The 57344-nt window shown below is 62.0% G+C and carries 50 protein-coding genes (1 of these 50 running past the window's edge); 25 read left to right on the forward strand and 25 right to left on the reverse strand.

The annotated features are described in order from the left end of the window. Nucleotides 1-42 precede the first annotated feature (42 nt). The 3 genes from ACROHD_RS11140 to ACROHD_RS11150 form a co-directional block, all read right to left on the reverse strand. Nucleotides 43-1164 (reverse strand): hypothetical protein, encoded by a 1122-nt coding sequence (locus tag ACROHD_RS11140; RefSeq protein ID WP_432677881.1) that lies wholly within the window; start codon nt 1162-1164, stop codon nt 43-45. A 246-nt stretch (nt 1165-1410) separates the two neighbouring features. Continuing rightward, nucleotides 1411-2343, reverse strand: coding sequence for an L-lactate dehydrogenase (locus tag ACROHD_RS11145; RefSeq protein ID WP_432677882.1), 933 nt, complete (start codon nt 2341-2343; stop codon nt 1411-1413). Beyond that, nucleotides 2340-2720, reverse strand: coding sequence for a winged helix-turn-helix transcriptional regulator (locus ACROHD_RS11150; protein WP_432677883.1), 381 nt, complete (start codon nt 2718-2720; stop codon nt 2340-2342). The genes ACROHD_RS11145 and ACROHD_RS11150 overlap by 4 nt, the downstream gene beginning before the upstream one ends. 99 nt (nt 2721-2819) lie before the next feature. Between ACROHD_RS11150 and ACROHD_RS11155 the strand changes: the two genes are divergently transcribed. Continuing rightward, entirely contained in the window at nt 2820-3710 is an 891-nt protein-coding gene (locus tag ACROHD_RS11155; RefSeq protein ID WP_432677885.1) for a DMT family transporter, read from the forward strand. Nucleotides 3711-3712: 2 nt separating this feature from the next. Here ACROHD_RS11155 and argE read toward each other — a convergent pair whose 3' ends face one another. Together argE and ACROHD_RS11165 are read right to left on the reverse strand one after the other, a co-directional pair. Further along, nucleotides 3713-4870, reverse strand: coding sequence for an acetylornithine deacetylase (argE, locus tag ACROHD_RS11160; RefSeq protein ID WP_432677886.1), 1158 nt, complete (start codon nt 4868-4870; stop codon nt 3713-3715). After that, complete coding sequence (locus ACROHD_RS11165) at nt 4867-6051, reverse strand: M24 family metallopeptidase (protein WP_432677888.1); 1185 nt, start codon at nt 6049-6051, stop codon at nt 4867-4869. Before ACROHD_RS11165 ends, argE begins: the two co-directional genes overlap by 4 nt. Before the next feature lie 129 nt (nt 6052-6180). Here ACROHD_RS11165 and ACROHD_RS11170 point away from each other — a divergent pair, with 129 nt between their 5' ends. Together ACROHD_RS11170 and ACROHD_RS11175 are read left to right on the forward strand one after the other, a co-directional pair. Further along, nucleotides 6181-6771 carry an rRNA large subunit pseudouridine synthase E gene (locus ACROHD_RS11170; RefSeq protein WP_432677889.1) on the forward strand — a complete coding sequence of 197 codons (591 nt, stop codon included), beginning with the start codon at nt 6181-6183 and terminating at the stop codon, nt 6769-6771. Nucleotides 6772-6782: 11 nt separating this feature from the next. Next, a complete protein-coding gene (locus ACROHD_RS11175) occupies nt 6783-7178 on the forward strand; it encodes a YbaN family protein (RefSeq protein ID WP_432677891.1) in 396 nt (131 codons plus the stop codon). A gap of 190 nt (nt 7179-7368) precedes the next feature. Here the strand turns inward: ACROHD_RS11175 and glpK are convergent, their stop codons facing one another. Both glpK and glpD read right to left on the reverse strand, forming a co-directional pair. Continuing rightward, nucleotides 7369-8856, reverse strand: a complete 1488-nt coding sequence (glpK, locus tag ACROHD_RS11180) for a glycerol kinase GlpK (protein ID WP_432677892.1) — start codon at nt 8854-8856, stop codon at nt 7369-7371. A 157-nt stretch (nt 8857-9013) separates the two neighbouring features. Beyond that, nucleotides 9014-10585 carry a glycerol-3-phosphate dehydrogenase gene (glpD, locus tag ACROHD_RS11185; protein WP_432677894.1) on the reverse strand — a complete coding sequence of 524 codons (1572 nt, stop codon included), beginning with the start codon at nt 10583-10585 and terminating at the stop codon, nt 9014-9016. Between the two features lie 127 nt (nt 10586-10712). Here glpD and ACROHD_RS11190 point away from each other — a divergent pair, with 127 nt between their 5' ends. Further along, nucleotides 10713-11483 (forward strand): DeoR/GlpR family DNA-binding transcription regulator, encoded by a 771-nt coding sequence (locus ACROHD_RS11190; RefSeq protein WP_432677896.1) that lies wholly within the window; start codon nt 10713-10715, stop codon nt 11481-11483. On the opposite strand, the gene ACROHD_RS11195 is transcribed toward ACROHD_RS11190, so the two are convergent. Continuing rightward, nucleotides 11458-12135: an arylesterase gene (locus ACROHD_RS11195; protein ID WP_432677897.1), complete on the reverse strand. Its 678-nt coding sequence runs from the start codon at nt 12133-12135 to the stop codon at nt 11458-11460. The two genes, ACROHD_RS11190 and ACROHD_RS11195, sit on opposite strands and share 26 nt — an antisense overlap. On the opposite strand from ACROHD_RS11195, the gene ACROHD_RS11200 reads away from it, so the two are divergent. The 14 genes from ACROHD_RS11200 to ACROHD_RS11265 all read left to right on the forward strand — a co-directional run bounded on the left by ACROHD_RS11200 (nt 12134) and on the right by ACROHD_RS11265 (nt 29032). Further along, on the forward strand, nt 12134-12805 hold the full coding sequence (locus tag ACROHD_RS11200; RefSeq protein ID WP_432677899.1) for an ABC transporter ATP-binding protein: 672 nt from the start codon (nt 12134-12136) through the stop codon (nt 12803-12805). The two genes, ACROHD_RS11195 and ACROHD_RS11200, sit on opposite strands and share 2 nt — an antisense overlap. Further along, nucleotides 12802-13158, forward strand: a complete 357-nt coding sequence (locus ACROHD_RS11205) for a hypothetical protein (protein WP_432677901.1) — start codon at nt 12802-12804, stop codon at nt 13156-13158. Before ACROHD_RS11200 ends, ACROHD_RS11205 begins: the two co-directional genes overlap by 4 nt. Beyond that, nucleotides 13155-15674 carry an ABC transporter permease gene (locus tag ACROHD_RS11210; protein WP_432677902.1) on the forward strand — a complete coding sequence of 840 codons (2520 nt, stop codon included), beginning with the start codon at nt 13155-13157 and terminating at the stop codon, nt 15672-15674. Before ACROHD_RS11205 ends, ACROHD_RS11210 begins: the two co-directional genes overlap by 4 nt. A gap of 71 nt (nt 15675-15745) precedes the next feature. Continuing rightward, complete coding sequence (locus tag ACROHD_RS11215) at nt 15746-16543, forward strand: metallophosphoesterase (RefSeq protein WP_432677904.1); 798 nt, start codon at nt 15746-15748, stop codon at nt 16541-16543. 105 nt (nt 16544-16648) lie between these two features. Then, nucleotides 16649-17395 carry an Ldh family oxidoreductase gene (locus ACROHD_RS11220; protein ID WP_432677906.1) on the forward strand — a complete coding sequence of 249 codons (747 nt, stop codon included), beginning with the start codon at nt 16649-16651 and terminating at the stop codon, nt 17393-17395. Nucleotides 17396-17431: 36 nt separating this feature from the next. Next, nucleotides 17432-18400 (forward strand): LysR family transcriptional regulator, encoded by a 969-nt coding sequence (locus tag ACROHD_RS11225; RefSeq protein ID WP_432677907.1) that lies wholly within the window; start codon nt 17432-17434, stop codon nt 18398-18400. A gap of 563 nt (nt 18401-18963) precedes the next feature. Further along, nucleotides 18964-20889, forward strand: a complete 1926-nt coding sequence (acs, locus tag ACROHD_RS11230) for an acetate--CoA ligase (RefSeq protein ID WP_432677962.1) — start codon at nt 18964-18966, stop codon at nt 20887-20889. Nucleotides 20890-20898: 9 nt separating this feature from the next. After that, nucleotides 20899-21585, forward strand: coding sequence for an adenylate kinase (locus ACROHD_RS11235; RefSeq protein ID WP_432677909.1), 687 nt, complete (start codon nt 20899-20901; stop codon nt 21583-21585). Nucleotides 21586-21687: 102 nt separating this feature from the next. Continuing rightward, nucleotides 21688-21948, forward strand: coding sequence for a DUF4212 domain-containing protein (locus ACROHD_RS11240; protein ID WP_071689077.1), 261 nt, complete (start codon nt 21688-21690; stop codon nt 21946-21948). 14 nt (nt 21949-21962) lie between these two features. Further along, nucleotides 21963-23747, forward strand: coding sequence for a sodium:solute symporter family protein (locus tag ACROHD_RS11245; RefSeq protein WP_432677911.1), 1785 nt, complete (start codon nt 21963-21965; stop codon nt 23745-23747). 105 nt (nt 23748-23852) lie between these two features. Beyond that, on the forward strand, nt 23853-25667 hold the full coding sequence (locus ACROHD_RS11250; RefSeq protein ID WP_432677913.1) for a DUF294 nucleotidyltransferase-like domain-containing protein: 1815 nt from the start codon (nt 23853-23855) through the stop codon (nt 25665-25667). Between the two features lie 16 nt (nt 25668-25683). Next, nucleotides 25684-26214, forward strand: coding sequence for a hypothetical protein (locus ACROHD_RS11255; protein ID WP_432677914.1), 531 nt, complete (start codon nt 25684-25686; stop codon nt 26212-26214). 77 nt (nt 26215-26291) lie between these two features. Next, nucleotides 26292-28295 carry a 3'-5' exonuclease gene (locus ACROHD_RS11260; protein ID WP_432677916.1) on the forward strand — a complete coding sequence of 668 codons (2004 nt, stop codon included), beginning with the start codon at nt 26292-26294 and terminating at the stop codon, nt 28293-28295. A 47-nt stretch (nt 28296-28342) separates the two neighbouring features. Further along, nucleotides 28343-29032: a GntR family transcriptional regulator gene (locus ACROHD_RS11265; RefSeq protein ID WP_432677917.1), complete on the forward strand. Its 690-nt coding sequence runs from the start codon at nt 28343-28345 to the stop codon at nt 29030-29032. 282 nt (nt 29033-29314) lie between these two features. On the opposite strand, the gene ACROHD_RS11270 is transcribed toward ACROHD_RS11265, so the two are convergent. From ACROHD_RS11270 to ACROHD_RS11285, 4 genes are all read right to left on the reverse strand, one after another. Next, on the reverse strand, nt 29315-30763 hold the full coding sequence (locus tag ACROHD_RS11270; protein WP_432677918.1) for an NAD-dependent succinate-semialdehyde dehydrogenase: 1449 nt from the start codon (nt 30761-30763) through the stop codon (nt 29315-29317). A gap of 12 nt (nt 30764-30775) precedes the next feature. Then, entirely contained in the window at nt 30776-31762 is a 987-nt protein-coding gene (locus tag ACROHD_RS11275) for a type I glyceraldehyde-3-phosphate dehydrogenase (RefSeq protein ID WP_432677919.1), read from the reverse strand. A gap of 99 nt (nt 31763-31861) precedes the next feature. Beyond that, on the reverse strand, nt 31862-32758 hold the full coding sequence (locus tag ACROHD_RS11280) for a 2-dehydro-3-deoxygalactonokinase (protein ID WP_432677920.1): 897 nt from the start codon (nt 32756-32758) through the stop codon (nt 31862-31864). A 215-nt stretch (nt 32759-32973) separates the two neighbouring features. Next, nucleotides 32974-33924 (reverse strand): GlxA family transcriptional regulator, encoded by a 951-nt coding sequence (locus ACROHD_RS11285; RefSeq protein ID WP_432677921.1) that lies wholly within the window; start codon nt 33922-33924, stop codon nt 32974-32976. A gap of 111 nt (nt 33925-34035) precedes the next feature. On the opposite strand from ACROHD_RS11285, the gene ACROHD_RS11290 reads away from it, so the two are divergent. The 4 genes from ACROHD_RS11290 to ACROHD_RS11305 are packed head-to-tail and all read left to right on the forward strand — an operon-like array spanning nt 34036 to nt 38499. Continuing rightward, nucleotides 34036-34746, forward strand: a complete 711-nt coding sequence (locus tag ACROHD_RS11290) for a GntR family transcriptional regulator (RefSeq protein ID WP_432677922.1) — start codon at nt 34036-34038, stop codon at nt 34744-34746. 10 nt (nt 34747-34756) lie between these two features. Beyond that, nucleotides 34757-35674, forward strand: a complete 918-nt coding sequence (locus ACROHD_RS11295; RefSeq protein ID WP_432677923.1) for a dihydrodipicolinate synthase family protein — start codon at nt 34757-34759, stop codon at nt 35672-35674. Between the two features lie 3 nt (nt 35675-35677). After that, complete coding sequence (locus tag ACROHD_RS11300) at nt 35678-37174, forward strand: aldehyde dehydrogenase (protein ID WP_432677924.1); 1497 nt, start codon at nt 35678-35680, stop codon at nt 37172-37174. After that, the gene (locus tag ACROHD_RS11305; RefSeq protein ID WP_432677926.1) at nt 37171-38499 is read left to right on the forward strand and encodes an NAD(P)/FAD-dependent oxidoreductase; all 1329 of its coding nucleotides are present in this window, start codon (nt 37171-37173) and stop codon (nt 38497-38499) included. The genes ACROHD_RS11300 and ACROHD_RS11305 overlap by 4 nt, the downstream gene beginning before the upstream one ends. Nucleotides 38500-38508: 9 nt before the next feature. On the opposite strand, the gene ACROHD_RS11310 is transcribed toward ACROHD_RS11305, so the two are convergent. Then, nucleotides 38509-39111 (reverse strand): TetR/AcrR family transcriptional regulator, encoded by a 603-nt coding sequence (locus ACROHD_RS11310; protein ID WP_432677927.1) that lies wholly within the window; start codon nt 39109-39111, stop codon nt 38509-38511. Nucleotides 39112-39254: 143 nt separating this feature from the next. Here ACROHD_RS11310 and ACROHD_RS11315 point away from each other — a divergent pair, with 143 nt between their 5' ends. Continuing rightward, the gene (locus tag ACROHD_RS11315) at nt 39255-39668 is read left to right on the forward strand and encodes a cupin domain-containing protein (RefSeq protein WP_432677928.1); all 414 of its coding nucleotides are present in this window, start codon (nt 39255-39257) and stop codon (nt 39666-39668) included. 30 nt (nt 39669-39698) lie between these two features. On the opposite strand, the gene ACROHD_RS11320 is transcribed toward ACROHD_RS11315, so the two are convergent. From ACROHD_RS11320 to xylF, 6 genes are all read right to left on the reverse strand, one after another. Further along, entirely contained in the window at nt 39699-40574 is an 876-nt protein-coding gene (locus ACROHD_RS11320; RefSeq protein WP_432677929.1) for a DMT family transporter, read from the reverse strand. A 40-nt stretch (nt 40575-40614) separates the two neighbouring features. Further along, on the reverse strand, nt 40615-42645 hold the full coding sequence (locus ACROHD_RS11325; RefSeq protein ID WP_432677930.1) for an oxidoreductase: 2031 nt from the start codon (nt 42643-42645) through the stop codon (nt 40615-40617). A 4-nt stretch (nt 42646-42649) separates the two neighbouring features. Next, nucleotides 42650-44206 (reverse strand): trimethylamine methyltransferase family protein, encoded by a 1557-nt coding sequence (locus ACROHD_RS11330; protein WP_432677931.1) that lies wholly within the window; start codon nt 44204-44206, stop codon nt 42650-42652. A gap of 161 nt (nt 44207-44367) precedes the next feature. Next, complete coding sequence (locus ACROHD_RS11335; protein ID WP_432677932.1) at nt 44368-45120, reverse strand: ATP-binding cassette domain-containing protein; 753 nt, start codon at nt 45118-45120, stop codon at nt 44368-44370. A 1-nt stretch (nt 45121) separates the two neighbouring features. Next, complete coding sequence (locus ACROHD_RS11340) at nt 45122-46417, reverse strand: sugar ABC transporter permease (RefSeq protein ID WP_432677934.1); 1296 nt, start codon at nt 46415-46417, stop codon at nt 45122-45124. A gap of 91 nt (nt 46418-46508) precedes the next feature. Continuing rightward, on the reverse strand, nt 46509-47537 hold the full coding sequence (xylF, locus tag ACROHD_RS11345; protein ID WP_432677935.1) for a D-xylose ABC transporter substrate-binding protein: 1029 nt from the start codon (nt 47535-47537) through the stop codon (nt 46509-46511). A gap of 190 nt (nt 47538-47727) precedes the next feature. Between xylF and ACROHD_RS11350 the strand changes: the two genes are divergently transcribed. Together ACROHD_RS11350 and ACROHD_RS11355 are read left to right on the forward strand one after the other, a co-directional pair. Continuing rightward, on the forward strand, nt 47728-48945 hold the full coding sequence (locus tag ACROHD_RS11350; RefSeq protein ID WP_432677937.1) for an ROK family transcriptional regulator: 1218 nt from the start codon (nt 47728-47730) through the stop codon (nt 48943-48945). Continuing rightward, entirely contained in the window at nt 48935-50449 is a 1515-nt protein-coding gene (locus ACROHD_RS11355) for a CRTAC1 family protein (RefSeq protein ID WP_432677963.1), read from the forward strand. Before ACROHD_RS11350 ends, ACROHD_RS11355 begins: the two co-directional genes overlap by 11 nt. A 66-nt stretch (nt 50450-50515) precedes the next feature. Here the strand turns inward: ACROHD_RS11355 and ACROHD_RS11360 are convergent, their stop codons facing one another. The 6 genes from ACROHD_RS11360 to ACROHD_RS11385 form a co-directional block, all read right to left on the reverse strand. Continuing rightward, nucleotides 50516-51808, reverse strand: coding sequence for a cytochrome-c peroxidase (locus ACROHD_RS11360; protein WP_432677938.1), 1293 nt, complete (start codon nt 51806-51808; stop codon nt 50516-50518). Continuing rightward, nucleotides 51805-52791 carry an aldose epimerase family protein gene (locus ACROHD_RS11365; RefSeq protein WP_432677939.1) on the reverse strand — a complete coding sequence of 329 codons (987 nt, stop codon included), beginning with the start codon at nt 52789-52791 and terminating at the stop codon, nt 51805-51807. Before ACROHD_RS11365 ends, ACROHD_RS11360 begins: the two co-directional genes overlap by 4 nt. Before the next feature lie 7 nt (nt 52792-52798). Then, nucleotides 52799-54112 carry a xylose isomerase gene (xylA, locus tag ACROHD_RS11370; protein WP_432677940.1) on the reverse strand — a complete coding sequence of 438 codons (1314 nt, stop codon included), beginning with the start codon at nt 54110-54112 and terminating at the stop codon, nt 52799-52801. Then, nucleotides 54109-55560, reverse strand: coding sequence for a xylulokinase (gene xylB / locus ACROHD_RS11375; RefSeq protein ID WP_432677941.1), 1452 nt, complete (start codon nt 55558-55560; stop codon nt 54109-54111). Before xylB ends, xylA begins: the two co-directional genes overlap by 4 nt. Nucleotides 55561-55777: 217 nt before the next feature. Then, complete coding sequence (locus ACROHD_RS11380; protein ID WP_432677942.1) at nt 55778-57178, reverse strand: TRAP transporter large permease; 1401 nt, start codon at nt 57176-57178, stop codon at nt 55778-55780. 11 nt (nt 57179-57189) lie between these two features. Then, a protein-coding gene (locus tag ACROHD_RS11385; protein WP_432677943.1) for a TRAP transporter small permease subunit crosses the window boundary here: on the reverse strand, nt 57190-57344 show its final stretch. Its footprint extends 481 nt past the window's final position; 155 of the gene's 636 nt are visible here — the last part of the coding sequence; its start codon lies beyond the right edge, outside the window; its stop codon occupies nt 57190-57192.

The raw sequence follows: 57344 nt of genomic DNA on the forward strand, positions 1-57344 counted from the left end.
ATATTGGCTGCGATGAACCAGAAAACCTCCGTTACGAAAACCTCAAATCTGTCCCATAGGCGCTGACGTCAGACAGCTGACGGATGGGTTTCCTGCGTTGTGCTTCACGGACGGTTCAAAGTAGTTCGTTCCGTCAAATACCCCGCCTTCCTGAACAAAATTCCAATTGTGATTCAGATATTTCTGTCCAATCACAACCCAGAAGGACACACCGGGCCAACTCTCGGTTAGATCATCCAGCATTGCCTGTGCCGGCAGATGAAAGGGGTTCCGTCCTGGATTCGGATCGGCATCATCGATGTCCACTTCATTGGTATCCGACGGGGAATTCAGCAGCTTGATTTCACCGGTGAGTTTTTTGGCAATGCGGTCTTTGATGTTCTTGTCTTCTTCATCTGCAAGCCGCTTCGCAAAATGCGCGCAACTCGCGATGATATCTTTACAGCCTTTGCCGAACAGGAACTGCACATCCTCGGGAGAGTGCAGCTCTTTCCCACCCTTTGCGTGCTGCAGCGCCGAGGACAACGAATAAGCCATTGGCGCAAACAGCGCGATGTCGAGATAGGTGCGAATCCTCTCGCTGATCACCGAAGCTGATCCATATTCAGCGTCGTACTTACTCGCCAGAGGATTGCTGTCCGATTTGTTCGTCTTGAATGCGTCGGCGATTTTTGTGAAGGAGTCGTTGGTGAAACCCGGATTGTATGGCGGATCGGTAAGATCATCGTTCTGATGATCCTTTTGATATAGAAGGACTTCGCGCTTCAGGCCGGCCATCCTTTCGACGGAATTGTAGATTTCTTCATCAACCTTGTCTTCTATCATCTCTTTCTGGAGATCATCCAGACGCTTGTCCATGTCCTGCCACATGCCGGTGACCTTGTCGTCGAGCTCTTGCAGGGCATTGAGGATCTGCGCGCTCGGATCTTCCGCGCCACCTGTGAACATCGTCGCCACCTCCAGCCCTGCCCCGGCCATCATGAAGCCTGTTGACAGTTTGTCGAACCCTTCCAGGGTGGCGGCGACCGACTGAAGCTTCGACAATTCCTTGCCCTCTTCGCTCAGCTTGCGCGCCGCCTCTGAATACTCGTGAATGAAATCTGCGGCTTCCTTGGCTTTTTCGGCCCCAAGTTTCGCTTTCTCAATCGTTTCTGTGCCCGACATTGTTAGTTCCCCTTCCCATAGAATGGTTGGCCTCTTGGGAAGCCGGCCCAAGAAGAAGCAGTTTGAAACGCAGTGAACACCCGCAGAAGTGATCTATGGCAGGGGACCAATCCAGCTTGCGCAAGGGACAGCACAAGAACTGAACCTAGGGTGACGTTGACGGTAACTTCGACACCTGTCATCTTTAAGCTGTGCAATTTCCCCGCCAGTCGGCTTGTTCAACGTGATGAAAGCGACCCGAGGACGCTAGATTTCCAATGGCAACAGCCGCTCTTGCAGAATCTCTGCCGACCGGCGCAGGGCGCTTTCCTCGCCCTCGCTGAGCTCTGGCCAGAGCGTCGCAGTCACGCCCTCGCGCCCCACCGTGCGAGGCAGCGACAGGGCCACGTCCGGCACACCCAAAACATCCGGTTCGACCACCGAAACGGACAGCACCGCCTGTTCGTCGCCCGCAATCGCCGCCACGATGCGGGCCAGCCCGCCGCCGATGCCGTACCACGTCGCGCCCTTGCCTTCGATGATCGTGTAGGCCGCACCGCGCACGCCCGCGTCGATCCTTTGGCGAACATCTTCGGTCAGTGGGGCAGAAACCTGCGCGGCGAAGCTTTCCAGCGCCACCGATCCGGCCCGCGCGCTGGACCAGGCCAGCACTTCGGAATCGCCGTGCTCCCCCAGCACATAGCCATGAACGGAGCCCGGAGATATCCCGAGGTGCCGACCAACCAGCCAGCGGAACCGGGCGGTATCGAGGATCGTGCCAGACCCGATCACCCGCCCCGGCGGCAGGCCCGACAGTCGCGTGGTGATCTGTGTCATCAGGTCGACGGGGTTCGAGGCCACCAGCAGGATCGCACCGGGGCAGACCGCCATAACCTGCCCCACCACCTGCCGGAACACCCCGGCATTCCGTTCCAGCAGCGCCAGCCGCGTTTCGCCCGGTTTCTGCGATACACCGCAAGACAAGATCACCACCCCCGCCCCATCCAGATCGGCATAGTCACCGGCCCGCACGATCGCAGGCGACGCGAAGGGGATGGCGTGCGCGATATCCTCGGCCTCCGCGTGGGCGCGGGCGTGGTTCACATCGACCAGAACGATTTCCGACGCTTCGCCACGCATGATCAGCGCAAAGGCCGCGGCAGACCCGACCATGCCTGCACCGATGATGCCTACTTTCATGGTGTTTCTCCCTGCCCGCTTGTTCTTGGTTGGCCAGCGTCCTGTTCCGCCATGCGCGCGGCCCATGTCTCTGACCAGCCCCCAAGCGGATGCAGCAGCCCGAACAGTTCCTGCCCCGCATCGCTCAGCCGATAGCCGCGCTCGGCCCGTTCCACCAGGTCGCTGGCCGTCAGCTCCTTCAGCCGCCGGTTCAGCACTGTGGGCGACACCCCTTCGCAGGCGGCCTGCAATTCGCGAAAGGTCATCGCCCCGCGCGACAACTGCCAGAGCGCCCCAAGCGCCCATGTGCGGCCAAGCAGGTCAAACAGCGCCATGATCGGCTTGCCGGATTTGGATCCGCGAACCGGCTGTCCGGGGCGGGGATGGGTCGAGGCCATGGGCGCTCCACTTGCTATTCTTTCCGTATCACATTGACGCTACCGATTGGGTAGCGCATGGATGCTATCCATAGTGTAGCATTCACTGAAAGATTCGCCATGATCCTTTTTCCCGCCCTCGCGGCCCTTATCGCATCGCTCGGATGGGCCACCGGCGCCGTTCTGGCTCAGCCCCCCGCACGGGCGCTTGGCACGTTCGAGTTCACTCGGATTCAACTGCTCGCCTGTTCCGCCATCGTCGCGGCGGGCTGTACGGGGCTTGGCCTGTGGGGCAGCGTCGCGTGGGGCCACTGGCCCGCCTTCGCGGCCAGCATCGTCATTGGCATCCTTCTGGGCAATCTCGCCATGATCGAATGCCTGCGGCTTGGCGGCCCGCGCCGGATGGAGCTGCTGTTGTCGCTCAAAGCCCCGGTCGTAGGACTCTTGGCTTTTGCCTGGCTGGGAGAGGTGCCAAACACCCCCGATCTGATCGGAGCGGCGCTTGCCCTGTGCGGAGTCGCCCTGGCAATCCTTTACGGATCGAACGCGCGCTCGGCCAGTGATCAGACACATGGACGGATGGCAATGATTGTCCTTCTCGGGCTGCTGGCGACAGGGTTTCAGGGGGTCGGGTTTCTGATCGTCAAACCGGCCATGCTGGACGGCACCCCGCCGCTGGCAATCACCGCGATCCGGCTGCTTGGAGCGGCCTTTCTGATCTCCCTTGTGGCTCTTTGGCCCTCACCGGCCTTTCGCAGCCACCGGCCTTTGACCCCCACCCTGTTGGCGCGAACGGTCCTGCCCGGTTTTATCGGCTACGTGGTCTCCTCCTCCTTATTGCTCTACGCCATGTCCGTGATGGACGCGGGCATTGCCTCCGTCCTCGGGTCGCTATCCCCGGTGCTGGTGCTGCCGATCATCTGGATCAAGGAAGGCGTCGCGCCCCGATCGCCCGCGCTGTTGGGGGCGGGGCTGGCCGTAGCCGGTAGCGCCATGATTGTGCTGATCTGAGCCTAACCCAGTTTCCGGCTGAGCCGGTCGAGCATACCAAGGCATTCCTGCATCTGCGAAACCTCGATGAATTCATCGGGCTTATGCGCCTGTTCAATGGACCCCGGACCGCAGACAACGACTGACATGCCCAGGTCCTGAAACAGCCCCGCTTCGGTCCCGAAGGGCACCACCCCCGCGCCATTGGCGCCGGTCAGTTCCATGACAATATCGCGCGCCTCGTTTTCGGTGGCAGGCTCCAGCCCATCCACCTCTCCAATCACCTCGGTGGTAATCCCCGCCTCAGGGTGCACGGCACGCATGGCGGGCAGCAGGATATCCTCGCAGAAGTGCTTGAGGTCTTCCTTCACGAAATCGCCGTCCGATTTCTGCACGGGCCGCATTTCCCAATCGACCCGCGAGCGGCCCGGAATGACATTATGGGCCACGCCCCCCACAAGCGCGCCGGTGTTGATCGTGGTCCACGGCGGCTCGAACCGGCTACCTTCAGGGGCGCGGGCCTTGAGCTGTTCCTTCAGGTCGAGCAGGCGAGAGACATAACGCACCGCATATTCCACCGCGTTGACCCCGTGATCGGGGGAAGACCCATGCCCCTCCAGCCCGGTGAAATGGGTGGAGTATTCGAAACAGCCCTTATGCCCTTCGATGATCCGCATCGAGGTTGGTTCGCCCACGATGGCGATACTGGGCAGGTTCTCGCGCCCCTCCAGCAGCTTGACCAGGGCCTGCGCCCCAAGGCAGCCGGTTTCCTCTTCATGGGTGAAGGCGAAATAGACCGGCCGCCGCGTGGCGCGTTCGGCCCAGACCGGAGCCATGGCCACCGCCGCCGCGATGAACCCCTTCATGTCGCAGGTGCCGCGCCCGTAAAGCCTGCCCTCCGCCTCATGCAGATCGAACGGGTCGGTGGCCCACGCCTGATCCGCCACCGGCACCACGTCGCTGTGGCCCGATAGCAAAATGCCCCCCGGCACATCCGGCCCGATCCGCGCCCAGAGATTGGCCTTGCGTCCGCTCTCGTCGGCGATGATCTCCACCTTTGCCCCGGCCTGCGCCAGCCGGTCGGCGAGAAGCGTGATCATATCAACATTGCTGTCAGTCGAAACGGTGGGAAACCCCACCAGTTCGGCCAGCAACTGGGTCGTCTCGGGCAGGCCGGTCATGGTTTTACGAAGAGCTTGCGCTCCACGTTGCAGAAGGTCTCTGCCGGGCCACTATCCGTGATCAGGATGGTTTCTGTGGTCTCCAACCCCCAACTGTCCATCCACAGCGCCGGCATGAAATGGAAGGTCATGCCCGGTTGCAGCACGGTTTCATCCTCGCCGCGGATCGACGCCGTGCGCTCGCCCCAGTCGGGCGGGTAGCTCAGGCCGATCGGGTAGCCCATGCGGCCCTTGCGCTCGATCCCGTGCTTGGCCAGCACCTCCATGAAGGCGTTGAAGATATCGCGGGTCTGGTTGCCTGCGCGGGCGGCGTTCAGCCCTGCCTCGATCCCTTCCATCTGCGCGGCTTCGGCCCGGCGCATATCGTCCGACGGCGTGCCAAGGAACACGGTACGACAGAGCGGCGCATGGTAGCGACGGTAGCAGCCCGACAGCTCAAAGAACGTAGCCTCGCCTTCGCGCATCTCGTCCCCGTTCCACGTCAGGTGCGCGGCGGTGGCATCGAGCCCCGAGGGCGTCAGCGGCACGATGGCCGGGTAGTCACCCCAGATGTCATCCACCCCGGTGATGCCTGCGTGGAAGATGTCGGCCACCAGATCGTTCTTTCGCACCCCAGGTGCTGCGCGCTCCAACGCGACCCCAACCACCTTCTCAGAAATCTTCGCAGCCTTACGGATAAAGCCGATCTCCTCCTGCGATTTCACCAGCCGCTGCCAGTTCACCAGCGCGGTGGCATCGACCAGCGTCGCATTTGGCAATTCCTCCATCAGAACCGTATGCGCCTTGGCGGAGTAGTAGTAGTTCTCCATCTCCACCCCGATCCGGGCCCCCGCAAGTCCCAACCGAGTGAAATGCTCTGCCAGATCCTGCATCGGGTGATAAACAGTCGACTGGATGTAATGGTCGGAATAGCCATGGATGTTTTCCGCCGCCATCCAGCAGGTCCTCTGCCCGCCAAGCGCATCCATGGACCGGCCCCACCATTCGGGCTCTCCCTCCATCCGCAGGATTACACCCTGATGAACATAGAAGGACCAGCCATCATAGCCCGTCAGCCAGGCCTGGTTCGACGGATCGGTGACGAAAATCGCATCAAGCCCCGCCTCGGCCATCGCGGCCCGTGTCTTGGCGATCCGCCGGTCATATTCCGCCTGGCTGAACGGTGCACATCCCGCTGGCATATCGTCTCTCCCTGTCTGGCTGTCCTGATCACGCTAGGCGATCCGCCATTTACCGCAAGAGCTTTTCCGACATGGAGCTTGCCGAACACGCCAAGATCGGTCAGGACCGGGGCAAGCAAGGGCGAGCTGATGACAAAACTGATCCTGTTCAACAAACCCTATGACGTGCTGTCGCAATTCACCGACAAAGGCACCGAAGGCAGCGCTCGCCGCACCCTGTCGGAATTCATCGACGTTCCGGGGGTTTACGCTGCCGGGCGGCTGGACCGCGACAGCGAGGGGCTGATGGTTCTAACAGATGACGGCAGGCTGCAAGCCCGCATCACCAGTCCTCGCACCCAGACCCCCAAGACCTATTGGGCACAGGTTGAAGGCGCGCCCTCGGAGGAACAACTGGAGGCGCTGCGCAAAGGCGTTTCCCTGAAAGACGGCCCCACGCGCCCCGCGAAAGTGCATCTCATCGAAGAACCCCCCGGTCTCTGGCCGCGCACCCCACCCGTGCGCTACCGCAAGTCGGTGCCGGACGCGTGGCTGGAACTGACCATCACCGAAGGCCGCAACCGCCAGGTCCGCCGCATGACCGCCGCCGTGGGCCTGCCCACCCTGCGCCTGATCCGAACCCGCGTCGGCAAGTGGAGCCTCGACGGCCTCGCCCCCGGCGACTGGCGCGACGCCTCGGCAGAGCTCTCCGCCCCTTCCCCCCGCCGCAAACCGCGCTAAACCCAAAGGGCATGAGCCTGATGCCGGACCCCGCCAACCGCCCCCGCCTACGCCACCTGCCGTGGCTTGCTCTCGGCTGGAGCGCCGTCGCACTTGGCTTCGCGGGGGTCGTGCTGCCGATCCTGCCGACCACCCCGTTCCTGATCCTCGCCGCTTTCGCTTTCTCCAAAAGCTCCCCTCGCCTGCGTCAATGGCTGGTCGATCACCAGATATTCGGCGGCCCAATCCGCGATTGGGAAGAAAACGGCGCCATCCGCCCGCGCTACAAGGTCATGGCCTGCACCGCGATGGCGCTCGTTCTGCTGGTCAGCGTTCTGTCGAGCTTCAGTGGTACGGTCATCCTAATCCAGTTGATCGCCATGGGCAGCGCCGCTGCTTTCATCCTGTCCCGCCCGAACGGTGATTGAGCGGCCCCAAAGCCCCCCGGATTACACCGTCAAAACTCCCTCTGCCGGGTACCTTGAGTCCTCTCAACCCATGCAACATCTGATGCGGCGGGCCAGACCCGGCCAACTCCCATGGCAACGCGGCCCGAGGAGGGCCCCGAAGGGGCTTGACGAGGGCCGCTCTCCGGTCGACGCCGAAGGCGGCGATCCATTATCGGCTCAGCACACGTGCCACCGCATCTTTCCAACCGGCATAGCGGGCTTCACGAGTTTCTCCGTCCATCAAGGGAACAAACTCCCGCTCCAGCGCCCATGTGGCGGAAAAGCCTTCACGATCGGGGTAAACCCCAGCCTTCATCCCTGCTAGCCACGCCGCTCCAAGCGCTGTTGTCTCCAGCACCTTCGGTCGGTGCACCGGCGCGCCGAGGATGTCCGACAGGAACTGCATGGTCCAGTCCGAAGCGCTCATCCCGCCATCGACGCGCAGGATGCTGTCTCCGCCCGCGCCTTGCCAGTCGGCGCGCATCGCTTCCCACAGGTCACGGGTCTGGTAGCCTACACTTTCCAGCGCTGCGCGGGCGAACTCTGCGGGGCCGCTGTTGCGTGTCAGTCCGAAGATTGCGCCTCTGCATTCCGCATCCCAATAGGGCGCGCCCAGGCCCGTGAAGGCAGGCACAAGGTAAAGCTGCTGCGCGGGATCCGCCGCTTCTGCCATGCCTTGCGTCTCGGGGGCGGAGTCAATGATCTTCAAACCATCCCGCAGCCATTGCACCACTGCGCCAGCGATAAAGATGGATCCTTCCAGCGCATAGGTGGGTTTGCCGTCAAACTGATACGCGATCGTTCCCAGCATCCGGTTTTGCGACCGAACAAGCGTGTCACCGGTATTGAGCAATGCGAAACAGCCAGTGCCATAGGTCGATTTCAGCATCCCCGGTGCGAAACAGGCCTGGCCGATCGTCGCCGCCTGCTGGTCGCCTGCAACACCCAAAATGGGAAGCGAGGTTCCCAAAAGTCCCGGCTCGGTTTGGCCAAACTCAGCCGCGCAATCCTTCACTTCGGGAAGCAGGCTCATTGGGATATTCATGAGCCCGCAAATCTCTTCGTCCCAGGCCCCGTCACGGATATTATAGAGTAGTGTCCGCGCCGCGTTGGTGGCATCCGTCACATGGGACACGCCGCCGGTCAGGCGCCAGATCAGGAAGGTATCGACGGTGCCGAAGGCCAGTTCGCCCCGATCTGCCCGCTCCCGCGCGCCATCCACATTGTCCAGGAGCCATGCCAGCTTGGTGCCCGAAAAATAGGGGTCGAGCAGCAGGCCAGTCTTTTCCTGCACTATCTCCTCGTGCCCCGCCTCCCTTAGGGCTGCGCAGCGATCCGCCGTGCGCCGATCCTGCCATACGATGGCGTTGTGCAAGGGCTCGCCGGTTTTGCGATCCCACAGCAGCGTTGTTTCCCGCTGATTGGTAATACCAATCGCCGCAATGCCAGAGGCCGACAGCCCCGCCTTATCCAAGGCCGAGCGACAGGTATCGACGACCGTGGTCCAGATATCCTCGGGATCATGCTCCACCCATCCCGATGCCGGGTAGTGCTGCGTGAATTCCTGTTGCGCAACCGCTGTGATGTTCATCTTGCCATCGAAAACGATGGCGCGGCTTGACGTGGTGCCCTGGTCGATGGCCAGAATGTGGGTCATCGGTTCCTCCCTCTTTCTTGCAATCCTAGCGGGTGCGCATTGCCCCGCAAACCATTCACGTGCTCAAGATCCAATTTCGCCGCGCTTTGCGCGCTGTTCCGCCGTGGCTCTGCCCCCGGACCCTCAAGGCAACTCCTCCAGGCTCAAAGACATTCGGTCACTCAGAAACCGCAGGGCTGGCAACGCGGCCTGACATGAACCGGTCGATGGCGGCGATCTGGTCTTCGGTTAGCCGCAGGCCAAGCCGGGTGCGGCGCCAGACGACATCTTCTGCCTGCCGGGCATATTCGCGCGTCATGAGCCAGCGAAGCTCTGCCTCGGTTAGGGTTGCGCCAAAGTCGTGGCCAAGCTCAGCAGCTGTGGTCGCATCCCCGAGAATGTCGCGCGCCTCGGTGCCATAGTGACGAACCAGGCGCTTGGCCCAGGCCGGGGTCAGGAAAGGATAGTCGGCCAGCAGCCCATTAATCAGGGACTGCACGGCGGATACCGGAAAATCCCCGCCCGGCATGGGCACACCCGCCGTCCAATCGCCTTTTGACAGGGGCAGATGCTGGCCGATCTTTTCCAGCGCGCTTTCGGCAAGCTTCCGATATGTGGTGATCTTGCCCCCGAATACATTCAGCACTGGCGGTCCGTTCGCATCGACCTTCAGCACGTAATCCCGCGTGGCTGATTGAGCTGCGCTGGCCCCGTCGTCATAGAGCGGACGGACCCCGGAATAGGTCCAGACAACATCCTCGCGCGTGAGCGGCTGCTTGAAGTAGTTCGATGCGAAAGCGCAAAGATAATCCTGCTCTTCACCAGTGCAGACCGGTGCGACGGAGGGGTCCGTGTGGTCCAGGTCCGTGGTGCCGATCAGGGTGAAATCCTCTTCATAGGGAATGGCGAAGATGATCCGCCCGTCTTCGCCCTGAAAGAAGTAGCACTTGTCGTGATCATACAGCTTTCGCGTCACGATATGGCTGCCACGCACCAGCCTTACATTTTCACGCGAGTTCACGCGGATCTTTGTCTGGATCACGTCGCCCACCCAGGGGCCTGCCGCGTTGACCAGCATCTTTGCCCGCACCGTCCGCTGACCGCTTTCATCCTCCAGCATGATGGACCAGGCATCCCCGTCTCGGGCCGCGGACAGCACCTTGGTGCGCACCATGATCTTTGCGCCACGCGCCTCGGCGTCGCGGGCATTCAGAACGACCAGCCGCGAATCCTGAACCCAACAATCGGAATACTCGTAGGCCTTGGCGAAACGGTCCTGCAAAGGCATGCCTTCCGGTGCGGTCCGCAGATCGACGGTTTTCGTCCCTGGCAGAATCTTGCGTCCGCCAAGATGGTCATACATGAACAACCCAAACCGGATCAGCCAGGCGGGGCGCCGTCCACGCATCCAAGGCATGACCAGCCCCAACAGCCGGGAGGTGGGCGTCGTGCTCTCGAACCGCATGTCCTTGTGGTAAGGCAGCACGAAGCGCATCGGCCAGCTGATGTGGGGCATGGCCGAGAGCAGGACTTCGCGTTCTTTCAGCGCCTCCCGCACCAGCCGGATCTCAAAATATTCCAGGTAGCGCAGCCCGCCATGAAACAGCTTCGTCGCGGCCGAAGAGGTGGCTGACGCGAGGTCGTTCATTTCCGCAAGCCCGACGCTCAGACCCCGGCCCGACGCATCCCGTGCGATGCCGCAGCCGTTGATTCCGCCGCCAATGATGAAGAGGTCATATTCCTCGGACATGAGAGACTCGCCTTTCGAATTACGCGCGACTCCTGTCACTTCATGTTCGTTTTGTCAATTTTCATGTTCGATATTCTTCGCTTCCCGACGCGAATTTCTTCGTTATAAGAAACAGGAAGGAGTTCTCATGCCGATCACCCCCCGCCAATCCGATATTCTGAACCGCGCTCGCAGCGATGGCCGTGTGATGGTCGACGACCTGGCGGAGACCTTCGGCGTCACCGTCCAAACCATCCGCCGCGACCTGACCGAGCTATGTGACGCGCGCCTTTTGGACCGTATCCATGGCGGCGCTGTTCTGCCCTCGGGGGTCACCAATATCGGCTATGAGGATCGCCGCCGTCTGAATGCGGATGCCAAGGACGCGATCGCCCGCGCCTGCGCCGCCGAGATCCCCAATGGCGCCTCGCTGTTCCTGAATATCGGCACCACGACCGAGGCTGTCGCACGGGCATTGCAGAGCCATAGCGGCCTGATGGTGGTGACCAACAACATGAACGCGGCGCAGATCCTGGCTGGCAACCCGTCATGCGAAGTGGTGCTGACCGGAGGCACTCTGCGGCGGGCGGATGGGGGCCTCGTGGGCGATCTGGCGGTGCAGACAATCCGCGCCTTCAAGGTAGATGTGGCCGTAATCGGGGCCTCGGCGCTCGATGCGGATGGCGACCTGCTCGACTTCGACATTCAGGAGGTGCGTGTCGCCCATGCGATCCTGCAACAGGCGCGGCAGGCAATTCTTGTCGCAGATCGAGGCAAGCTTACACGCGCGGCACCAGTTCGCATTGGATCACTGACAGATCTGGATATCTGGGTGACAGATGCAGAACCGCCCGCAGCGCTTTGCACCTTATGCGACGAAGCCGGAACCGAGATCAGGGTTGCTGAACCCGCGCAATAAGCGCTTCGACCTCGATTGCAATCGCACCAACGATCAGGGCCACACCCTCCGCATTCGGGTGGATGCCATCTGCCTGCATCATCGCCTGCACGTCAGGGGCAGTCACAACCGGCGCAAGGAAACTTTCCACGAAAAGCGTGCCGTGTTCCGCCGCCAGCTCTGGATAGATCGCATCGAACGCCGCCTTGTAGTCAGGTCCGTAATTCAAAGGGGCCTCCATGCCGATCAGCAGCACCTCAACCCCGGCCTCCGCCGCAGCGTCCAGAATACCCGCGAGGTTCGCGCGCGCGGCCTCGGGCGGCAGCCCGCGCAGCAGGTCGTTGCCGCCAAGGGCGACGATCAGAGCTTGCACATCGTCCGTCAATGTCCAGCCGATGCGCGCCAGACCGCCCGCCGTCGTATCCCCGGACACGCCCGCATTGATCAGCCGCACCTCATGGCCCCGCGCCTGCAACCAAGCCTCCAGTTGCGGCACGAAGCCCTCATCGACGGGCAGCCCGTAGCCCTGTGTCAGGCTGTCGCCAAGGGCCGCGATCACCACCTCATCTGCCCATGACGGTGCGGCAGATAGGCCAAGGGCCAGCACAGCCGCCTTGCCCAATCCCCGCCATCCCCCATATCCAAAGGATAGCCGAGCTCGGAGCCATTTCATGACGTCCCCCATTCTGTCCCTCACCGATGCAACCCTGACGCTCGATGGCAATGCCGGCAAAGTCGAGATCCTTCGCGGGATCACGCTGTCGGTTGAGCCAGGCGAAACGGTGGGGCTGGTGGGGCCGTCTGGATCGGGCAAGTCGTCTCTCCTCATGCTGCTTGGCGGGCTGGAACGGGCCACGGGTGGCGTCGTCTCGGCCCTTGGCAAAGATCTGACGCCGATGACCGAGGATCAGCTTGCGCGCTTTCGCAGGGACAATATGGGCGTGGTCTTTCAAAGCTTCCACCTAATTCCCACGATGACTGCGCTGGAAAATGTGGCGACGCCCTTGGAACTTGCTGGTCGCAAGGACGCGTTTGAAAGGGCCAAACAGGAACTGGCCGCCGTCGGCCTTAGCGACAGGATGCATCACTATCCCGGCCAGTTATCGGGGGGCGAGCAACAGCGCGTGGCCCTGGCCCGAGCCGCCGCACCGCGCCCGCGTATCCTGTTGGCAGATGAACCGACCGGAAACCTGGACGAGGCAAACGGGCGTGCGATCATGGACCTTCTGTTTGACCTGCGTGACCGACATGGTGCGACGCTGATCATGGTCACACACGCGCCCGAACTTGCGGCACGCTGCGACAGGGTGATCGGCCTGCGCGACGGGCGGTTGGACCTATGATCCCGGTCGACAAATATCCGGTGATCGGGCAGGTGACACGCAGCCCGGCCGGACGGCTGACCCTGACGCCTGATCAGGATCTGATGCGCGAGGGCATTCTTTATCTTGTCGAACGCATGACACCGACCGACCAGCGACTGGCGGTGCCCGGCGGCATGTTGCGCTTTGCGGAAAGCGGCCGGCTTTTCGCCATGCTGGCCCGCGCCCTGCCCGAATGCCATGCGGCCTTGCACGAAGGGGCCATCATCGACGCGCGGTTCCGCGACTGGCCCGACCTGATGGCCGCCGCCTTTACGGTGCAGGAGATTCAGGACCGCCGAGCGCCACCGTGGAACTGGGGGCGCCGCAGATGAGTGCCGCAATCCGTATCGCCTTGCGCGACCTGCGTGGCGGCCTGCGCGGGTTTCGTATCTTTCTGGCCTGCCTGACGCTTGGTGTCGCGGCGATTGCCGCCGTGGGCTCGGTCAGGCAAGCTGTGCAGATCGGCCTGGAGGAAGAAGGCGCGCTGATCCTTGGCGGCGATGCCGAAATGACCTTCGTCTACCGCATGGCAACCGAGGCCGAGGCTGCGTGGATGAACCGGGTCGCCCTGGCCGTATCCGAAACGGTCGATTTCCGATCCATGGCCGTGGCTGAGGTGGGCGGCGAAACCGTACGCGGTCTCACGCAGTTGCGCGGCGTTGACGGGCGCTATCCGCTCTATGGCGAGGTCGGGCTCGATCCGGCGATGACCATCGAGGAGGCGCTTGCGACAACCGACCTGCCCGGCGCGGTGATGCACCGGACGCTGATTGCACAGATGGGCTTGCAGATGGGCGATACCGTCAATTTTGGTCTGCAATCCTTCGAACTGCGTGCGGCCTTGACAGATGAGCCCGACATGGCGGGTGGCAATTTCGGCCCCGGCCCTCGCACTCTGGTCCGGCTGGACGCACTGGACGGCTCTGGTCTGCTGGCCCCCGGCACGCTTTTCGACAGCCAGTATCGCCTTGCCCTGCCCGAAGGCACCGACCTAGCCGCGCTGGAAACCGAGGCGCGCGCGCTTTTTGCGGACACCGGACTGCGCTGGAAGGATGCCCGCAACGCTGCCCCTGCCCTTGGCCGGTTCGTGGACAGGATCGGGGCGTTCCTTGTGCTGGTCGGGTTGGCTGGACTGGCTGTGGGGGGCGTCGGTATTTCCGCCGCTGTGCGCAGCTATCTGACGGGCAAGACCGAGACCATCGCCACACTGAAGACGCTCGGGGCGGATCGGCGCACCATCTTCACCGTCTATTTCCTGCAAATCGGCGCGATGACGGTGCTTGGTCTGGCCCTTGGTCTGGTCTTGGGCGCGGTCCTTCCGCTTGGGCTTGCCCCCCTGATCGCCGGGTCGCTGCCGATCCCGGCCACATTCGAGCTGCATCCCGGCCCGCTGGCCGAAGCCGCAGTTTATGGTGCTCTGGCCGCGTTGATCTTTACCCTTTGGCCGCTTGCGCGCATTGAGCAGGTCCGCGCCGCCGCCCTGTACCGAGAGGCTGCGGGCCTGTCCCGCCATTGGCCGCGCTGGCCGTTCCTGTTGGTCATCGCGGGGCTGGCGGGGCTGCTTGTCTCTCTGGCCGCGTGGCTGTCCGGCATTCCGCGCCTTGCGCTATGGTCCGCGGCTGCGATCCTGTCCGCCCTGGTGATCCTCGCTCTGGCCGCAAGCCTCTTGCGCTTGCTGGCCCGCAATCTGGCCCGCCGCGCCCACGGCCGCCCGGCGTTGCGCCTGGCGCTTGGCGCTATTGGCGCACCGGGGTCCGAGGCCACCAGTACGATCCTGTCGCTCGGGCTTGGCCTGTCCGTCCTGGCTGCAGTGGGCCAGATCGACACCAACCTGCGCGCCGCGATCCAGCAGGATCTGCCCCAGGTCGCCCCCGCCTTCTTCTTCGTCGACCTTCAGCCCAACCAGATCGAGCCTTTCCTGACGGCAATGGAAACGGACCCGGATGTGACCCGCGTGGACAGTGCACCGATGCTGCGCGGTGTGATCACCCGGATCAACGACCGTCCTGCGGCAGAAGTCGCAGGCAATCACTGGGTGATCCGCGGCGACCGGGGCCTGACCTACCGGGCCGACGCGCCACCCGCGCGTGAGATCACCGAAGGCGCATGGTGGCCCGAGGATTACGATGGCCCGCCACAGATGGCCTTCGCGGCAGAGGAAGCTCTGGAAATGGGCATTGGCCTTGGCGACACGATGACCGTGAACGTCCTTGGCCGCGACATCACCGCGACCATTGTCGCGCTGAGAGAGGTCGATTTTTCCAATGCCGGGATCGGCTTTGTCATGACGCTGTCGCCCAATGCGCTGGCCGGGGCACCGCACACCCACATCGCCACTGTTTATGCAGACCAACAGGCAGAGGCCCGCATTCTTCGGGAAGTGGCAGGCATTGGCCCCAACATCACCGCGATCAGCGTCCGCGATGCGATCGACCAGGTTGCCCGTGCGCTGTCTGGCATTGCCGCAGCCACATCATGGGGCGCGGCGGCGACGCTGCTGACCGGCTTCATGGTGCTGATCGGCGCGGCGGCAGCGGGCGAACGGGCCCGCGCCTACGAAGCCGCAATTATGAAAACCCTCGGTGCCAGTCGCACAGGCATTCTAACGAGCTTCGCTCTGCGATCTGCCATGATGGGGGCGGCGGCAGGCGTGGTCGCAGTGGCGGCGGGTGGCTTGGCCGGTTGGGCTGTGACCCATTTCGTAATGGAGAGCGACTTCGCCTTCCACCTGCCCTCTGCCATCGCCATAACCCTTGGCGGTGCAATGGCAACCCTGCTTGCCGGTCTCGTGTTTGCGTGGCGCCCCTTGGCCGTGCGTCCCGCCCGGATCCTGCGCAGTGAGGGCTGAACTGGCAAACTGTTGCCGCAGGCAAACCATACCCTCTTGTTTTTCATGCCCTTCCAGCGCAAGTGCTATACATGATCCGCCGCCTCCGCAGCATATTGACCCGTCCAAGCAGCGACCAATCCCCCGCCCCGGTGCGGGATGCCCTGCCACACCCAGAGTTTTCGACTTATGTTGTCGGCGATCTGCATGGGCGTGCGGACCTGCTGGAACGGGCGCTGGACCGGATTGACGAACATGTGGGTCGCACCGGCGCGCGAAATCCGCAGGTGGTCTTTGTCGGGAACTACATTGATCACGGTCCGGAAAGTGCCGCCACCCTGACCCGAGTTTGGGAACTGTCCAAGGAATTGCCGCAGAACGTGACCTGCCTAATGGGCAATCATGAACGCATGCTGCTGGATTTCCTCGCCGACCCAAAGACACGCGGCCCCCGCTGGCTGCGGTCCGGTGCGCGCCCGACACTGGAAAGCTTTGGCCTGCATACCAGCCAACTGGAACCGGGCTGCGCCCCCGATCTGTTTCGACAAGAGGCGCTGGCGCTTCGCGCGCATGTGGCCCCGGCGCTGCTGGACTGGCTGGAAGAACTGCCACTGTCGTGGAACTCCGGCAATCTCTGGGTTGTTCACGCAGCCGCCGATCCACAGCACGCCATGGACAGCCAGTCGCCTCGCGTTTTGCTTTGGGGGCACCCCGAGTTTGACACCCGCCCCAGGTCAGACGGCGTCTGGATCGTTCATGGCCACACCCCCGCCGAAGCGCCGGTCAGCACCGAAGGCCGGATCTGCGTCGATTGCGGGGCGTGGGAAACCGGGCTGCTCTGTACGGTCGCCGTCTTGCCCGATGGCCGGTTCGAATTCCTTTACGCCTGAAGCGGCGCGGTTTTCTTAACCTTGCGGCGGCTAGCAGCGTGGACAGACGTACCCTGCTGTCTCTACACTCCTTTCATCTTGGTTCTTGAGTAGTGAGTGCCGCCGGTGAAAGACATTGGCGAACGTGATTTCCTGACCCCAGGCGACATTGAAGCGCTGGTTCATGACGTGTTCCTGCGCGCGGGCCTTGCCGAGCTTAGCGCAAGGGCCATTGCCCGGTCTGTTCGCTGTTCGGAATCCGCAGGCCAGCGCCGCCTTGGTCTGGGGCTGGTGCCGCAAATGGCGGAACATCTGCGGTGTGAACGGGTCAATTGTGCCGCCGCGCCGCGCTTGTCCGATGCCGGTCTCGCCGCCCTGCTGGTGGATGCCGATGGCGGCTTTGCATGCCCCGCGGTCGAGGCCGGGTTGAATGGCCTTGTTGCGCGAGCTCTGGAATTCGGCATCGCGATCCTGTCTATTCGCAACGCCTATCCGGTCGGCTCTGGCCTGCCCTTTCTGGACTATTGCGCGGCGCACGGGCTGGTTGGGATCGCCAATGTGTCAGGACTGGTGGTGCGCGCCGCCCCGAACGGCAACCTTGTGCTGGAGATCGAGCCGTGCAGCCTTGGTCTGCCGCAAATCACCACGACAATGCCGCTGCCCGTGGTCCCGGACCGGGACATATCCGCAACCGCTGCGCCACTGTTCGAAGGGCCGGTCGGGCCGCCGTTTCGGCTGTCTCACAGCTTTGTCGCCATCCGTCCCAACATCTGGCCATTCCCCCCCGACGCCAGCTCTGAACCCGCCGGGCAGATCCAGAATTCCGGTATCGCTGTGCCCCCCGTCCTGCTAGAAAAGATCATCAACGCCTGAGGCACACCCGCCCCGGGCACCGGGTGACAAGAGGATATGAACGGCGTTCTCAAAGGTGTTTCGATCCGGGGGCTGGAGGTGTTCGAGGCCCTCGCGCAAACCGGCTCGGTCGGCGAAGCTGCTCGCCGTCTGGGGATGAGCGCGCCAGCCGTGTCTCAGCAGCTCAAGAACCTCAACACCGCTGTCGGCATTCCGCTGGTCGATCAGGGCCGTCGCCCGATGACGCTGACCCCGGGGGGGCGCCAGTTCCTGCGTCATGTGGAGGCAGCGCTAGGGGCCCTGCGCACCGGTCAGCGCGACCTCACATCGCTGGATTTGTCAGATGTTTCTTCCCTTCGCATGGGGATCATCGAGGATTTCGAGAACGAGGTCACTCCGACGTTGACCGCGCGCCTTGCCGAAACAATGCAGAACTGCGTGTTTTTGCTGAACACCGGGGCCAGCCACACCTTGCTGAACCGCGTCACCCGGAACGAACTTGACCTGGCGATTTGTGCGGAAGGCCGCGAAAACCCGCCCGGCGCGGCGATCCATCCACTGCTGGATGATCCCTACATCCTGGCCATGCCCAAGGGCACGCATCTGGCAAACGGTCTGGAGGGGCTTTCGCATCTGCGGTTCCTGCGCCGCGATCAGGCGCAGGTTATGGGCCGCCAGATCGAAGATCTTCTGAAGCGGCAAGGCCTGTCCATTCCCAATCGGTTTGAACTCGATTCCAATCAGTCGATCAGCGCCCTTGTCGCCGGTGGCCACGCCTGGACCATCACCACGCCGCTCAGCCTGCTGCGCGGTGGCCGCTTCCTCGACGGGATAGACGCGCGCGCCCTGCCCTTCGCAGGCTCATCGCGCCGGATCTCCCTTTGCGCCACCGGCGATTGGTCGGGCGACATTCCTCGCCAGATCGCGGCCATCGCCCGCGATCTCATAGAGCAGCATTTCACCGAACGCGGGCTCGACCTGATGCCCTGGCTGCGTGGATCATTTCGAATTCTGCCAGAAGAATAGCCTCGGACGATTCCTGCCTGATCCCCGTGTGTTCCGGGGCAAGCAGGCGGGAATACCATGTTGTCGAGGCAGGGAATTTGATCAGATAGAAAGCAAAACCACTAAACACGGTGGCGCATCGACAGATGGGTATCCCCGCAAATAACTCAAAAATAATGATTTTTTCACTATTTTGTAAAGATATTTACAATCCAAGCCCCGTCATTTGAAAATCAGTTACAGAACCCTGAACAAACACAAGCTAACAGTTCTCGATCTCACGAAATTTTGTAAGGTTCGTGTCAGGGGAAACGCAACATTTGCACCCTCTTCGGCGCATACCGACGACCCGGCAGGAGGAAACCCGGATCGTCAAAAAAACCGAAGTAACGGTTGGGGGAGGCTAACCAGATCACACAGCCCATCCGGGCCCCGCTCAGGAACCGCCAGACAGTGACTGGCCCCTCAGCGAATATGCAGGACACGTGGAAAGCATCTGTTTTCCGCCCAGGTTCGACGTGTCATTTGTTAGGGACCAGAACCGAAACTCTTTAAGGGAGAGACCATTGCCCAACGATACGAACATGATGCCCGACCTTCTGCCCGGCGCTCATATCGACCCCGTCAAGTATGAAGAGATGTATGCCGCCTCGATCAACGACCCCGAGGGGTTCTGGGGCGAACATGGCAAGCGCATCGACTGGATCAAGCCGTACACCAAGGTCAAAAACACCTCCTTCGAACATGATAACGTCCAGATCCGCTGGTACGAGGACGGCACTACGAACGTGTCGGCCAACTGCATTGACCGTCACCTGGCAACCCGTGGCGACCAGACCGCGATTATCTTCGAACCGGATGAGCCGACCGACGAAGCGCAGCACATCACCTACAACCAGCTTTCCCAGGAAGTCGGCCGTTTCGCCAACGTCTTGAAAGAGCTTGGCGTCGGCAAAGGCGACCGCGTCGTTCTTTATCTGCCGATGATCCCCGAGGCCGCCTATGCCATGCTGGCCTGTACCCGTATCGGCGCCATCCACTCCATCGTGTTTGCCGGGTTCTCGCCCGACGCGCTTGCTGCGCGCATCAACGGCTGTGACGCAAAGCTGGTGATCACCTCCGACGGCGCCCCGCGCGGCGGACGTGTCACCGAGCTGAAGGACAACGTCAACAAGGCGCTGCTGCATTGCGGTGACGACGTTCAGTGCCTTGTGGTCAAGCGGACCGGCCAGCAGGTCGCCTGGCGCGAAGGCCGTGACCATTGGTACAACGAGCTTGCCGAGCAGGTCAGCGCCTACTGCATGCCGACCGAGATGGGGGCAGAAGATCCTCTGTTCATCCTCTACACCTCCGGCTCCACTGGTCAGCCCAAGGGTGTGGTGCACACCACCGGCGGCTATCTCGTCTACGCTTCTATGACGCACCAATACACGTTCGACTATCAGGACGGCGATGTGTTCTGGTGTACCGCCGATGTGGGTTGGGTCACCGGCCACAGCTATATCGTCTATGGTCCGCTGGCCAATGGCGCGACCACGCTGATGTTCGAAGGTGTGCCGACCTACCCCGATGCTGGCCGCTTCTGGGAAGTCTGCGCCAAGCACAAGGTCAACCAGTTCTACACCGCCCCGACCGCCATTCGCGCGCTGATGGGCAAGGGGACCAGCTTCGTCGAGAAGCATGATCTGTCCAGCCTCAAGCTGCTCGGCACCGTGGGTGAGCCCATCAATCCCGAAGCCTGGAACTGGTACAATACCCATGTTGGCAAGGGCAAATGCCCGATCGTCGACACCTGGTGGCAGACTGAAACCGGCGGCCACATGATGACCCCGCTGCCCGGCGCTCATACGCTCAAGCCCGGCGCGGCGCAGCACCCGTTCTTTGGCGTCAAGCCGCTGGTGCTGGAGCCCACCTCTGGCGAGATCATCGAAGGCAATGGCGTCGAGGGCGTGCTGGTCATTGCGGACAGCTGGCCGGGCCAGATGCGCACCGTCTATGGCGATCATGACCGGTTCGTGAAAACCTATTTCTCGGACTACAAGGGCTATTATTTCTCGGGTGACGGTTGCCGCCGCGATGCCGATGGCGACTACTGGATCACCGGCCGCGTCGATGACGTGATCAACGTGTCCGGCCACCGCATGGGCACCGCTGAAGTCGAAAGCGCACTTGTGGCACACGAGACCGTGTCCGAGGCCGCCGTTGTGGGTTACCCGCACCCGGTCAAGGGTCAGGGCATCTATTGCTACGTCACGCTGATGAATGACGAAACCCCGTCCGATGAGCTGAAGAAGACGCTCTCTGACTGGGTCCGTCAAGAGATCGGCCCGATTGCCAAGCCCGATGTCATCCAGTGGGCCCCCGGCCTGCCCAAGACCCGGTCCGGCAAGATCATGCGCCGCATCCTGCGCAAGATCGCCGAGAACGACTTCGGAAGCCTTGGCGACACTTCGACCCTCGCGGATCCGTCGGTGGTGGACGATCTGATCGCCAACCGGGCTGAAAAGTAAGGACGCGTCATGACCACTGACACCATGACACGCCCCGTCAACCTGATCCTTCTCGGTCCTCCGGGCGCCGGGAAGGGCACCCAGGCCCGCATGTTGGAAGAGACATTCGGCCTTGTGCAGCTGTCCACCGGGGATCTGCTGCGCGAGGCGGTTACCGCTGGAACCGAGGCCGGACAGGCCGCCAAGGCGGTGATGGAGAAGGGCGAACTTGTTTCCGACGAGATCGTCATCGCCATCCTGTCCGACCGTCTGGACCAGCCCGATGTGGCCAAGGGCACCATCCTTGATGGGTTCCCCCGCACCGAAGCTCAGGCCGGGGCGCTCGATAAACTGCTGGCCGAACGCGGCCAGAAGATCGACGCCGCCATCAGCCTTGAAGTGGACGACGAGGCGATGGTTGCCCGTGTATCCGGCCGCTACACTTGCGCCGGTTGCGGCGAAGGCTATCACGACGAATTCAAGCAGCCCGCCACATCGGGCACTTGCGACAAATGCCAGGGCACCGAGTTCAAACGGCGCGCTGACGACAATGCCGAAACGGTGCGCACGCGCCTTTCGGCATACCACGCCCAAACCGCCCCACTGATCAGCTACTACGCCTCGCGTGATGCGCTGACGCGGGTGCCCGCTATGGGGGATATCGACGAGATCGCTGCCAATCTTGGCAAGATCATCGGCGGTGTCACGAACGGGTAGCACGAAATTCGCCGGCGCCTTGCTGGAGGGGCGGCGGCGATAAAAAGACCTGGGCCAGTCGGGAGGGCAGGTTCGGGAAACCCAATCGAAGGGAGAAACCTCATGGCTGACTCGCCATCTAACAACGAATACTGGTCGGCGAACATCCGTCTGGTCACCATCTGCTTGGTGATCTGGGCGCTTGCGTCGTTCGGCTTTGGCATCCTTCTGCGCCCGCTGGTCAGCGGCATCGCAGTGGGCGGCACTGACCTGGGCTTCTGGTTTGCTCAGCAGGGATCCATCCTGGTCTTCCTGGTGCTGATTTTCTTCTACGCATGGCGCATGAACTCGCTCGATAAGCAGTTCGGCGTCGACGAAGAATAAGGACGGACCGACCAATGGATCAGACTACCCTTAACTTTATCTTCGTGGGCGCGTCCTTCGCGCTCTATTTCGGCATCGCCATCTGGGCTCGTGCCGGATCGACCTCGGAATTCTACGCCGCTGGCCGCGGCGTGAACCCCGTTGTCAACGGTATGGCGACGGCTGCTGACTGGATGTCGGCCGCTTCGTTCATCTCGATGGCAGGTCTCATCGCCTTCACCGGCTACAACAACTCGCTCTTCCTGATGGGCTGGACCGGCGGCTACGTGCTGATGGCCATGCTTCTGGCGCCTTACCTGCGCAAGTTCGGCAAGTACACCGTGCCGGAATTCGTCGGTGACCGCTATTACAGCCAGAGCGCACGCGTTGTGGCCGTTGTCTGTCTCATCGTCATCTCGACCACCTACGTGATCGGCCAGATGGCGGGTGCAGGCGTTGCGTTCTCGCGCTTCCTGGAAGTGGAAAGCGACACTGGCCTGATCATCGCGGCCTGTGTGGTTGCCGTTTACGCCGTTCTCGGCGGTATGAAGGGCATCACCTACACGCAGGTTGCTCAGTACTGCGTGCTGATCATCGCCTACACCATCCCGGCAATCTTCATCTCGCTGCAGCTGACCGGCAACCCGATCCCGGGTCTGGGTCTGTTCAGCTCCATGAACGAAGGTCTGCCCGGTGGCGTCGAAGCCGGCGTTCCGCTGCTGACCACCCTGGACGGCCTGCTGACCGACCTGGGCTTCAACGAGTACACCGCCACCACCAACCCCTGGCTGATGGCTCTGTACACCCTGTCGCTGATGATCGGTACCGCGGGTCTGCCCCACGTGATCATCCGCTTCTTCACCGTGCCGAAAGTGGCCGACGCTCGCTGGTCCGCCGGTTGGGCGCTGGTCTTCATCGCGCTGCTGTACCTGACGGCCCCCGCCGTGGGCGCAATGGCCCGTCTGAACATCATCACCACCATGTGGCCGAACGGTGTTGAAGGCGAAGCCGTGGCCGTCGAAGACCTGCCGGACTGGTTCCGCACCTGGGAAGTCACCGGTCTGCTCGGTGTTGAAGATCTGAACGGCGATGGCCGCATTCAGTACTACAACGCTGGCTCCGAATCCGGTGCAGCCCTGGCCGAAGCACAAGGCCTGCAGGGCAACGAGCTTGTCACCTTCAACCGTGACATCCTCGTTCTGGCCAACCCGGAAATCGCACAGCTTCCGGGCTGGGTGATCGGTCTTATCGCTGCTGGTGGTCTCGCAGCCGCCCTGTCCACTGCGGCAGGTCTGCTTCTGGCCATCTCCTCGGCGATCTCGCACGATCTGATCAAGTCGACGATCAACCCCAACATCTCGGAAAAAGGCGAGCTTATGGCCGCCCGTATCTCGATGCTGGTCGCGATCGTTGTGGCAACCTACCTGGGTCTGAACCCGCCGGGCTTCGCAGCTCAGGTGGTGGCGCTGGCCTTCGGTCTGGCAGCAGCCTCGCTGTTCCCGACCCTGATGATGGGCATCTTCTCGAAGCGCATCAACTCTTCGGGTGCAGTTGCCGGTATGCTTGCTGGTCTGATCTCGACCTGTCTGTACCTCTTCCTGTACCTGGGCTGGTTCTTCATCCCCGGTACCGCGATGCTGGACAGCAGCCAGTACCTGTTCGGCATTCCGCCGACCCACTTCGGCCCGATCGGTGCGCTGTTCAACTTCGGCGTCGCCTACCTGGTGTCCAACGCAGGTGCAGAACCGCCGAAGGAAATCCAGGACCTGGTGGAATCGGTTCGTATTCCGCGTGGTGCCGGCGCAGCCGTCGACCACTAAGGGAACGCCCAATCCCAGGGCCTGCGACACCGCAGGCCCTGTTCAAAACACCGGCGCATCCCGACAGTCCGGGGTGCGCCACTTCCTTCCGGGGGAACCCGTTCCATGCCTCAGTCGATCCGAGAATTCCTCGCCCATACCCATCCCTATGACAGCCTGCCCGCAGACGCGCTGGACAGCCTGGCAGATGCGGTTGAGGCGCGCTCGATCCCGGTCGATAGCCAGATCTACGGTTATGGTGAACCGCTTGAGGCCCTCTACCTGATCATTCGCGGCCGCGTGGACATCACCGACGAAACCGGTGCCGTCCTGTCCATTCTCGGCCCTCGCAACACATTCGGCGAACGCGGCCTGATGCGCGACGGCCTGGCCGTCACCTCGGCCCGCGCCGAAGAGGAAACCGACCTCATTGCCATCCCTGCCGCCGTCTTCAAGGCACTGGTGGCGGATCACCCAGGCGTCGCCCGTTTCTTCGACCGAACCCGCCCCGCCCGCGCCAAGCGGCAAGATCTGGCCACCATGCAGCTGGCCGACATGATGACCCGCAATCCGCGGCAGGTTGCCCCCGACACCCCTATTCTGGCCGCCGCACAGGACATGCGCGATCATGGAGTTTCGTCCCTGATGATCACTGAGGGCGAGGCGCTGAAAGGCATCGTCACAACCCGCGACCTGACCAACAAGGCGCTTGCCCAAGGGTTGCCCCATGACACACCCGTCAGCCAGGTCATGACTGCCGATCCCGTTGCCCTGCCCCCCTCCGCGCTTGTCTCGGACGTGCTGCACGCGATGGTCGAACGGCGCATCACCCATATGCCCGTTGTCGAAGGCGGCAAACTGGTGGGCATCCTGACCCAGACCGACCTGACGCGCTTTCAGGCCACGTCCTCCGCCGCGCTGATCCGAGAGATTGCCGATGCCAAAAACTGTGCGGACCTGGCCCGGATCGTCGGACGCATCCCGCAACTGCTGGTACAGCTCGTCGGGGCCCATAACGCCCACCATGTCGTCACAAGGCTGATCACCAATGTGGGCGATGCCACCACGCGCCGCCTGCTGGCCATGGCCGAGGACAAGCTGGGATCGCCGCCTGTCCCTTACCTGTGGCTTGCCTGCGGGTCGCAGGGACGGCAGGAACAGACCGGCGTCAGTGACCAGGACAATTGCCTGATCATAGACGACGCGATGCAGCCCGAGCATGATGCGTACTTCAAGGCACTGGCCAAATTCGTCTCGGATGGGCTCGATGCCTGCGGTTATTTCTATTGCCCCGGCGACATGATGGCGACCGCCGAGCGTTGGCGGCAACCGCTCAGCGTCTGGCAAAGTTATTTTCGCAAGTGGATCGCCAAGCCCGATCCCGAGGCGCAGATGCTGGCCAGCGTCATGTTCGACCTGCGCCCAATCGGCGGCGACGAAAGACTCTTTGTCGATCTTCAGGCAGATACCCTGAAGAACGCCGCAGATAACTCCATCTTCGTCGCGCATATGGTCTCAAACTCGCTCAAGCACACGCCGCCGCTTGGCCTTTTTCGCGGCTTTGCCACCGTGCGCTCGGGTGAACACAAGAACACCATCGACCTAAAGCATAACGGCGTAGTTCCCATCGTGGATCTGGGCCGCATCTACGCCTTGCAAGGTCAGTTGCCCGTCGCCAATACCCGCGCCCGGCTGGAAGCCGCGATCGAGGCGGGAAAGGTCTCCCCCACTGGGGGGCGCGACCTGCTCGATGCCTATGACATGATCGCAGAAACCCGACTTGAACATCAGGCCGCGCAGATCCGCCGGGGCGAAAAGCCCGACAACTTCATGCCACCTACGGACCTGTCGGATTTTGAACGCAGCCATCTGCGCGACGCCTTCGTCGTGGTCAAAACCATGCAATCCGCCGCCGGCCAGGGCCGTGGCATTCTGAGCTGAGGAGCACCCCCCGCACATGTTCTGGACCCTTCTGACCGCCTTCGTCGCAGGTTTTGCCGGCGCCGGCACCGGTTTCGCCCTGCGCCATCTAAGCGGCAAGCGCCTGCCCAAGGGGATCATTCCGGTCGCGGCCGGTATCGCCATGATCGCCGCGACCGTGGGGCTCGAATACGGCTGGTACCGCAATGTGCTGGACACGCTGCCGGAAGACACTCAGGTCATTTCCGAACGCACGCAGCAGGCCTGGTATCAACCCTGGACCTTCGTCAGCCCCTGGGTGCGAGGATTCATTGCTCATTCACCTTCCGAAACGGTGGAAACGGCAGCAGGGTCCGGCGTTCAGGCGGTGCAGATCCGCATCCATGAACGCTGGCAGCCAGAGGTCATCCGCCCGATCCTTGTGGATTGCACCAATAACCGCCGGGCTGACGTCAATTCAGAAACCCAGTTTGCGGATGACGGACAACCCACCAATACCACCTGGCTAGAGGTCGGCGCCACCGACCCGATCCTGCAATCTGTTTGCGGCGGGGGGGCCGCGAACTAACCCGTTTCCGGCAGGGGGCGACGCGCGACCGCCCCACCCGCCACGCACCGAAGGGGCAAGGAGGAGGCCCCAGCCAAATGTTCACCCAACTATCCCTGCGTCTGCGCATCTTCCTGTTTTTCGCCTTTCTCGCCCTCGCGACCTCGGCCCTTGCCATCGCAGGTCTGACGCTAGGCTATATCCGTTTGGGCGAAGACCATGCCCTGTCGGCCTTCGTCATCGCCGGGCTGATCGGCGTCGTGGCCATTTTTGGCCTGACCACATGGGTCTGGGTGCTGTTCGACGAAAACGTCGCCCGCCCGGTGGAACGCCTGGCCGCTGACATGCGCGCCCGCGCCCATGCGGATGTGGAGCGGGAGATTGACCACGCCCCCGCGCGCTATCTGGGCGATCTGGGCACCGCAGCTGCCGCCGTGACGCAGAACCTGACCGAAACCCGCAACGCCATGGCCATGGCCGTGGGCCGAGAAACCGCGCGGCTGTCGCTTGAAAAGTCCCGGCTGGAAACCCTGCTGGCAGAGGTTCCCGATGGCGTCCTGTTTTGCACACCCGATCATTCCGTGGTGCTCTATAACGCCCGCGCGGTCGAGATCCTTGGCCATAGCGAGGCGCTCGGCCTCAACCGCCCAGTCCGTCACCTGCTGATGCCGGGTCCAATCCTGCAAGCCTATACCCGCCTGCTGGACTCGGGCGAAACCGAAGGCGCCGACATCCTCTGCGCCACCCGACGCGGTGCCCGCCTGTTGGAGGCGCGCATCCGCCTGCTCTATCTCGAAGGCCAGGAAACCAGCGGTCCGGGCTACGTGCTGTCTCTGCGCGACGTGTCTAAAGACCTCAAGGTGCACGCCGAACGCGCCACGCTTCTCGACCGGCTGATCGATGCTGCCGACACCGCCCTGCCCGCCTTGCCGGAGCCGCAGAAATCCGTGCTGTCGCAGACCGTCTCGGATATTGCCGCCCGCAAGGCCGCAACCGACACACTATGGTGGCCGATGGAGGCACTGCCACTCGGCGATCTTGGCACCGCCCTTCGCGCCCGGCTGGCCCGCAAGGATGTGGCCCTGTCCGTCGAACTGCCCGCCCGCCGCATCCGCGCAGATGGCTACGCGGTTACCCGCCTTCTGGAACGTCTGGCGCTTGGCTGGTCCGGCAAGGGGGCCACAGCCTTTACCCTGCGCCTTGCGCAACTGGGCGATAGCGCCGTGACCCTCAGCCTCGAATCCAAAGCCCCCGCACCGGACCGGTCTGACCTTACCGACTGGCTCTCAGCTCCGCTGTCTCCCGGTTTCGCATCATTTTCGGGTGGGGACGTGCAAACGACCCACGGCACCCGCGTGACTTTGGGCGAGGGCGCAGAGGGACGCGCCGCTCTGCAATTCTCGCTGCCTCTTGCCACGCCAAAACCCGCGCTTCCCGCGCGCCCCATGCAGTATGATTTTGACCTTCTGCATGCCGACCTGCCGAAAGAGCTGTCGCAAGCGCCGCTCAACAAGCTCAACTTCGTGATCTTCGACACCGAAACCACCGGCCTTAACCCTCAGGTAGACGAGATTTGCCAGATTGCTGCTGTGCGCGTCGTGAATGGCCGCATCCGTGCGGGCGAGCGCTTTGACATGCTGGTCGATCCGGGCCGCAAGATCCCCGCCGCCTCGACTGCCGTTCATCACATCACCAACGATATGGTTCAGGGCGCACCCTCGGTGCAGGAGGCGCTGACCCGCTTCCACCGCTTTGCAGATAACAACGTGCTGGTGGCCCATAACGCGCCTTTCGACATGGCCTTCCTGCAACGGCGCGAAAACGAGATCGGCCTGCGCTTCGATCAGCCCATTCTCGACACGGTGCTGCTCTCTGCCATTCTCTTCGGCCAATCGGCAGAACACACGCTCGACGCGCTCTGTACAAGGCTCGCCATCACCATCCCCGAGGAAGATCGCCACACGGCAATCGGCGATGCCATCGGAACGGCCGCCGCCTTCGCCAAGATGATTCCGATGATGGAAGCGGCAGAGCTGCCTACATTGGGGGCAACCATCGCCGCCTTCGACCGTCATGCGCGGCTGATAGGCCATCTCAATTGACCAGCGGCCACGGGCCAGATCCTCTATAAGACAAACCGGAGACCGACATGGCACGCGAGCCCCTCTACAAAAAAGCCGAAACAGAAATTCTGCGGCGTATCACATCGGGCGAATGGCCCGAGGGCATGAGGCTCGGGAACGAGTTTGAGCTGGCGGAAGAATTCAAAGTCAGTCAGGGCACCATGCGCCGGGCGTTGATGACGGTCGAGGCTATGGGCTATCTCAACCGCAAGCCCGGTCGCGGCACCGTGGTTGCAGTGCCCAAAGCGGCAGAACCAGCCGCTCCCCCCGACTTGCGCAGGCTGTTTTTGCCCAATGGCGACCGCTTGCAGCTGGAACCTTTCCGCGCAAACCTGACAACCCGCGCGGTCGAAGGCACGGAACGCGATTTCTTCTCTGGCCCTGTACATGCGCTGACCCGCACGTTGAAATGCGGAGGCGAACGCTTCGCGTTGGAGGAGATTCTGATCGACGCAGCCGCCGTGCCGGAGATGGAGGAAGACCAACCCGTGGAATTCCTCAACCTGCTCCACGCACTCAACCTGCCGACAGCAACGCTGGAGGATCGTCTCCATGCAGAGGTGACCAGTATGAGCGCATCGGTCGCTCTGGCCTGTGACCGGCACACCGGCCTCCTCTGCCTCACCCGCATTGCCCGAGACAGCGCCGCCAAGACCCTCGCTGTTCAGACCCTGCGTATGGCTGGTCCCGCCAACTACCGGATTCGCCCCGCCTGAGGCTGCTCCTCTGCTTTGCCCAAATACCCCCGGCCGGAGGCACCGCGACCGGGAAATCTGGCACATGTTCCCACTGGGCGCGCGCGTTCCTCTTTTCCGTGGCAACGCGACCTGACGAGGCCTCCCGCGTAAGCGGGGGGTTGAGGCAGGCCGCTCCCGGGTCGATGCCGAAGGCAGCGAAACCGCGTGTCCTATGCACGAGGGGTGCACAGGGGGTGTACGCAGGGCGCCCCCCCTGTTCTAGGCAGATGACAAGGGCCGGGTCACCCCGGCCATCGCGCCTCAGATCCCGTCGATACAAACATATTTTGTATCGAGATAATCAGCCAGTCCCTGGCTACCGCCTTCCTTGCCCATACCGCTTTCCTTCACCCCGCCAAAGGGCGCTTCCACGGTGGTAATGAGACCCGAGTTGATCCCGATCATCCCGTATTGCAGACCTTCGTTCAGCCGGAAAGCACGAGCAAGATCAGAGGTATAGGCATAACAGGCGAGCCCATACTCGGTGTCGTTGGCCATCGCGATGGCCTCTTCCTCGGTCTCGAATTTGAACACTGGCGCCAGCGGTCCGAAAATCTCTTCCTTCGCAAACATCATGGCCTGCGTGGCGTGTTTGATTACCGTGGGCTCAAAGAAACTGCCGCCATTGCCATGCCGCGCGCCACCCGTCGCGACCTCGCCACCTTTCGCGGTTGCATCGGCAATGAATTCCTCAACCTTTTCAACGGCATCCACGTCGATCATCGGCCCTTGTTCGACACCAGGCTCAAGCCCGTTGCCAACCTTCAGCGCAGCGGTTTTCTCCACCAGCTTGGCGACGAACGCATCATAGATGCCGGACTGAACATACATCCGGTTGGCACAGACACAGGTCTGTCCCGCATTGCGGAACTTTGAGACCATCGCCCCCTCAACCGCCTTGTCCAGATCAGCGTCGTCGAACACCACAAACGGCGCGTTACCGCCCAATTCCATCGAGACTTTCTTAACGGTATCAGCGCTTTGGCGGATCAGCTCCTTGCCGACCTCGGTCGATCCGGTGAAAGTCACCTTGCGCACCACTGGGCTGTCCATCATCGCGCCCGCGATCTTGCGGGCAGAGCCCGTGACCACGTTCACCACACCCTTGGGAAAGCCCACCTCCTCCGCCAAAGCGGCCCAGGCCAGGCCCGAATAAGGTGTCGCCGTCGCGGGTTTCGCCACCACCGTGCAGCCCACGGCCAGTGCCGGACCGATCTTGCGCGCCAGCATCGAAGACGGGAAGTTCCAGGGCGTGATCATGCCGACCACGCCAACAGGATGGTGAGTCACAAGAATGCGACGACCGTTCACGCCAGCGGGCACGATTTCTCCCTTGGCGCGGCGTGCTTCTTCTGCGAACCACCGGACATACTGCGCGCCAATGGCGATCTCCCCCATGGCTTCGGCCAATGGCTTGCCCATCTCGACGGTCAGGAGTTCAGCCAAGTCCTTCTGGTTGTCCATCAGGGCATCATGCAGCTTCCACAAGAGGCCGATGCGGCTCATCAGGTCCATTGCTGCAAAACCGGGGAAGGCGGCTTCTGCAGCGGCAATCGCACGCTTGGTTTCCAGGTCGCCCGCGTTAGGGATTGTGCCGATCACTTCGCCCGTCGCCGGGTTGGTCACGTCGATAGTGGCCCCGCTATCAGCCGCAACCCACTGACCATCAATGTAATTTCCCTCACGCAACCAGGTCTTGTATCCGCTCATCTTAAGTCTCCATCAGGATTGGGCCGCCATGCGGCTGGCCACGTCCAGCATTCGGGCCGAAAAGCCCCATTCATTGTCGTACCAGCCAAAGACACGCAACATGCCGCCCTTTGACCGTTTGATCTCTGGCCCCGCCACGATCAGGGACTCGGGCCTTTGCCGCAGGTCTGACGATACAAGCGGTTTGTCGGTATATCCAATCACACCCCCCGATGAGGCCAGAAGCGCGCGCGCGTCCTCGGCGCTTGGGCGGGCACGGGCGATGACCGCCATGTCCACGCAGGATACGCTGGCCGTGGGCACCCGCACAGCCGACCCGGTGATCCGCCCCGCCAGATGCGGCAGAACGATATCCACCAGTTGCTCGGCGCTCGTGGTTGTTGGCACCATAGACAGCGCGGCGGCGCGGCTCCGGGCAGGGTTGGCCATGGGCATGTCCACTGTCGGTTGACTGCCCGTATAACAATGCACCGTCGTCATCAGCGCAGTTTCCAGCCCGTAGGCATCATCCAGAACCCGGGCAAGCGGTGCCAGCGCGTTGGTGGTGCAGGACGCGTTGGATACGATGCGATGTTCAGCTTTCAGCTTTTCATCGTTCGCGCCGAGGACAATTGTAAGATCCGCATCCGGAGAGGGCCCCGATACCAGCACTCTTGCGGCCCCGGCCACCAGGCCCTGTTCGGCAATCGCACGATCCTGGGCACGGCCTGTGCACTCCATCAACACATCCACACCCGAAAGATCCAGGGCTGACAAGTCCTGCTGTTGCGTGAAGGGAATGCGTCGTCCGGCGGCGATCAGCGCACCCGGCTCTGTCGTCACGCCCCCCGGAAAAGGACCAAAGACACTGTCGAATTCGAACAGATATGCGCAGGTGTCCAGAGAGGCGATATCGTTGACGCCCACGACCTCAACGTCGGGCCACACGTCGGATGTGAGCCAGGCGCGCAGAACCGACCGGCCGATCCGCCCGAACCCGTTTATCACGACCCGTGTCATGCCCGCTCTCCCATGCTGAAGGTGCGCGCAGTCATGCACGGGCGCGAGGAAGGTTCAAGGCATGCTCTGTACGGTTTTGGTGCGGCACCGCACCCCGACCTATGCAAAAGTTTCGCAAAGGCTCCTGTAGGCATGCTTTAGGCCCGCAAGGGTCATGGTATCGCGGTCGCAAAACTCGATCCCGACCCCATGCCCCGATAGAGCAAGGGCATAAAGCGTCGACCATTGAGAACCATTTACGACCATGACAAGGCCTCTCCGCCAATAGCTTTGCGCACTGGCAAGCTCCATCCCGATCAAAAGGCCCTTCAGGCGCGACTTTGCCGGGTCGCTGTCGAACCTGGCCTCAAGAAGATGCCGGGGCGTCAGCTCCGGGGTGTCCATTGCGTTTGATACCGCCGCCCTGAAAGTGGCTTCATGCACTGCCGGTCCCGGAACGGGCAAAGAGCCCCTGTCGGCCTTTGGAGCCAGGAGCTCTGCCAGCTCCGCCGTCATGAACGGCATCAAGCAGGACACTTCGCCCTGTTGTACGCCGACCCACTGGGTGCGCTCGTCGGGAATGCAAAGCGCCCCGGAATAGCTCGGCATCTCGGTAACGACACCGCGAATAAGGCTGTCATGAGTCAGCAGCGCCCCCTTCCCGACGGATTGCTCAAGCCCCGGTACCGCGTGGAGCATCAGGCGGCTTTCTTCGGTTTCGAGCAACCACGGAGAAGCCTCTTCCGGGCGAAAAGGCGGAGAATATGCCGGGATGGAGGCGAGTTTCTGTACACCTGAAAGCCCACCAACAACGACGGGCGTTTGATCTCGGATCAGCCAAGGTCGCACAAGTTTTAGCAAAACGGCTTCAAACGCGTCGATAGCCACCTGTGCAAGCCCCTGCGCAGAGCGCACTTTCATCAGGACCGAACCGTGCTGGTCCATGGCCCAGGCCTGCATTCCATACTCAGACCAGTCCACCGCAATCCAATGCGGTGCCGCATTGTTTTCACTCATACCACTTATTCCCCCACCCGTTTAAAGGGGCATCACAAGACAAACATCTTTCTGCCAATCATTTTCTTCATTGTTCTTATGAAGATATTTATTCGACGTCGACATATTTGTGAAGGAAGCGGTCAATTTGGTTCGCGCAATCTTAGCTAAAACCACAACATATTACTTAATAAAGCAAGCATCTCCACCCAATGAGCAATAGGAATTCTGACTTCCTATGAAAGTCTTCCACGCTGATTTCCCGGCGGCACCCCAAAATGAGATTTATAGGTGCGGGCAAAGTGCCCAGAGCTTTTGAACCCACAGGCGAAAGCAACTTCGGTAACTGGCATTTCTGTCTGCAACAGCAGGTGCCGTGCTTTCTGCAATCGGATATCAACCTGATACTTCTTAGGAGAACAGTTTAAATAGCGCCCAAACAACCTTTCCAACTGGCGCACGGAAATCCCTATTTCCGAGGCTATTTCCGAAGGTGAGATCGGGAATTCAACCGTTTCATTCATTCGGCGAATGGCATGGGTCAGATGGCTATTGCGAATGCCGTGTCGGGCCTGGAAGGACACGCGCTGTTCCGCGCTCGCATCGCGGACAGTGTTGTAGACCATTTGATCCGCAACCTCGGCGGCAAGGGTTTCGCCGTGCCGCGCTTCGATCAGATGCAGCATCAGGTCAGCGGTGGCCGTGCCGCCCGATGCCGTGACAATCCTTTCGTCCGCCACGAAGACGCTGCGCTGAAGGTTCACGTCGGGAAATTCCTCCATGAAAGCGTCGTGGTAATCCCAGTGGATCGCGGCCCGCATCCCGTCCAACATCCCTGACCGCGCCAATATCCATGTGGCTGAGCACAACCCTCCGATCTTCACGCCTTTGCGCGCCTGCTTTCGGATTCCGTTCATAAGACCGCGGGTGGCCCGCGTTTGCACCCCGATCCCCGACAGGATGAACAGTCGATCAACGGCGGGCAGCTCGTCCAATGTGCAATCCACCTGGCTGACGATCCCGTTCGAGCAGGTGACAGTGGGGCCTGTCTCGGACGCCAAGGTCCACTCATACAGCGTCTCGCCACTGATCAGGTTGGCAATGCGCAAGGGATCAACAGCACAGCCAAAGGCCATGTGGGTCAAATCCTCTACCAATAGGAAACCGAAGTGTTCAGGGCGTGGCATCGTCATGTCCTCAGGATAGCTCAGGTTTGGCCTGAACACGTTTTGTATGCAATATGTATTTTCTTTGCGCACGATCTTTGCTAGGCAGCTCGGGCAAAGAAGGAAACCCCGATGCCCGATTCGACGCCTAGCCCCAAGGATACCTGCTATCTCGCCCTTAAGACCGCGATCCTGACGTTGGAGCTTCAGCCCGGCGCCGATCTGGACGAGGCGAGCCTGAGCGCGGAATTCGGCCTGTCGCGCACGCCACTGCGGGAGGTGCTGCGGCGGCTGGCAGGCGAGGGATATGTCGATCTGCGCCTCAATCGCGGGGCGCGTGTGTCCGAGATGTCCCACACCACCCTGCGCGATTTCTTCCTCGCCGCCCCGATGATCTATGGCGCGATCCTGCGTTTGGCGGCTGAGAACGCGACGCCCGCACAGATAGAGAAGCTGAAGACCACACAAGCAAGGTTCCGCAAGGTTTTGCAGCAAGGGTCAGCCCGCGACCGGGCGCTTGTGAACAACCGTTTCCACGAGATCACCGGCGAAATGGCGGGCAATGTCTATCTGCTGCCATCCTTTCAGCGCCTGCTGATCGACCATGCCCGGATTTCCATGACCTTCTACCGTCCGCGCGACGAGGCCATGGCCCGCAATGTTGGCGAAGCCGCCGACCAGCATGACCAGATCATCGCCGCGATCGAGGCGGGTGACGCCGAAAAGGCTGCCGCGCTTGCGATCGACCATTGGAACCTGTCCCGCCACCGCATCGAGCTGTTCGTGATGCCGGGCGGGCTCGACCTGCCGCTTGGTGCGCCACCGCGCGCCGTTACCGCCTGAGGAGAGGCCCATGACACCCATCTTCCGGTTCGAGGGGATTTATACGCCCGTCGTGACCCCCTTTCTGGACGACTTCTCGGTCAACTGGGACGCACTGGCTGACGTGATCGACAACCTGATCGAGGCGGGGGTCCACGGCCTAATCTCCGGCGGGTCCACCGGCGAGAACTATGCGCAGACAGTCGAGGAACGGCTGGAGGTTGCGCGCTTCACCAAGGATCGCATCAAGGGTCGCCTGCCGCTGGTCGTCGGTACCGGGGCAATGATGACGCCCGATTCCGTGGCGCTGGCGACGGGTGCGAAAGAAATGGGCGCGGACGCGCTGTTGCTGGCTTCACCGGCTTATTCTGTGCCGACCGACCGCGAAAACGCGCTCAATGCGCTGGCTATAGACAAGGCCGCGAACCTGCCGGTGATGCTCTACAACTATCCCGGCCGCACCGGCACGATGATGGGCGAAGAATTTCTCGACCGCGTGGGCCGAAGCCGCAACTTCTGCGGCATCAAGGAAAGCTCTGGCGATATTAACCGCGTGCATCTGCTGGCCCGCGACTATCCCCATATCCAGCTTGGCTGCGGCATGGACGATCAGGCGCTGGAGTTCTTCGCCTGGGGGTCGCGGTTCTGGGTCTGCGGCGGGTCGAACTTCCTGCCTGCCGAGCACATCGCGCTCTACAAGGCCTGCGCACTGGAGGGGAATTTCGACAAGGGCCGCCGGATCATGTCGGCAATGATGCCACTGATGCGGGTGCTGGAACAGGGCGGCAAGTTCATCCAGACGATCAAGTATGGCGTGGACCTGAACGGGATCACCACTGGCCCCATGCGCCCGCCGCTCAAAGGGCTGAACAAGGACGACAAGCGCGCGCTGGAACAGGTGGTCGGCGTGCTGAAGCGCACCATTGCGCAGATCGAGGCGGAGGGCTGAGACATGGACCTGCTGACACGCGACGAATACAAGGCGCTGGCCGCCGAGATGGACTTCCCCAATGCCGCCTATATAGACGGGGCCTATCGCCCGGCGATCTCGGGCAAGACCTTTGCCACAGTGAATCCGGCTACGGGTGAGACGCTGACCGATGTGGCCGCCTGCGGGGCCGAGGACGTGGATTTCGCGGTAGCAAAGGCGCGAGAGGCCTTCGACGATGGCCGCTGGTCGCGGATGCATCCCAGTGACCGCAAGGGCATCCTGATCCGCTTCGCCAAGCTCCTGACCCGGAACGCCCGCGAACTTGCGGTGATGGAAAGTCTCGACAGCGGTAAGCCGATCTTCGATTGCGAGACGGTCGACATCCCCGAAACCATCAACTGCATCAAGTGGCACGCAGAGGCGATCGACAAGATTTACGATCAGGTCAGCCCCGCCTCTGACGATCACATCGCCATGGTGGTGCGCGAACCCATCGGGGTTGTGGGCCTTGTGCTTCCGTGGAACTTCCCGCTTTTGATGCTGGCATGGAAGATCGGCCCGGCACTGGCCGCGGGCTGTTCGGTGGTGGTGAAACCTGCCGAGGAAACCTCGCTCACCGCGCTCCGCGTTGCAGAACTGGCGACCGAGGCGGGCCTGCCGCGCAGCGTGTTGAACATCGTTCCCGGCAGCGGGCCGGAGGTGGGTGAACCGATTGGCCGCCACATGGATATCGACGCGGTGTCCTTCACCGGCTCGACCGTCACCGGCAAACGCTTCCTGTCTTATTCCGGCGAATCCAATGCCAAGGAAATCACCCTGGAGATGGGCGGCAAGAACCCCGCCATCGTGATGGATGACGCGGAAAACCTCGACCGGGTTGCCGCGCATGTGGTGAACGGCGCCTTTTGGAACATGGGCGAGAATTGCTCGGCCTCGTCGCGGCTGATCGTCCACAAGGATGTGAAGGCAGAGTTGCTGGAACGCATCGCCCATCACGCACAACACTGGAACACTGGCGATCCGCTGGACCCGGAAACACGGCTTGGCGCTTTGGTCTCCGAGACGCATTTCAACAAGGTCTGCGGCTATGTTGAGAAAGCGGACAGCTTCGTCATTGGCGGCAAGGCCGAGGGCGGCTTCGTCGAGGCCACGGTGGTGGAGATCCCCGGCAATGATCACGTGCTGGCACGCGAGGAAATCTTTGGTCCGGTTCTGTCCGTCATCACCGTGGACAATTTCGACCAGGCGATCCGTGTGGCCAATGACACTGATTACGGCCTGTGCGCCTCGCTCTTCACCGCCAATGCCAAACGTGCCATTCGCGGCGCGCGGATGCTGCGGGCCGGGACAGTGACCGTGAACGGCTTTGGTGAGGGCGATGCCACCACCCCCTTTGGCGGGTTCAAGCAATCGGGCTTCGGCGGGCGCGACAACGGCATTCACGCCCATGACCAGTACACACAACTGAAAACCATCTGGCTGGATCTGTCGGATGACGCGGATGAGGCGGTGGAGTGAGCGCACATCACGCCCGGCGTCTGCCGGTTCATAAGGGGCCGGCCGCGTGGTCAGCCATCCTGCCGGGGCAACCTGCCCCTGTGCCGCTCACGGACAACATCACCGCCGATGTGGCGGTTGTGGGGGCGGGCTTCGCAGGGCTTTCGGCGGCGCGACGGCTTTTGCAGATCGACCCGTCGCTCAAGATCGTGGTGCTGGATGCAGGCCGCGTGGCCGAGGGCGCGGCAGGCCGCAATTCCGGCTTCATGATCGACCTGCCCCATGACCTGGCCTCTGATGACTACGCCGGGTCGGGCGACGACCGCACGGTGACCGCGCTCAACCGGCAGGCCATCGCCTTCGCCTTGTCGGCGGCCGAGGACTACGCCATTCCCCACGACTTCGCGGCCCCCGTGGGCAAGGTGAACGGGGCGGCAAGCGCGGCAGGCCATGCCCATAACGAAAGCTACGCGCGCCACCTGTCCACGCTTGGCGAGGCGTCCGAGATGCTCGACGCCGAAGAGATGGAGGAACTGACAGGGAGCCGCCACTACCTCTCAGGTCTCTACACGCCCGGAACCGTAATGCTGCAACCGGCGGGCTATATCCGGGGGCTGGCGGCGGGGTTAAAGCCCCAACTGCGGCTACATGAAACCTCCGCCGTCTCTGGCATCGCACGGATCGGCAATGACTGGCATGTCAGCACCACGCATGGTTCCGTCACCGCGCCCAAGGTGATCATGGCAAATAACGGACAGCTCGAAAGCTTCGGCTTCGCACGGCACAGGCTGATGCACATCTTCCTTTATGCCTCCATGACGCCGGTTCTGCCTGATGGCGCAGTCAAAGGTGCCGATAGGTGGGGCGTGACCCCGTCCGACCCCATGGGTACCACCATGCGCAAGATCAGCGGCATTCAGGGGGGCAGCCGCATCGTGACCCGCACGGCGGCCAGTTTCAAACCCGGAATGGTGGCAAGCGACGCGGCGATGAAACGTGCCCGCCGCATCCATGATCAGAAATTCAGCAACCGCTTCCCCGAACTGCAGGGGATGGAGATGGAATACACCTGGGCCGGGCACCTGTGCCTCAGCAGGAACAGCGTCTCGGTGACTGGGGAGCTGGAGGAAGGGCTATTTGCCGCCTGTTGTCAGAACGGGCTCGGTACGGCGCGCGGCACGCTCACCGGCATGGGCGCGGCAGAGATGGCTATGGAGGTGGAGACTGATATTACCCGCGCCTTAAGGGCAGACCCGGAACCCACTCGCCTACCTCCGCGCCCGTTCTCGGATATCGGGGCCAACTTGTACCTGCGCTGGAAGGAGTGGCGCGCTGGCGCGGAATAGAGCTGACCTTCAGCGACCGGACTCTTTTTCTGTGGGCCCAAGAAACCGGTCCACGATTGCCTGTGTCACTGTCTTGACGGCGTCCCGCGCCTCCTCCGGCTCGGCCCCGGCGACATCCAGCAACGCTGTCATGGCCTCGATCCCGGTTGCAAGTGACAGGGCGCGTATCAGCTTTTCTTGCCGCGCCACCGGCACCCCCCCGTCATCCTGCGACAGAGCTTGACGATACATGCTGATGCGGCGCGCGCCACGTCGCATTCCCTTCGCGTCCGTGGCAGACACCGTTAGCGTTCGCCCGAGGAACTGGCGAAACCCCGCCTCGTGAGCAAGGGCGAGGTCTAGAAAGTAGAGGTTTATCGCAATCAAGCGGGCACGCAGGTCCTCTGCGCCATTCGCAATCTCCTCGTAGGGCTTCACCTCGATATCCAGCATCGCCTCTGACACCAGAATGTCGGGGTCGGAAAAATACCTGTATGCCGTGGCTTTCGACACACCATGCCGTGCCGCAGCGGCTGCCACGGTTATGGGCTCGCCCTCCCGCAGCAACTGACGGGCACCATCAAGGATCGCCCGGCGCGTCCGCGCTTTTTGATTTGGCCTAACGTCGCTCATTACTCTCTCAAACATTGCTATAGTGACGATTTGTGAGACTATTGTCTCATTATGAGATATGTGTATCATTAAGATCAGAATCAAGCAAGAGGAAACACCCCATGACAAATCGCGCGAGAACATTTAACGTATTGAATATTCTGATGAACTTCCACGCGTTCCCGAACGAGGTAGATGGAAAATACTGCTTGGTAGAATGCTTGGTTCCCGTCGGTGCAGGGGCACCCCCCAATCACCACGCAGGGGAAACCGAAGGCTTCTACATCCTGGACGGACAGGTTGGCTTTATGATCGACGGCAAGGAAATCCTCGCGCAGAAAGGGGATTTCATTTCCATACCGGACGGGGCCGTACACGCCTTTCAGGCGGTTGGCGAAGCGCCCGCCAGGCTGCTGATCCTGAACAGCCCTGGCCACATGCACGCCGATTTCTTTACTGGGATCGGCACCGCCCTACCAGAAGGGCAGACGGACCTGCCGCCCCCTTCGGAACCGAACATTCCGGCAGTGATGCAAAAGGCAGAGGCTGTTGGAATGACCATTCTGCCCCCCGCGTGACCGCATTGCAGATACACAGGCGCAGCCCGTTTAGCGCGCCACCGGAACAACACGTCGGCGGCGCAGCGCGATAAGGTTCGACACGAGCAGCGCCCCGATCACCACCGCGCCCCCGAACAGCGCCCAAATGCCGGGATCTTCACCCACCACAGCCCAGACCAGCAGCGGCGCGAGAACGGATTCCAGCAGGATCAGCAGCGCGACCTCGGCAGAGCTCAGGTAACGGGGGCCGAGGACCAGCAGGCAGGAAGACGCCCCGATTATTGCCCCGTGGGCAAGGAACAGTGGCCATTGCGGCGCGAAGGCCGGCAATGGGTCCGAAAGCGTCGACATCATCAACGCGGCAAGGAAATAAGCCACCGGAACCGCCGGGATCATCGACGTATTGCGCAGCTTGCGAACCGCCGTCAGCGCGGCAGCGAACGAGGCAGAGGTATAAACCGCCCAGAGATCGCCCTTCCATGACGCCAGCTCGTTCTCGCCCGAGCCGTAGGCGATGATGCCAAGCCCCACCAAAACAGCTGCGATGGTCCACAGCATCCGCCGCGTAATGGGCTCGCCCAGAAAAACACGGCTGAAGAGCGCCGCAAATATCGGCATCGAAGCCAGGATGAACACCACGTTGGCCACGCTCGTATGGGCCACCGCCATGACGAAACCCGGCGCGGTGGAAGCCAACAGCAGCGTATAGAGCACACCCGGCCAGCCGGTGCGCAAGACGGCGCGAAATCCGCTGAGGCCCTGAAAGATCAGAACCGCCGCAGTTACCAGCAGTCCCGCGAACAAGCCGCGCCAGAAGACGATCACCGTAGGCTCGGCCTCGATCAGCCGCACGAAGAGCGAATCCGGCACCACCAGCAGGACGCCGCAGGTGGTGATCAAAAGGCCCTTTAGGTGATCGGTCATGATCAAGACAGAGCGGGAAAGCGCGCGGGAAGTAAAGCGCTTAGAGGGTCTTGCACACCCGAAGTGCATCGTAGACTGTCGCGTGGATATTGCGCCCTGCCACCGCGTCGCCGATCCGGGCCAGCAGGTAGCGCCCGTCTGGGTTCATCTGCTGGAAAGGGTCGGTGCCCGCGATCATGGCCGCATGGTCAAGCTGGCCAAGGTTGGATGAGCCTTCTTTGAGCGCGTGATAAAGCGCGTTCGAGGGCGTCAGGCCATGTTCCACCACGATATGATCCACCTCACGCGTGACGGTCTGACCGGTCAGAACGTGGCGCAGCGTGGCAATGCGTTTCGGGCCATCCACTGCGACGCGGGTCAATTCATGCAGGCAGGTCATCCGCACCCCGTCGCTTGCCAACTGGCGCAGCGCAACTGCGGAGGTTGTGGGGCCCATATCATGCAGTACGGAACGATCGGGGGTCAGCAGTTCCACTGTGCAACCCATCTCTGCCAAGGCATCGGCGGTGACAGCGCCTTGTTGGTCGCCCCCTTCATCCAGCAGCAGGACCATACCCGAGGGTCGCGCCGCACCGGACAGCACATCCCAGGACGACAGGGTCAACGCCCCACCCGGAATCGCTGGCGGTTCGGGCCAGCCTCCGGTGGCAATGACGACTGCATCGGGGGCTTCTGCCAGAACGTCCTCAGCCTCGGCATAGCAGTTTAATCTGATCCCCACGCCGAGCCGCTCCACTTCGGTGATCAACCAGTCGGCAACACCCCGTACCTGCCGCCGCACCCGCCCCTTGCAGGCCAGCAACAACTGCCCGCCCAAGCGATCCGCCGCTTCCATCAGAACAACGTCATGTCCGCGCAGCGCCGACACGCGGGCGGCTTCCAGCCCGCCGGGACCACCACCAACGACGACGACCTTTCGGCGCGTACCAGAGGGCGCGATCACATGAGGCATTACCGCTTCGCGCCCTGTCGCTGCATTTTGCCCGCAAACGGCGGGTTTGCCTTGGTTCACCCGGTCGACGCAGGCCCCAAGACCGACACAGGGGCGAATGCGTTCTTCCTCACCGCGCATCAGTTTCGCCACCAGGTGCGGGTCGGCGATATGGGCGCGGGTCATGCCGACAAGGTCGACATGGCCCTCACTCAGCGCGTGGCGGGCGGTAGCGAGATCAGCGATGCCACCCGCGTGGATCACGGGCAGCCCCGTCGCCTGCCGGATACGACCTGCAATCGACAGATGTGGTGCAGCGGGCATACCCATGGGCGGCACCCACCCGGCGAGACCCAGGTCGTCATAGGGCGCGCCCGCGAGGATGTTTAGGAAATCCACCTGCCCCGTGTCTTTCAGGGCGCGGGCCACGGCGAGGCATTCGTCAGGGGACAGACCAGCGTCCTGCAATTCATCGCCCGTCATTCGAATGCCAAGGATCATCCCCGGCCCCACGGCGGCGCGCACCGCCCCCAGAACCTCCAGCGTCAGGCGCAGGCGGTTTTCAAGCGACCCGCCGTAGTCGTCCTGCCGGTCATTTACCAAAGGCGACAGGAATTGCCCCAGAAGATGCGAATGCGACAGCAGCTCGATCCCGTCGAACCCGCCCTCCTGACAGCGGCAGGCGGCGGCGGCGAAATCCTCCACCACACGCGCCATGTCCTCCCGCTCCATCACCTTGGGAAACGCCCGATGCGCCCGCTCGCGCCGCCCCGACGGGCCGATCACCGGCAGCCAGTGCCCGTCGTCCCAAGCGGTGCGCCGACCCATATGGGTGATCTGGCACATGATCGCCGCCCCATGGGATTTCACCCCGTCCGTCAGCCGCCGGAACCACGGCACTATGCTGTCATCGCCTGCGTAAAGCTGCCCGAAGACCGAAGGGCTGTCGGGTGCGATATTGGTCGATCCCCCGACCATGGTCATCCCGATCCCACCCTTCGCCTTCTCCTCGTGATAGAGCCTGTAGCGGTCGCGCGGGTGGCCGTCCTCAACAAGGTTCGGGGCATGGGCGGTCGAGATGATCCGGTTGCGGATCGTCAGATGGCGCAGCTGGTAAGGTTCCAGCAACGGGTCGGCCATGGTGTCAGAACTCCTGGTTCAGGGCGTCGGCCGCCGGGATTTCGCGTTCTCGCCGGGCGATATAGTCCAGAAGGGCCTCGTTCTTGGCTTCGTCCAGCCGAGGTTCTTCATATTCTCGCAACAGCTTGCGGGCGTGCGTAAGTGCGCGGGCCGTGATCTCTTGCGATCCTTCTGCAACCCATTGTTCGATGGAGTTGTTGTCGAACAGCTCCGGCATGAAGAAGGCCCGCTGAAAATTTTCCTGAGTATGCGGGTGGCCAAGGTAATGCCCGCCGGGACCAATATCAGAGACCGCCGCGATCCCCTCGTCGAAATCGTCCCACCGTGGTCCTTCTGCCATCCGGTAAGCCATGGCGCATTGCTCTGCATCCACCACGAACTTGGCCACGGAGCAGTGCATTCCGGCCTCGTTCCAGCCCGCCGAATGCCAGATGTAATTCGCGCCCGAGTGCATCACCGCCGACAAGGTCGTCGCGCTTTCATAGCCTGACTGCGCGTCGAAGGTCTTGGCCCCGCCAAGCGTGTTCGAGGTGCGCCAGGGCACACCATAGTGCCGCGCCATCTGGCCGATCATGAAATTCATCAGGCTGATCTCTGGCGTGCCTGCCATAGGTGCCCCGGACTTCATGCTGACGGTCGAAAGGTAGTGACCGTAAATCGCCGGGCAGCCGCGCCGGATCACCTGCGTGTAGGCCAGCGCCGACAGCGCCTCAGCATTCAACTGCGCAACAGCGGGCGCAACGGAGGCGGGCGTGTTGGCCCCACCCAGAACGAAGGGGCTGCAAAGGACCGGCTGGTTGCGCTTACAGAACGCCCGCATCGCGCCCAACATGGTTTCATCCCAGACAAGCGGGCTGTTGCCGTTGCAATTACCGGTGGTGACGGGGTGGGTTTCGAGGAAGTCATCCCCGAACAGGATCGCGCACATCTCCATCACGTCTTCGGCGTTCTTCGGGCTTGTGGTCATGCCCATGAAGGTCTTGTCCGAGTGTTTCATCGAGGAATAGGTGATCCTCAGATGTCGCTGGCTGATCGGGTGGTCGTAAGGTTCCACGATGTGATGCGCGCTGGAATGCAGCGCGGGCGACATGTGGCTGAGCTTGTGGAACATGGCGAGGTCTGCAAGCGTCGGGTTCCTTCGCACATCATCCAGATCCCGCAGGAAGGGCGCGCCGGTCATCGGTACGAAGATCGCGTGCCGCCCGCCAAGCCGCACGTTATGGGCCGGGTTGCGGGCATGATAGGTGAAGTCGGCAGGGATGGTCTGGATCAGCTCGCGCACCAGCCCGCGGTCCAGATGCACCCGGTCGCCCCGCACATCCGCGCCCGCGCGTTTCCAGTCCGCCAGTGCAATATCATCGCGGAACACAACACCCACGTTTTCGAGGATATCCATCGAAGCGTTGTCGATCCGCTCTACCTGCGATCCGTCCAACACCTCGCAATGCGGCAGGCCGTTGACCAGCCCCGGCAGCATTCGGCTATCGGTGACCATCCGCTGACTGCGGCGGGCATTGCGGCCTCCGGCGCGGGTGCGGGGTTTGAGGGCGGTATCGGACATCGGCGGTCTCCATCCTGAGGGTGGAACTACTTGACCGCGCTTCACCTCTCCGGTCCTGCCGGAAAGCGAAACGCCCTTGCAGGATACGACATGCGATGGCCTCGCCAACGAAAAACGGCGGCCCATTGGGGACCGCCGTCTTGCTGAACTCTCGCCCCCGATCAGGCGGCGTCTTCGTGCGGATGCTTGCCAAGGATGATCATGCCAAGCAGATCGTCATCGGTCACTTCGTTCACATTGACCGTGCCGACCAGCTGACCGTTCTTCATCACACTGGCACGGTCACAGAGGTTCATGACCTGATGCACATCATGGTCAATGAGGAAGATCCCGATGCCTTCGGCCTTGAGCTGCTGGATCAGCTCGGCCACCATCTGGGTTTCATGGGGGCCCAGCGCCGCGGTCGGTTCGTCCATGATCAGGATCTTGGCATTGAAATAGACCGCGCGGGCAATGGCAACCGACTGTCTCTGACCGCCGGAAAGCGCCGAAACAGGGGCCGAGAACTTCTGAAAGTTCGGATTGAGCCGCCCCATGATCTTGCGCGTCTCTGCCTCCATTGCCGCATCGTCGACCAGCCCAAGCGGCGTGACCAGTTCACGACCAAGGAACAGGTTCGACGCCGCATCGAGGTTATCGGCCAGTGCAAGTGTCTGGTAGATGGTCTCGATATTGTGCGCCCGCGCGTCGCGTGGGTTGTTGATCGTCACCTTCTCTCCGTTGATGAAGATCTGGCCACCATCGGGTTGATAGGCCCCCGACAGCATCTTGATCAGCGTCGACTTGCCCGCGCCATTGTGACCGAGCAGGCCCACGACCTCGCCGGGTTGCAGGTCGACCGTTACATGGTCAACCGCCTTGATCCCGCCGAACGAGATCGACATGTCGCGCATTTCTACGAGTGGTGCGGTCATATCAGTGATCCCCCGTGCGTTTGCGGTAGATGATGTCAATCAGTACGGCCGCGACCAGCACAACACCGACAACAATGTTCTGGTAGGGAGCATCGACGCCAACCATGGCCATGCCCGATTGCAGCGACTGCATGATCAGTGCCCCCAGGATTGCGCCATGAATGGTGCCGAGACCACCCGAAAGGGCCGTGCCGCCGATAACCGCCGCCGCGATGACGCGCAATTCATCAAGCGTGCCGATATCGTTGGTGTGGTTGGCCAGACGGGCCGAAGCGACAACCGCCGAGATCGCACAGAGAGCACCCATCAGGGCAAAGATCTTGACCGTTAGCATACGGGTGTTGATCCCCGACAGCTCTGCCGCATCCGGGTTGCCACCGGTGGCGAAGATATAGCGGCCAAGCCGGGTACGACGGGCCAAAACGGTCATCGCAATGGCGATCCCGATCAGCAGCAGCACCGAGATCGGCAGGCCATAGGTGGTGGTAAACCCTTCGGGCATGACCTCGCCCCGTGCCTCGAACATGCGACGCAGGCGGGCGGCAGGGATTTCGTAGGAGTTGAGAACCCAGATAAAGCCCATAATGGCTGCGGCAACAATTGCTGACAGGGTCAGTTCAGCCCAGACCGGCTTGACCGGGAAGCCATGGCCGGCCTTGCTGCGACGCCCGTTCCACATTGCAGCAATCGCAGCGATTGTCAGAACCGCGCCAACGATCCACGAAAGGTTCGGCCCAAGCGTGCCGTTGATGCCTCCGAAAGCCATAAAGGTCTCATCCAGCGGGCCAATGGTCTGACCACGCGTCAGGAACCAACCGACATTCCGCCAGACCAGAAGACCGCCAAGCGTCACGATGAAGGCCGGAATGGTCAGGTATCCGACAAGGTAGCCGTGAAAGGCCCCGATCAGCGCACCGGCGGCGATGCCGACGACAATGGTGATCGGCGCGATCAGCGGGTGGCCAAGCCCGAGCCCCATCATGTTGGGCAGGATATCAGTCTGAGTTATCGCCATGATCGCCGAACACGTGGCCAGAAGTGCGCCAACGCTCAGGTCGATGTGACGGGTGACGATGATGAAAACCATGCCGCAGGCCATGATGGCCACAGAAACGGTTTGGATCGTCAGGTTGAAGATATTGCGCGGGGTCAGGAAGCGGCCTTCCGTGAAGAAATCGAACCCGATGCAAAGGATGATGAAGGCGCCAACCATACCCAATAGACGCGTATCCAGCTCTAACTGCTGGACGAAGCTCTTGCGCTGCGAGGGGATTGGCTGAGACGTGGTGTCGGTCATGTCCGGACTCCAGAGTTCAGCGTGTCTGGTGGTGATACGCCCCTGCGGAGCGGGGCGTATCGGATGCTACACTATGCAGTGTATCACAGTTTTAGCTACAAGGCGCGGGGCCGTCGGTTACACCCTGGCAGAGCGTTTCCAGATCGATCCAGCCTGCGTCCACGACGACGCTCAGGTTCTCGGCGGTGATCGGAACCGGTGCGAGGAACATCGAGGTCATGGTGGTGCCGCCGGGGCTGGTCCATTCCATGGCACCTTCGACGTCACCCATTGCGGTCCCCTGTGCCAGAGCAACGGCGATTTCGCCTGCTGCACGGCCCAGATCACGGGCGTCTTTCCACACCGACACGGTCTGGGTGCCCAGGGCCACACGGTTCAGAGCGGCATGGTCGCCGTCCTGGCCGGAAACCGGGATACCTTCCATGCCCTGCGCGGTCAGAGCGGCAACAACACCACCTGCGGTGCCGTCATTCGAGGCCACGACAGCGTCAACGCCGTTGTCGGTCGCGGTCAGGATCTGCTCCATGTTGCGCTGTGCGTTGGCAGGCAGCCAGCCATCGGTATAGGCCTCGCCCACGATCTCGATCTCACCGGCATCGATTGCGGCTTGCAGGACTTCCTGCTGACCGCCGCGCAGGAAGTCTGCGTTCGGGTCAGTGGGTGAGCCCTTGATCATGACGTAACGGCCAGAGGGCGCTGCTTCCAGAACCGCGCGGGCCTGCATCCGGCCAACTTCGACGTTGTCGAAGGTCAGGTAGAAGGCACGGGGGTCTTCGATCAGACGGTCATAGGCGATGACCGGGATACCTTCGTCGGCAGCGGCCTGGACGGCCGGGCCAATGGCAGCCGCGTCCTGCGCCAGGATGATCAGCGCATCAACGCCCTGAGCGATCAGGCTTTCGATATCGGACAGCTGCTTGGATGCGGACGACTGAGCGTCGGCCGAAATGTATTCCGCGCCTGCGGCTTCCAGGGCGGCAACGATGGCCGCTTCGTCGGTCGCCCATCGTTCTTCCTGGAAGTTGGACCAGCTAACACCAACGGTGATGTCCTGCGCAAAGGCAGCGGTGGTCATGGTTGCCGCAAACACCGTTGCTGCGGCTGCTTTCAAAAACTTCATGCTTTCCTCCCTGTGATACGTGGTCGGGGGCCATTTGGCCGAGTCCCGCCATGTCCCACCTTCCTACCACTATTTTTTTCAAAGATCAAATTAAATAATGATCGCCCCATGGCTGCGCGTGTCTCGAAGAAGCCAACACATCGCTTGCCGATTTATTTTTTTTAGTGAATTATACTTGTGGGAGGCCACAGTGGCAGGACATCAACGCACATCACTCGCGAATGATCAGCGCGAAAACGGACGCCAGCAAGTCTTTGAGGCAATCCGGCAAGCCGGTCGAATTGCGCGAATCGACATAGCCCGCGAAACGCAGGTCAGCCCGGCCACTGTCACCGCCATCACCTCGGAACTCCTGACCGCAGGTCTTATAGAAGAAATTACCCCAGAGAGTGATCGCTCCGGCGCGAAACGGGGGCGGCCCAGGGTGGCTCTCAAAATTCGCGGTGCCGCGCACCTGATTGCAGGCATCAAGATCTCTGACCGGTCCGCCACTGTGATTCTGGTGGATTTCGAAGGCCAGACCGTTGGTGAATACGACCACGAACTGCCCGGCCCGGTGATGTCCGCCGAAGAAATGGTAAGCCTCGTCAAACGCGCACTGTCGGGGGCTTGTGCCGCTGCCGGGCGTGACATGAGCGAAGTGTCAGGCGTTGGCCTTGGAATTGCCGGCCTGATCGACGCGGCGCGCAACTTCGTCTACTGGTCGCCATCGCTGGATCAACGCAACGTAGAGCTTGGGCGCATGTTGTCGGACGTGATGCCCGTGCCCTTCTTCATGGACAATGATGCCAATCTGGTCGCCAAGGCCGAACAACTCTTCGGCGAGGCGCGCAATGTCTCTGACTTCATAGTCATCACCATCGAACAGGGTGTTGGCATGGGCATCGTAATCGACGGGCGCATCTACCGGGGCGAACGCGGTTGTGGCGCCGAGTTCGGCCACACCAAGGTACAACTTGACGGGGCGCTGTGCCGCTGCGGTCAGCGTGGCTGCCTAGAGGCGTACGTGGGCGACTATGCACTCTTGCGAGAGGCCAATATTCGCGGCAGCGCGCAGCCCGAGGATGATCTTTCGGTGCTCTATTCCCGCGCCAAGGCTGGCGATGCGATGGCCAGATCCATTTTCGACCGGGCCGGACGGATGTTCGCCATGGGGTTGGCCAATGTGATCAACATATTCGACCCGAGCCTCGTGATACTGTCAGGTGAACAGATGACGTTCGACTTCCTCTATGCCTCGGATGTACTGGACCGGGTGAAATCCTCTGTGGTGCAGGTCGATGCTCCGCTGCCCGAGATCCGTGTCCATAAATGGGGGGACCTGATGTGGGCCAAGGGGGCGGCTGCCTGCGCGATGGAAGGGGTGTCGGACTTAACGATCCGCAACCTCGGTGCCGATGCGGCCTGAGCTTTGTCTCCCTGTCCTGCTGATTGCGACTGCCCCCGCCCTCGCGGATCCGCTTTTCGTGCCCCGGCCAATTGCGCCTCATAGCTACGAAGGCGGGTGGGAGCATTTCGTGGGCGGCGGCGTTGCAGCCTTTGATTGCAATGGCGACAGCCTGCCCGAGCTTTATGCCGCTGGCGGGGAAAATCCGGCACAGCTTTTTCTGAACGTTACCACTCCCGGCGGCGATCTGGAGTTCGCCACGGCACAAAGCACCCTGTCCATGACCGGCGTCATAGGGGCCTACCCTTTGGATATCGACAGCGACGGGATCATGGATCTCGCGGTGTTGAGGGTGGGGGAGAACGCCCTGATGCGCGGCCATGGCGATTGTCATTTCACCCCGTTCGAAGGGATCGGGTTCCAGTCCGATAGGCGCTGGACAACGGCCTTCTCCGCGACATGGGAGGCGGGCCAGAGCCTGCCCACCCTCGCCTTTGGCAACTACGTGGACCGGGATAACCCGGACGGGCCTTTCGAGGCTTGCGATACGAACCAGCTCTACCGCCCCGAGGGCGACAGCTATCCATCTCCACTGCCCCTGGACCCAGGTTTCTGCGCTCTGTCCATGCTGTTCACGGATTGGGGACGGCAGGGCCGTGCCGACCTGCGCGTGTCGAATGACAGGCACTACTACGTGCGCGGTGGCGAAGAACAGATGTGGGCGATGGAGCCGGTGCCGCGTCTCTATGGGCCTGAGGATGGTTGGAACAGCCACCAGCTCTGGGGCATGGGCATCGCCTCGCGCGATCTGGATGGTGACGGGTTGTCCGAGGTCTACCTGACCTCCATGGGTGATCAGCGCCTGCAATTGATGTCGGATGGGGCGCAGGGCCCGAGCTATCTTGACGCGCCTTACGAAAGCGGTGCCACGGCGCACCGACCTTATACGGGTGGCGATGGCAGGCCGTCGACCGGCTGGCATGCGGTATTCGGAGATGTGAACAATGACGGGTGGAGTGACCTGTTCGTGGCCAAGGGCAATGTGGAGCAAATGCCCGGCAGTGCCATGGAGGACCCAAATAATCTGTTGATGGGCGGCCCGGATGGTCATTTCACAGAAGCCGGTTTGGAGGCGGGCATCGCCAGCCTGCATCGCAGCCGCGGGGCGGCACTCGCAGACCTGAATGGTGACGGGCTTCTGGATCTCGCGGTGCTGAACCGGCACGCCCCGTTGGAACTGTATCAGAACGTGACAGAGGGGTCCGGCGGTTGGCTTCTGGTTACGGTATCCCAGGACGCCCCGAACCCCGACGCCATCGGGGCATTTGTGGAGCTCCGCGCGGGCGACAGGGTCTGGACACAAGAGATCACCGTGGGGGGCGGCCATGCAGGCGGCGTCTCGGGGCCACTCCATTTTGGAATTGGGGATGCGGAACCCGTGGAGCTCAGGGTGATCTGGCCCGGCGGTGACAGCAGCGACTGGCAGGTGGTCGCGCCGAACCAACCGGTGACGCTGTCGCGATAGGTCCGAGCCAGGCGCGACCAAGGATTTTGCAAAATCCTTGCAAGGGTCTTGCAAGACCCTTCCCCGCTACTGATCCACCGGCAGCCCGCTAGGCACCGTTGAAGGCACACCAAGCCGCCCGTCCGCGCCAGAGTGATCCGTCAGCGCCTGCAGAAACGCGACGAGATCCGCAATCTCAGCGTCGCTCAGTTCCATCGGCATCAGCTCATTCGCTGCGGCAATCGCTGCCATCTCTTCGGGGTCGTCCAGAATACGCCAGTCCTCGACCCCCGGCAATTCGGCCAGCACAGCCTGGCTCCGGTCATAGGCGTAGAGCGATCCGACCGGGTCAAGGTGGTGCCGGATGACCCCCTCCAGCGTCGCGTAGGCCCCCGCGTGCCCATAGGGTGCGGTCAACGCCACATTGCGCAGGCTCGGGGTGCGGAATGCATAGGCATCATCCGGATTTCCGGTGACACGCATCCGCCCCTCATCGCGGGCGTGGCTTTCGAACCGAGCCGCCTTGCCCGGCCCAATCTGCACCATGGCTATCGCGTGAAACCCATGGTCGGTCTGGAAACGGCCTGAATGGCACTCGGCGCAGCCCGCGACGCCATAGAACAATTCCATCCCACGCGACGCCGCATCGGGAAGCGCGGCTTCTCCGGCAAGAAACAGGTCAAACGGGCTGCGATCCGCGCGCCATTCGAACCGCATGAAGTCCGCGATGACATTCGAGATATCCGTGAAATGGATTGGCTCGCCCACCCCTAGAACCGCATCGAACCGCTGACGATGTTCCGGCACCGCCTCCACCCGCGCTGCAATCTGGTCCCAGGCCCCGCCCGAAAGCGACAGGTGCCCCATGCGCACGGCCTGTGAGATCGGGTTCTCGGAATAATGCCCGGCCATTTCATCCGCGGACAGCACGGGGAACATTGCCTGCGCAGACAGCACGGAATCGAACCCTTCCGCCATCGCGTCGCCTAAAGGGGTGCGGATGCCGTTGGGACGCGTCGGGTCGGCTTCCAACCGCCCGTCATGGAACATATGTGTGAACTCGGTGGCACCAAGATTGAACAGTGCCGGCGCGTTCCGGGGAATCCGCTGCTCGGGCATGTTGTCGGGGTCCGCTGTCCGGGCGGGACCAAGCCCATTTGCCCCGTCCCCGAGGGACAAAGACACCCCGTCAGAGGTGCCGAACCGCGGATGATGACAGGTGGCGCAGGCGACCTGTTCATTGCCCGACAGGATCGGGTCGTAGAACAACAGATGCCCAAGCTCCACGCGGGCAGGCTCGGTCTCGACGAACTCTGCGGGCGGAAAGACCGGTTGCGCCAGCAGGGGAAGCGGGATCAGGGCAAGTGGCAACCATTTCATTTTGGGACCTCCATGATCTCGACCGTCAGCCGCTGGCGATAGGGCTGATCCGGCGAGACGATGATCGAGGGGAATGTGGGGCAATTCACGGCATTGGGAAAGCCCTGCGGTTCCAGCGCGATCCCCGCCCATGGGGTGATGCGTTGGCCGTGATGGGCACCGTCAACCTCAGACAGCACATGCCCGGTATAGACTTGCAGCCCCGGTTGGTCCGACCACATGCGCAGGCGCATACCATTCGGGGCCAGAACCTCTGCCATCGGCTGTGCCGGGTCACGATCCTCGGGCAGTGCAAGATTGAGGTCAATCCCCTCAGCATCCGGGTCCCGGCGACCCAGAACCGCGCCTGCCCGGAAATCATAGCGCGTACCGGCAATGCCAACGATCGCCCCAGTCGGGATCAGATCCCTGTCGACAGGCGTATATCTGTCGGCTACGCAGATGAACCGCGCGACCTGCGCAAGCTTATCAACCCCGAGACTGTAATAGCTGTGTTGCGCCAGATTGATGGGCGTTGGCCGGTCTACCGTCGCAACCATGTCATAGGTGACGCGCGGGCCGTCCAACCGGACGGTCACCGTGAAATCGGCGCGTCCGGGAAAGCCCTCTTCGCCATCGGGCGAGCTATAGCTGAACTGAACGGCCTTTGCGCCTTCTGTCTCCGCCCGCCAGATCCGGGAATGCAGCCCCCCTGCCCCACCATGCAACTGGTGCGCATTTTCATTTGGGCTCAGGAAATGCTCCTGTCCTGCCAGCGAAAACCGAGCGCCCGCGATGCGATTGGCCACACGGCCTGCGATCACGCCCATATAGGTCGGGTTGCTGACATAGTTCGCAGGGTCGTCATAGCCCAGAACAACCGGCACCGAGGTGCCACTCAAGGGCACCCACCATCCTCGCGTGATACACCCTAGATTGAGGAGCGAGAGCACGACGCCCCCGTCCTCCAATCTAAACTCTCGGATATCACCGGGATCTGGCATTGCGCTCTCAGACGAAGCGGTTCACGACGTTCTCGAGATACTCCTGCTTTCCGGACACCGGGGCCGGATTGATCCCCTCTGCCTCGACGCGTGCGGCAATGTCTTCCAGCGTGCGTTCACCATTCAGCATCGCCTGCGCTTCCGGCGTGGACCATCCGGCATAGCGATCCTCGACAAAGCCCGGCAGGGTGCCGTCCTCTATCATCGCCGCAGCAGCTTTCAGGCCGCGGGCACAGACATCCATGCCCCCGATATGGGCAATCAACAGATCCTCGGGATCCAGCGACTGGCGACGCAGCTTGGAGTCGAAATTGGTACCGCCAGTCGTGAAGCCGCCATCTTGCAGGATGTGGTAATAAGCGAGCGCAACCTCCGGCACATTGTTGGGAAACTGGTCCGTGTCCCATCCGGATTGGTAATCGTTGCGGTTCATGTCGATCGAGCCAAGGATGCCAAGCGCCGAAGCCAAAGCAATCTCGTGCTCAAAGCTGTGGCCGGCCAGAATGGCGTGACCTTGCTCGATATTCACCTTCACCTCGCCCTCCAGCCCGTGACGCTTGAGGAAGCCGTAAACGGTGGCCACGTCGTAGTCGTACTGGTGCTTGGTGGGTTCCTGCGGCTTGGGTTCGATCAGGATGGTCCCTTCGAAGCCGATCTTGTGCTTGTACTCCACCACCATGTTGAGGAAGCGGCCGAACTGCGCGTCTTCTTGTGCAAGATTGGTGTTGAGTAGGGTTTCGTAGCCTTCACGCCCGCCCCACAGAACATAGTTCTCGCCGCCCAAACGATGCGTCGCATCCATACAGGATTTCACCGTCGCGGCGGCAAAGGCGAAGACATCCGGGTCGGGGTTCGTCGCCGCCCCCGCCATGAAGCGGCGGTTGGAGAACATGTTGGCAGTGCCCCAAAGCAGTTTGACGCCGGTCTGCTCCATCTTCTCGGCGAAGTAATCCGCGATCTGGTTCAGCGTATCGCGATTCTCGGCAAAGCTGGCGCCATCGGGGCGGATGTCAAAATCGTGGAAACAGAAATAGGGCACTTTCAGCAGGCTGAACATTTCGAAGGCCACGTCAGCCTTGAGCTTCGATTGCGCCATCGTATCGGCTGGGAACCACGGGCGCTCAAAGGTCTGCCCGCCAAAAGGGTCGTTTCCCGGCCAGACGAAGTTGTGCCAGTAGCAGGCGGCGAAACGCAGGTGGTCTTCCATGCGCTTGCCCATGACGATCTCGTCGGGGTTGTAGTGGCGGAAGGCCAGCGGGTTGGCGCTATCGGCGCCTTCGAACGGGATTTCGGTGATATCGCGGAAAAAGCCGGTGCTCATGTCAGTGCTGCCTTAATAGAAGGATAGAGGGCGCGGTAGCGGGCATAGCTTTCGTCATAAGCTGATTGCAGGTCACTACGCGGGTCGATGGTTTCCGCCACTTGCGGAGGTGTCATTGTGTCGTGAAGATCGGCGCCGTCCGCGACCATGGCCAGCCGCGCCGCACCAAGCGCCGCACCGAAATCTCCCTTGGCGGGCAGGCGCAGGGGCAGGTCCAGGATGGTGGCAAGGCTTTCCAGCCAGAACCGCGATCCGGTGCCACCGCCGATGGCCAGAACGGAGTCTAGGTTGGTGCCGGTAGACTTCAGAGCCTCGAGCGAATCCCGAAGGGCAAAGCTGACGCCTTCCATGACGGATTGGGCCAAGTTTTCCTGGCTGGAACCGATGTCGAGACCAACGAATGCGCCGCGGATATCGGCGTCGTTGTGTGGGGTTCTTTCGCCCGAAAGATAGGGCAGGAACAGCGTGCCCGACGGGCCGGTGATGGTGTCGGGCAACCGACCCGCAAGCGTGGCGGGGCTGTCGTTTAGTGTTTTGGCCAGCCAGTTCAAACAGTCGGTCGCGGCCAGGATCACGCCCATCTGGTACCATGTGTCAGGCACCGCGTGGCAAAAGCTGTGGACGGCGGTTTCGGGGGCCGGCGCGAAGCTGTCCTTTGCCGCTAGTAATACGCCAGACGTACCAAGCGACACGAAGCCGTCGCCTTCGCGGAAGCAGCCAACGCCGCAGGCCGCAACGGCATTGTCCCCGCCGCCACCGGCCACCACAACGGGGCCCGAAATGCCCCATTCGGCGGCCAGCTCGGCGCGCAAATGGCCCGAGACCTCGCTACCCTCCACAAGACGCGGCATCTGATCCGCGCGCATGTGACCTGCGTCCAGCAGGGTTTGCGACCATTCCCGTTTTCCCACATCCAGCCAGCTTGTGCCTGCCGCATCGGACATATCGGACACGTGTTCACCAGTCAGCCAGAAACGCAGGTAATCCTTTGGAAGCAGGACCTTGGAGACTTTCGCGAAAACCTCTGGCTCGTGCTTCTCAACCCAAAGAAGCTTGGGCGCAGTGAAGCCAGGGAAAACGATATTGCCCGACAAGTCTCGCACATTTGGGGCGGCATCGAGCACCGCCGCCTCAGAGTTGGAACGGGTGTCGTTCCACAAGATGCAGGGGCGAAGGACATTATCAGATGCATCAACCAAGGTCGCGCCGTGCATGTGGCCAGACAGACCAATGCCACGCACGGCGGACAGGGCCTGTGATGCCTCTGCCTTCAGCTTGGCCACGGCGGCGCGGCAACAGTCGATCCAGTGGGCCGGATCCTGTTCGCTATGGCCCGGCGCTGGATGGCTGACGGGGGCGGCGTGTTCGGCAGCGGCGACAAGTGTGCCGGCGGCATCGACAAGCACGGCGCGCAGCCCTGACGTGCCCAGATCAAGTCCGAGATACATGAGTCCTCCCACGGCACCCTCCCCGGCACCGCATTTATTTTTATGTCTAAATTAATTTCACGTAGAACCGTGCGAGTCAAGTCCCCGCGTCCGCCCGATGGCCGAAAACACCCGGTGCCACCCGTTCGCGCCCCGTACACCCCCTGTGCATAAGGAACACGAAAACGGCGGCCTGGGATGCCCGGGCCGCCGCTTCCTATTCTTATAGATGATCAGGCTACATCTGGCTTGGCAGCCAAAGCACGATCCATGGGAAAGCAACCAGAAGTGCGATCGTGATTGCGTCGGCGATGAAGAAGGGCGTCACCCCCTTGAACACGTCCTGCACGCTGAGGTCATCCCGCACGCCCGCCACCACAAAGCAGTTGAGTCCGATGGGGGGCGTGATCAGGCAGAACTCTGCCATCTTCACAACGAGGATGCCGAACCAGACCGCGCACATTGTGCCCGACATGCCGAAGGTGCTTGCCTCTGCTGTCACGTTCATCCCGCCATTCAGCGCCATCACCGCCGGGAACACAACGGGCAGGGTCAACAGCAGCATCCCGATCGCATCCATAAACATCCCCAGCACAGCGTAGGCCAGAAGGATGCAGATCAGGATCAGCATCGGAGACATATGCAGCGTCGTCAGCCAATCAGCGAAGGCGCCGGGCAGATCTGCGAAGCCAAGGAAGCGGACATAGATCAGCACGCCCCAGATGATCGTGAAGATCATGACCGAGAGCTTGGCGGTTTCCAGCAACGCCTCTTTCAGCTGCGGCCAGCGCATTCCCTTGTAGAGCGCCATGAGGAAGACGATGAACGCCCCGATCGCGCCGCCTTCCGTCGGCGTGCCCCAAGCGTCACCGCCAAACGGGTTGTAGACGAAGAAGATGATGATCACGACCACGGCGACGATCGGCAAGGCGGGCGGCAGGGACGCGAAACGTTCCTTCCAGGTAAAGCCGGTCACGGGCGGGCCGAAGTTCTTCATCGTCACGGCCATGCCGACGATCAACAGCGTATAGACCACCGCCGAGAACACACCGGGGATGAAGCCAGCCAACAACAGTCGGCCCACATCCTGTTCCACGATGATCGCGTAGATCACGAGGATGGCGGAGGGCGGAATCAGAGAGGCCAGTGTACCTGCCGCTGCGACGACACCCGCCGCAAAGCGCTTGTCATAGCCGATAGCCAGCATTTCCGGGATCGCGATACGGGCGAAGACGGCGGATGTGGCGACCGATGCGCCTGACACGGCGGCAAAACCCGCCGTCGCGAAGACGGTTGACACGGCCAGCCCCCCCGGCACCCAGGCGAACCAACGCTTGGCGGCCTCGAAAAGCGCCTTGGTCAGTCCCGCGTGATAGGCAAGGTATCCGATCAGGATGAACGTGGGAATCAGGCTGAGCGCCTGGCTGGAGATCTTCGAATGGGGCACCTGCCCCGCCGTTTTCACCGCGACGGTCAGCGCCCAGATGAAATCCTCCGGGTCATAGCCCCGGCGGCTCCAGAAGATCCAGATCAGGCCGAAGAGCCCCGAAAGCCCGGCGGCGAAGGCCACGCGCATACCGAGGATGACAAGCACCAGCATACCGCCCGAAACGATGAGGCCAATTTGAATGGGTTCCATGTCAGTGCACCTTAATCGTCGTCGCGGCCGGAAACCTGGGCGGCTTCCATGGCGGCTTGGGTGGCGGTATCGGCATGAAGCGGCACGCCAACGGGTTGATCGTCGCCCCGGATCAGTGCCCGGCCATAGACGAAGACCTGCAACGCAAGGCGCAGGCAAATGACGA

This window comes from Nioella aestuarii (assembly GCF_050896395.1).
Lineage (GTDB): Bacteria > Pseudomonadota > Alphaproteobacteria > Rhodobacterales > Rhodobacteraceae > Nioella > Nioella aestuarii.

Excerpts from the sequence above, each read along its gene's own strand:
- ACROHD_RS11140 (WP_432677881.1), bottom strand. The coding sequence starts at position 1,164 with ATGTCGGGCACAGAAACGATTGAGAAAGCGAAACTTGGGGCCGAAAAA.
- ACROHD_RS11145 (WP_432677882.1), bottom strand. The coding sequence starts at position 2,343 with ATGAAAGTAGGCATCATCGGTGCAGGCATGGTCGGGTCTGCCGCGGCC.
- ACROHD_RS11150 (WP_432677883.1), bottom strand. The coding sequence starts at position 2,720 with ATGGCCTCGACCCATCCCCGCCCCGGACAGCCGGTTCGCGGATCCAAA.
- ACROHD_RS11155 (WP_432677885.1), top strand. The coding sequence starts at position 2,820 with ATGATCCTTTTTCCCGCCCTCGCGGCCCTTATCGCATCGCTCGGATGG.
- argE (WP_432677886.1), bottom strand. The coding sequence starts at position 4,870 with ATGACCGGCCTGCCCGAGACGACCCAGTTGCTGGCCGAACTGGTGGGG.
- ACROHD_RS11165 (WP_432677888.1), bottom strand. The coding sequence starts at position 6,051 with ATGCCAGCGGGATGTGCACCGTTCAGCCAGGCGGAATATGACCGGCGG.
- ACROHD_RS11170 (WP_432677889.1), top strand. The coding sequence starts at position 6,181 with ATGACAAAACTGATCCTGTTCAACAAACCCTATGACGTGCTGTCGCAA.
- ACROHD_RS11175 (WP_432677891.1), top strand. The coding sequence starts at position 6,783 with ATGAGCCTGATGCCGGACCCCGCCAACCGCCCCCGCCTACGCCACCTG.
- glpK (WP_432677892.1), bottom strand. The coding sequence starts at position 8,856 with ATGACCCACATTCTGGCCATCGACCAGGGCACCACGTCAAGCCGCGCC.
- glpD (WP_432677894.1), bottom strand. The coding sequence starts at position 10,585 with ATGTCCGAGGAATATGACCTCTTCATCATTGGCGGCGGAATCAACGGC.
- ACROHD_RS11190 (WP_432677896.1), top strand. The coding sequence starts at position 10,713 with ATGCCGATCACCCCCCGCCAATCCGATATTCTGAACCGCGCTCGCAGC.
- ACROHD_RS11200 (WP_432677899.1), top strand. The coding sequence starts at position 12,134 with ATGACGTCCCCCATTCTGTCCCTCACCGATGCAACCCTGACGCTCGAT.
- ACROHD_RS11195 (WP_432677897.1), bottom strand. The coding sequence starts at position 12,135 with ATGAAATGGCTCCGAGCTCGGCTATCCTTTGGATATGGGGGATGGCGG.
- ACROHD_RS11205 (WP_432677901.1), top strand. The coding sequence starts at position 12,802 with ATGATCCCGGTCGACAAATATCCGGTGATCGGGCAGGTGACACGCAGC.
- ACROHD_RS11210 (WP_432677902.1), top strand. The coding sequence starts at position 13,155 with ATGAGTGCCGCAATCCGTATCGCCTTGCGCGACCTGCGTGGCGGCCTG.
- ACROHD_RS11215 (WP_432677904.1), top strand. The coding sequence starts at position 15,746 with ATGATCCGCCGCCTCCGCAGCATATTGACCCGTCCAAGCAGCGACCAA.
- ACROHD_RS11225 (WP_432677907.1), top strand. The coding sequence starts at position 17,432 with ATGAACGGCGTTCTCAAAGGTGTTTCGATCCGGGGGCTGGAGGTGTTC.
- acs (WP_432677962.1), top strand. The coding sequence starts at position 18,964 with ATGATGCCCGACCTTCTGCCCGGCGCTCATATCGACCCCGTCAAGTAT.
- ACROHD_RS11235 (WP_432677909.1), top strand. The coding sequence starts at position 20,899 with ATGACCACTGACACCATGACACGCCCCGTCAACCTGATCCTTCTCGGT.
- ACROHD_RS11240 (WP_071689077.1), top strand. The coding sequence starts at position 21,688 with ATGGCTGACTCGCCATCTAACAACGAATACTGGTCGGCGAACATCCGT.
- ACROHD_RS11245 (WP_432677911.1), top strand. The coding sequence starts at position 21,963 with ATGGATCAGACTACCCTTAACTTTATCTTCGTGGGCGCGTCCTTCGCG.
- ACROHD_RS11250 (WP_432677913.1), top strand. The coding sequence starts at position 23,853 with ATGCCTCAGTCGATCCGAGAATTCCTCGCCCATACCCATCCCTATGAC.
- ACROHD_RS11255 (WP_432677914.1), top strand. The coding sequence starts at position 25,684 with ATGTTCTGGACCCTTCTGACCGCCTTCGTCGCAGGTTTTGCCGGCGCC.
- ACROHD_RS11260 (WP_432677916.1), top strand. The coding sequence starts at position 26,292 with ATGTTCACCCAACTATCCCTGCGTCTGCGCATCTTCCTGTTTTTCGCC.
- ACROHD_RS11265 (WP_432677917.1), top strand. The coding sequence starts at position 28,343 with ATGGCACGCGAGCCCCTCTACAAAAAAGCCGAAACAGAAATTCTGCGG.
- ACROHD_RS11270 (WP_432677918.1), bottom strand. The coding sequence starts at position 30,763 with ATGAGCGGATACAAGACCTGGTTGCGTGAGGGAAATTACATTGATGGT.
- ACROHD_RS11275 (WP_432677919.1), bottom strand. The coding sequence starts at position 31,762 with ATGACACGGGTCGTGATAAACGGGTTCGGGCGGATCGGCCGGTCGGTT.
- ACROHD_RS11280 (WP_432677920.1), bottom strand. The coding sequence starts at position 32,758 with ATGAGTGAAAACAATGCGGCACCGCATTGGATTGCGGTGGACTGGTCT.
- ACROHD_RS11285 (WP_432677921.1), bottom strand. The coding sequence starts at position 33,924 with ATGCCACGCCCTGAACACTTCGGTTTCCTATTGGTAGAGGATTTGACC.
- ACROHD_RS11290 (WP_432677922.1), top strand. The coding sequence starts at position 34,036 with ATGCCCGATTCGACGCCTAGCCCCAAGGATACCTGCTATCTCGCCCTT.
- ACROHD_RS11295 (WP_432677923.1), top strand. The coding sequence starts at position 34,757 with ATGACACCCATCTTCCGGTTCGAGGGGATTTATACGCCCGTCGTGACC.
- ACROHD_RS11300 (WP_432677924.1), top strand. The coding sequence starts at position 35,678 with ATGGACCTGCTGACACGCGACGAATACAAGGCGCTGGCCGCCGAGATG.
- ACROHD_RS11310 (WP_432677927.1), bottom strand. The coding sequence starts at position 39,111 with ATGAGCGACGTTAGGCCAAATCAAAAAGCGCGGACGCGCCGGGCGATC.
- ACROHD_RS11315 (WP_432677928.1), top strand. The coding sequence starts at position 39,255 with ATGAACTTCCACGCGTTCCCGAACGAGGTAGATGGAAAATACTGCTTG.
- ACROHD_RS11320 (WP_432677929.1), bottom strand. The coding sequence starts at position 40,574 with ATGACCGATCACCTAAAGGGCCTTTTGATCACCACCTGCGGCGTCCTG.
- ACROHD_RS11325 (WP_432677930.1), bottom strand. The coding sequence starts at position 42,645 with ATGGCCGACCCGTTGCTGGAACCTTACCAGCTGCGCCATCTGACGATC.
- ACROHD_RS11330 (WP_432677931.1), bottom strand. The coding sequence starts at position 44,206 with ATGTCCGATACCGCCCTCAAACCCCGCACCCGCGCCGGAGGCCGCAAT.
- ACROHD_RS11335 (WP_432677932.1), bottom strand. The coding sequence starts at position 45,120 with ATGACCGCACCACTCGTAGAAATGCGCGACATGTCGATCTCGTTCGGC.
- ACROHD_RS11340 (WP_432677934.1), bottom strand. The coding sequence starts at position 46,417 with ATGACCGACACCACGTCTCAGCCAATCCCCTCGCAGCGCAAGAGCTTC.
- xylF (WP_432677935.1), bottom strand. The coding sequence starts at position 47,537 with ATGAAGTTTTTGAAAGCAGCCGCAGCAACGGTGTTTGCGGCAACCATG.
- ACROHD_RS11355 (WP_432677963.1), top strand. The coding sequence starts at position 48,935 with ATGCGGCCTGAGCTTTGTCTCCCTGTCCTGCTGATTGCGACTGCCCCC.
- ACROHD_RS11360 (WP_432677938.1), bottom strand. The coding sequence starts at position 51,808 with ATGAAATGGTTGCCACTTGCCCTGATCCCGCTTCCCCTGCTGGCGCAA.
- ACROHD_RS11365 (WP_432677939.1), bottom strand. The coding sequence starts at position 52,791 with ATGCCAGATCCCGGTGATATCCGAGAGTTTAGATTGGAGGACGGGGGC.
- xylA (WP_432677940.1), bottom strand. The coding sequence starts at position 54,112 with ATGAGCACCGGCTTTTTCCGCGATATCACCGAAATCCCGTTCGAAGGC.
- xylB (WP_432677941.1), bottom strand. The coding sequence starts at position 55,560 with ATGTATCTCGGACTTGATCTGGGCACGTCAGGGCTGCGCGCCGTGCTT.
- ACROHD_RS11380 (WP_432677942.1), bottom strand. The coding sequence starts at position 57,178 with ATGGAACCCATTCAAATTGGCCTCATCGTTTCGGGCGGTATGCTGGTG.